The sequence below is a fragment of the Marinobacter sp. bablab_jr003 genome (assembly GCF_016464245.1).
Classification (GTDB): Bacteria; Pseudomonadota; Gammaproteobacteria; order Pseudomonadales; family Oleiphilaceae; genus Marinobacter; species Marinobacter vinifirmus.
In genome coordinates, this window is sequence record NZ_JADARC010000120.1 from 1 (window position 1) to 55,276 (window position 55,276).

The 55,276-nt window shown below is 59.5% G+C and carries 57 protein-coding genes and 3 tRNA genes (1 of these 60 cut by a window edge); 41 read left to right on the forward strand and 19 right to left on the reverse strand.

Going from position 1 to position 55,276, the window contains the following annotated elements; all coding sequences use genetic code 11:
* The first annotated feature begins 405 nt into the window (after positions 1 to 405).
* The 14 genes from aspS (at position 406) to nadA (ending at position 11,609) form a co-directional block, all read left to right on the forward strand.
* Positions 406 to 2,205, forward strand: a complete 1,800-nt coding sequence (gene aspS, locus H3Z84_RS14155) for an aspartate--tRNA ligase (RefSeq protein ID WP_094624163.1) — start codon at positions 406 to 408, stop codon at positions 2,203 to 2,205.
* 69 nt (positions 2,206 to 2,274) lie between these two features.
* The gene (gene ruvC, locus H3Z84_RS14160) at positions 2,275 to 2,802 is read left to right on the forward strand and encodes a crossover junction endodeoxyribonuclease RuvC (protein WP_022989110.1); all 528 of its coding nucleotides are present in this window, start codon (positions 2,275 to 2,277) and stop codon (positions 2,800 to 2,802) included.
* A 30-nt stretch (positions 2,803 to 2,832) separates the two neighbouring features.
* Positions 2,833 to 3,465, forward strand: coding sequence for a Holliday junction branch migration protein RuvA (gene ruvA / locus H3Z84_RS14165; RefSeq protein WP_199457920.1), 633 nt, complete (start codon positions 2,833 to 2,835; stop codon positions 3,463 to 3,465).
* 147 nt (positions 3,466 to 3,612) lie between these two features.
* Positions 3,613 to 4,644, forward strand: coding sequence for a Holliday junction branch migration DNA helicase RuvB (gene ruvB / locus H3Z84_RS14170; RefSeq protein ID WP_058340722.1), 1,032 nt, complete (start codon positions 3,613 to 3,615; stop codon positions 4,642 to 4,644).
* Positions 4,637 to 5,059, forward strand: a complete 423-nt coding sequence (gene ybgC / locus H3Z84_RS14175; RefSeq protein WP_094624160.1) for a tol-pal system-associated acyl-CoA thioesterase — start codon at positions 4,637 to 4,639, stop codon at positions 5,057 to 5,059. Before ruvB ends, ybgC begins: the two co-directional genes overlap by 8 nt.
* Before the next feature lie 36 nt (positions 5,060 to 5,095).
* Complete coding sequence (tolQ, locus tag H3Z84_RS14180) at positions 5,096 to 5,785, forward strand: protein TolQ (protein ID WP_022989106.1); 690 nt, start codon at positions 5,096 to 5,098, stop codon at positions 5,783 to 5,785.
* Positions 5,786 to 5,816: 31 nt separating this feature from the next.
* The gene (tolR, locus tag H3Z84_RS14185) at positions 5,817 to 6,263 is read left to right on the forward strand and encodes a protein TolR (protein ID WP_022989105.1); all 447 of its coding nucleotides are present in this window, start codon (positions 5,817 to 5,819) and stop codon (positions 6,261 to 6,263) included.
* 18 nt (positions 6,264 to 6,281) lie between these two features.
* The gene (gene tolA, locus H3Z84_RS14190) at positions 6,282 to 7,289 is read left to right on the forward strand and encodes a cell envelope integrity protein TolA (protein ID WP_199457921.1); all 1,008 of its coding nucleotides are present in this window, start codon (positions 6,282 to 6,284) and stop codon (positions 7,287 to 7,289) included.
* A 53-nt stretch (positions 7,290 to 7,342) separates the two neighbouring features.
* A complete protein-coding gene (gene tolB, locus H3Z84_RS14195; protein ID WP_228285882.1) occupies positions 7,343 to 8,626 on the forward strand; it encodes a Tol-Pal system beta propeller repeat protein TolB in 1,284 nt (427 codons plus the stop codon).
* Between the two features lie 59 nt (positions 8,627 to 8,685).
* Complete coding sequence (gene pal, locus H3Z84_RS14200; protein ID WP_199457923.1) at positions 8,686 to 9,255, forward strand: peptidoglycan-associated lipoprotein Pal; 570 nt, start codon at positions 8,686 to 8,688, stop codon at positions 9,253 to 9,255.
* A 25-nt stretch (positions 9,256 to 9,280) separates the two neighbouring features.
* Entirely contained in the window at positions 9,281 to 10,027 is a 747-nt protein-coding gene (gene ybgF / locus H3Z84_RS14205; protein ID WP_199457924.1) for a tol-pal system protein YbgF, read from the forward strand.
* Between the two features lie 112 nt (positions 10,028 to 10,139).
* Positions 10,140 to 10,215, forward strand: a tRNA-Lys gene (locus tag H3Z84_RS14210).
* Between the two features lie 62 nt (positions 10,216 to 10,277).
* Positions 10,278 to 10,353 (forward strand) — tRNA-Lys (locus H3Z84_RS14215).
* Between the two features lie 194 nt (positions 10,354 to 10,547).
* Positions 10,548 to 11,609, forward strand: a complete 1,062-nt coding sequence (nadA, locus tag H3Z84_RS14220; RefSeq protein ID WP_199457925.1) for a quinolinate synthase NadA — start codon at positions 10,548 to 10,550, stop codon at positions 11,607 to 11,609.
* Between the two features lie 18 nt (positions 11,610 to 11,627).
* On the opposite strand, the gene H3Z84_RS14225 is transcribed toward nadA, so the two are convergent.
* Entirely contained in the window at positions 11,628 to 13,097 is a 1,470-nt protein-coding gene (locus H3Z84_RS14225; protein WP_199457926.1) for a M48 family metalloprotease, read from the reverse strand.
* A gap of 156 nt (positions 13,098 to 13,253) precedes the next feature.
* On the opposite strand from H3Z84_RS14225, the gene H3Z84_RS14230 reads away from it, so the two are divergent.
* Both H3Z84_RS14230 and H3Z84_RS14235 read left to right on the forward strand, forming a co-directional pair.
* Entirely contained in the window at positions 13,254 to 13,481 is a 228-nt protein-coding gene (locus tag H3Z84_RS14230) for a sulfurtransferase TusA family protein (RefSeq protein ID WP_022989098.1), read from the forward strand.
* A 15-nt stretch (positions 13,482 to 13,496) separates the two neighbouring features.
* Positions 13,497 to 14,573, forward strand: a complete 1,077-nt coding sequence (locus H3Z84_RS14235) for an AI-2E family transporter (RefSeq protein WP_199457927.1) — start codon at positions 13,497 to 13,499, stop codon at positions 14,571 to 14,573.
* Position 14,574: 1 nt separating this feature from the next.
* On the opposite strand, the gene H3Z84_RS14240 is transcribed toward H3Z84_RS14235, so the two are convergent.
* Positions 14,575 to 15,042, reverse strand: a complete 468-nt coding sequence (locus tag H3Z84_RS14240; RefSeq protein ID WP_058340731.1) for a peroxiredoxin — start codon at positions 15,040 to 15,042, stop codon at positions 14,575 to 14,577.
* 74 nt (positions 15,043 to 15,116) lie between these two features.
* Here H3Z84_RS14240 and dapA point away from each other — a divergent pair, with 74 nt between their 5' ends.
* Genes dapA through H3Z84_RS14265 form a run of 5 tightly spaced genes read left to right on the forward strand, consistent with a single transcriptional unit; the run spans position 15,117 to position 19,702 of the window.
* Positions 15,117 to 15,995, forward strand: coding sequence for a 4-hydroxy-tetrahydrodipicolinate synthase (gene dapA / locus H3Z84_RS14245; protein ID WP_058340732.1), 879 nt, complete (start codon positions 15,117 to 15,119; stop codon positions 15,993 to 15,995).
* Positions 15,996 to 16,029: 34 nt separating this feature from the next.
* Positions 16,030 to 17,124 carry an outer membrane protein assembly factor BamC gene (bamC, locus tag H3Z84_RS14250; protein WP_058340733.1) on the forward strand — a complete coding sequence of 365 codons (1,095 nt, stop codon included), beginning with the start codon at positions 16,030 to 16,032 and terminating at the stop codon, positions 17,122 to 17,124.
* Positions 17,125 to 17,166: 42 nt separating this feature from the next.
* Positions 17,167 to 17,880 carry a phosphoribosylaminoimidazolesuccinocarboxamide synthase gene (purC, locus tag H3Z84_RS14255; RefSeq protein ID WP_058340734.1) on the forward strand — a complete coding sequence of 238 codons (714 nt, stop codon included), beginning with the start codon at positions 17,167 to 17,169 and terminating at the stop codon, positions 17,878 to 17,880.
* Between the two features lie 29 nt (positions 17,881 to 17,909).
* Complete coding sequence (locus H3Z84_RS14260) at positions 17,910 to 18,644, forward strand: TIGR04219 family outer membrane beta-barrel protein (RefSeq protein WP_058340735.1); 735 nt, start codon at positions 17,910 to 17,912, stop codon at positions 18,642 to 18,644.
* Positions 18,645 to 18,694: 50 nt separating this feature from the next.
* Entirely contained in the window at positions 18,695 to 19,702 is a 1,008-nt protein-coding gene (locus H3Z84_RS14265; RefSeq protein ID WP_058340736.1) for an NAD-dependent epimerase, read from the forward strand.
* A 48-nt stretch (positions 19,703 to 19,750) separates the two neighbouring features.
* Here the strand turns inward: H3Z84_RS14265 and H3Z84_RS14270 are convergent, their stop codons facing one another.
* Complete coding sequence (locus H3Z84_RS14270; protein WP_199457928.1) at positions 19,751 to 20,554, reverse strand: RluA family pseudouridine synthase; 804 nt, start codon at positions 20,552 to 20,554, stop codon at positions 19,751 to 19,753.
* 123 nt (positions 20,555 to 20,677) lie between these two features.
* On the opposite strand from H3Z84_RS14270, the gene H3Z84_RS14275 reads away from it, so the two are divergent.
* Positions 20,678 to 20,851 carry a DUF2897 family protein gene (locus H3Z84_RS14275; protein ID WP_022989089.1) on the forward strand — a complete coding sequence of 58 codons (174 nt, stop codon included), beginning with the start codon at positions 20,678 to 20,680 and terminating at the stop codon, positions 20,849 to 20,851.
* A gap of 207 nt (positions 20,852 to 21,058) precedes the next feature.
* A complete protein-coding gene (locus tag H3Z84_RS14280) occupies positions 21,059 to 22,126 on the forward strand; it encodes a BMP family ABC transporter substrate-binding protein (RefSeq protein WP_228285881.1) in 1,068 nt (355 codons plus the stop codon).
* 72 nt (positions 22,127 to 22,198) lie between these two features.
* Here the strand turns inward: H3Z84_RS14280 and H3Z84_RS14285 are convergent, their stop codons facing one another.
* The 10 genes from H3Z84_RS14285 to xdhA form a co-directional block, all read right to left on the reverse strand.
* Entirely contained in the window at positions 22,199 to 22,981 is a 783-nt protein-coding gene (locus H3Z84_RS14285) for an ABC transporter permease (RefSeq protein ID WP_199457929.1), read from the reverse strand.
* Positions 22,981 to 23,763, reverse strand: a complete 783-nt coding sequence (locus H3Z84_RS14290; RefSeq protein ID WP_022989086.1) for an ABC transporter ATP-binding protein — start codon at positions 23,761 to 23,763, stop codon at positions 22,981 to 22,983. Before H3Z84_RS14290 ends, H3Z84_RS14285 begins: the two co-directional genes overlap by 1 nt.
* Positions 23,764 to 23,818: 55 nt before the next feature.
* A complete protein-coding gene (locus tag H3Z84_RS14295; protein WP_199457930.1) occupies positions 23,819 to 24,859 on the reverse strand; it encodes an ABC transporter substrate-binding protein in 1,041 nt (346 codons plus the stop codon).
* 215 nt (positions 24,860 to 25,074) lie between these two features.
* Positions 25,075 to 26,277, reverse strand: coding sequence for a urate hydroxylase PuuD (locus H3Z84_RS14300; protein ID WP_199457931.1), 1,203 nt, complete (start codon positions 26,275 to 26,277; stop codon positions 25,075 to 25,077).
* A 4-nt stretch (positions 26,278 to 26,281) separates the two neighbouring features.
* Positions 26,282 to 27,661 (reverse strand): guanine deaminase, encoded by a 1,380-nt coding sequence (gene guaD / locus H3Z84_RS14305; RefSeq protein WP_199457932.1) that lies wholly within the window; start codon positions 27,659 to 27,661, stop codon positions 26,282 to 26,284.
* 5 nt (positions 27,662 to 27,666) lie between these two features.
* On the reverse strand, positions 27,667 to 28,002 hold the full coding sequence (uraH, locus tag H3Z84_RS14310) for a hydroxyisourate hydrolase (RefSeq protein WP_153739998.1): 336 nt from the start codon (positions 28,000 to 28,002) through the stop codon (positions 27,667 to 27,669).
* Positions 27,999 to 28,499 carry a 2-oxo-4-hydroxy-4-carboxy-5-ureidoimidazoline decarboxylase gene (gene uraD, locus H3Z84_RS14315; protein ID WP_153739997.1) on the reverse strand — a complete coding sequence of 167 codons (501 nt, stop codon included), beginning with the start codon at positions 28,497 to 28,499 and terminating at the stop codon, positions 27,999 to 28,001. The genes uraH and uraD overlap by 4 nt, the downstream gene beginning before the upstream one ends.
* Complete coding sequence (xdhC, locus tag H3Z84_RS14320; RefSeq protein ID WP_228286588.1) at positions 28,496 to 29,359, reverse strand: xanthine dehydrogenase accessory protein XdhC; 864 nt, start codon at positions 29,357 to 29,359, stop codon at positions 28,496 to 28,498. The genes uraD and xdhC overlap by 4 nt, the downstream gene beginning before the upstream one ends.
* Positions 29,356 to 31,710, reverse strand: coding sequence for a xanthine dehydrogenase molybdopterin binding subunit (gene xdhB, locus H3Z84_RS14325; protein WP_199457933.1), 2,355 nt, complete (start codon positions 31,708 to 31,710; stop codon positions 29,356 to 29,358). The genes xdhC and xdhB overlap by 4 nt, the downstream gene beginning before the upstream one ends.
* Positions 31,703 to 33,178, reverse strand: coding sequence for a xanthine dehydrogenase small subunit (gene xdhA, locus H3Z84_RS14330; RefSeq protein ID WP_153739995.1), 1,476 nt, complete (start codon positions 33,176 to 33,178; stop codon positions 31,703 to 31,705). The genes xdhB and xdhA overlap by 8 nt, the downstream gene beginning before the upstream one ends.
* Before the next feature lie 235 nt (positions 33,179 to 33,413).
* Between xdhA and H3Z84_RS14335 the strand changes: the two genes are divergently transcribed.
* From H3Z84_RS14335 to H3Z84_RS14375, 9 genes are all read left to right on the forward strand, one after another.
* Complete coding sequence (locus tag H3Z84_RS14335; RefSeq protein WP_199457934.1) at positions 33,414 to 34,952, forward strand: ABC transporter ATP-binding protein; 1,539 nt, start codon at positions 33,414 to 33,416, stop codon at positions 34,950 to 34,952.
* Positions 34,936 to 36,045 carry an ABC transporter permease gene (locus tag H3Z84_RS14340; protein WP_227548814.1) on the forward strand — a complete coding sequence of 370 codons (1,110 nt, stop codon included), beginning with the start codon at positions 34,936 to 34,938 and terminating at the stop codon, positions 36,043 to 36,045. The genes H3Z84_RS14335 and H3Z84_RS14340 overlap by 17 nt, the downstream gene beginning before the upstream one ends.
* Position 36,046: 1 nt before the next feature.
* Positions 36,047 to 36,967 (forward strand): ABC transporter permease, encoded by a 921-nt coding sequence (locus H3Z84_RS14345; RefSeq protein WP_199453898.1) that lies wholly within the window; start codon positions 36,047 to 36,049, stop codon positions 36,965 to 36,967.
* Between the two features lie 59 nt (positions 36,968 to 37,026).
* Positions 37,027 to 37,803: an outer membrane protein OmpK gene (locus H3Z84_RS14350; protein WP_153739991.1), complete on the forward strand. Its 777-nt coding sequence runs from the start codon at positions 37,027 to 37,029 to the stop codon at positions 37,801 to 37,803.
* A 69-nt stretch (positions 37,804 to 37,872) separates the two neighbouring features.
* On the forward strand, positions 37,873 to 38,544 hold the full coding sequence (locus H3Z84_RS14355) for a TetR/AcrR family transcriptional regulator (RefSeq protein ID WP_153739990.1): 672 nt from the start codon (positions 37,873 to 37,875) through the stop codon (positions 38,542 to 38,544).
* The gene (gene puuE, locus H3Z84_RS14360; RefSeq protein WP_199457935.1) at positions 38,541 to 39,497 is read left to right on the forward strand and encodes an allantoinase PuuE; all 957 of its coding nucleotides are present in this window, start codon (positions 38,541 to 38,543) and stop codon (positions 39,495 to 39,497) included. Before H3Z84_RS14355 ends, puuE begins: the two co-directional genes overlap by 4 nt.
* Positions 39,490 to 40,512: an allantoicase gene (alc, locus tag H3Z84_RS14365; protein WP_199457936.1), complete on the forward strand. Its 1,023-nt coding sequence runs from the start codon at positions 39,490 to 39,492 to the stop codon at positions 40,510 to 40,512. The genes puuE and alc overlap by 8 nt, the downstream gene beginning before the upstream one ends.
* A complete protein-coding gene (locus H3Z84_RS14370; protein ID WP_323127006.1) occupies positions 40,509 to 41,018 on the forward strand; it encodes an ureidoglycolate lyase in 510 nt (169 codons plus the stop codon). The genes alc and H3Z84_RS14370 overlap by 4 nt, the downstream gene beginning before the upstream one ends.
* Positions 41,015 to 41,959, forward strand: a complete 945-nt coding sequence (locus tag H3Z84_RS14375) for an isopenicillin N synthase family dioxygenase (RefSeq protein WP_199457937.1) — start codon at positions 41,015 to 41,017, stop codon at positions 41,957 to 41,959. The genes H3Z84_RS14370 and H3Z84_RS14375 overlap by 4 nt, the downstream gene beginning before the upstream one ends.
* A gap of 96 nt (positions 41,960 to 42,055) precedes the next feature.
* Here H3Z84_RS14375 and H3Z84_RS14380 read toward each other — a convergent pair.
* From H3Z84_RS14380 to H3Z84_RS14395, 4 genes are all read right to left on the reverse strand, one after another.
* Positions 42,056 to 42,132 (reverse strand) — tRNA-Val (locus H3Z84_RS14380).
* A gap of 43 nt (positions 42,133 to 42,175) precedes the next feature.
* The gene (locus H3Z84_RS14385) at positions 42,176 to 43,135 is read right to left on the reverse strand and encodes a DMT family transporter (RefSeq protein WP_199457938.1); all 960 of its coding nucleotides are present in this window, start codon (positions 43,133 to 43,135) and stop codon (positions 42,176 to 42,178) included.
* 101 nt (positions 43,136 to 43,236) lie between these two features.
* A complete protein-coding gene (locus H3Z84_RS14390) occupies positions 43,237 to 43,839 on the reverse strand; it encodes a YceI family protein (RefSeq protein WP_199457939.1) in 603 nt (200 codons plus the stop codon).
* The gene (locus H3Z84_RS14395) at positions 43,820 to 44,563 is read right to left on the reverse strand and encodes a CDP-alcohol phosphatidyltransferase family protein (protein ID WP_199457940.1); all 744 of its coding nucleotides are present in this window, start codon (positions 44,561 to 44,563) and stop codon (positions 43,820 to 43,822) included. The genes H3Z84_RS14390 and H3Z84_RS14395 overlap by 20 nt, the downstream gene beginning before the upstream one ends.
* Before the next feature lie 111 nt (positions 44,564 to 44,674).
* Here H3Z84_RS14395 and H3Z84_RS14400 point away from each other — a divergent pair, with 111 nt between their 5' ends.
* Genes H3Z84_RS14400 through H3Z84_RS14415 form a run of 4 tightly spaced genes read left to right on the forward strand, consistent with a single transcriptional unit; the run spans position 44,675 to position 48,904 of the window.
* Positions 44,675 to 45,655: a zinc-dependent alcohol dehydrogenase gene (locus H3Z84_RS14400; protein WP_206769015.1), complete on the forward strand. Its 981-nt coding sequence runs from the start codon at positions 44,675 to 44,677 to the stop codon at positions 45,653 to 45,655.
* Positions 45,656 to 45,667: 12 nt separating this feature from the next.
* Entirely contained in the window at positions 45,668 to 46,066 is a 399-nt protein-coding gene (locus H3Z84_RS14405; protein ID WP_022989063.1) for a 6-pyruvoyl trahydropterin synthase family protein, read from the forward strand.
* A complete protein-coding gene (locus tag H3Z84_RS14410) occupies positions 46,053 to 47,972 on the forward strand; it encodes a glycosyltransferase family 4 protein (protein ID WP_199457941.1) in 1,920 nt (639 codons plus the stop codon). The genes H3Z84_RS14405 and H3Z84_RS14410 overlap by 14 nt, the downstream gene beginning before the upstream one ends.
* Positions 47,957 to 48,904 carry a lysylphosphatidylglycerol synthase transmembrane domain-containing protein gene (locus H3Z84_RS14415; protein ID WP_199457942.1) on the forward strand — a complete coding sequence of 316 codons (948 nt, stop codon included), beginning with the start codon at positions 47,957 to 47,959 and terminating at the stop codon, positions 48,902 to 48,904. The genes H3Z84_RS14410 and H3Z84_RS14415 overlap by 16 nt, the downstream gene beginning before the upstream one ends.
* Here H3Z84_RS14415 and H3Z84_RS14420 read toward each other — a convergent pair whose 3' ends face one another.
* A complete protein-coding gene (locus tag H3Z84_RS14420; RefSeq protein ID WP_199457943.1) occupies positions 48,905 to 49,777 on the reverse strand; it encodes a RibD family protein in 873 nt (290 codons plus the stop codon). It lies immediately after the preceding gene.
* Between the two features lie 119 nt (positions 49,778 to 49,896).
* On the opposite strand from H3Z84_RS14420, the gene H3Z84_RS14425 reads away from it, so the two are divergent.
* Entirely contained in the window at positions 49,897 to 50,313 is a 417-nt protein-coding gene (locus H3Z84_RS14425) for a helix-turn-helix domain-containing protein (protein WP_199457944.1), read from the forward strand.
* A gap of 18 nt (positions 50,314 to 50,331) precedes the next feature.
* Here the strand turns inward: H3Z84_RS14425 and galU are convergent, their stop codons facing one another.
* Positions 50,332 to 51,168, reverse strand: coding sequence for a UTP--glucose-1-phosphate uridylyltransferase GalU (galU, locus tag H3Z84_RS14430; protein WP_094624129.1), 837 nt, complete (start codon positions 51,166 to 51,168; stop codon positions 50,332 to 50,334).
* 322 nt (positions 51,169 to 51,490) lie between these two features.
* On the opposite strand from galU, the gene H3Z84_RS14435 reads away from it, so the two are divergent.
* The 4 genes from H3Z84_RS14435 to mdoH form a co-directional block, all read left to right on the forward strand.
* A complete protein-coding gene (locus H3Z84_RS14435; protein ID WP_199457945.1) occupies positions 51,491 to 52,696 on the forward strand; it encodes a ShlB/FhaC/HecB family hemolysin secretion/activation protein in 1,206 nt (401 codons plus the stop codon).
* A gap of 91 nt (positions 52,697 to 52,787) precedes the next feature.
* Positions 52,788 to 54,326, forward strand: coding sequence for a glucan biosynthesis protein G (locus tag H3Z84_RS14440; RefSeq protein WP_199457946.1), 1,539 nt, complete (start codon positions 52,788 to 52,790; stop codon positions 54,324 to 54,326).
* Positions 54,327 to 54,341: 15 nt separating this feature from the next.
* Positions 54,342 to 54,599, forward strand: coding sequence for a hypothetical protein (locus H3Z84_RS14445; RefSeq protein WP_199457947.1), 258 nt, complete (start codon positions 54,342 to 54,344; stop codon positions 54,597 to 54,599).
* A protein-coding gene (gene mdoH / locus H3Z84_RS14450; protein WP_199457948.1) for a glucans biosynthesis glucosyltransferase MdoH crosses the window boundary here: on the forward strand, positions 54,592 to 55,276 show its 5' portion. The gene runs 1,421 nt beyond the window's last position; the window shows 685 of its 2,106 coding nt (coding positions 1–685); the start codon lies at positions 54,592 to 54,594; its stop codon lies beyond the right edge, outside the window. Before H3Z84_RS14445 ends, mdoH begins: the two co-directional genes overlap by 8 nt.

Below are 55,276 nucleotides of genomic sequence, written 5' to 3' on the forward strand. Positions count from 1 at the left end.
AACGCTGGAAGCGAATCAAGGGGTTTGACCAACTGAAGCTGGTCGTGGACAACGTGCAGTTTCAGGATGGAATACAGGTGGAAGATCAATCTGGCAGGAACGCTGCCTGATGGTCATACACCAGATTTGACAATAACTCCGGTGCCTGACGCCTGATTTTCAATCCCAATATGTTTATAATGAGCGGCTTTCATTTGTGCCGGCCCAACATCTTTGAGGTCGGGAACACAATGGCGTCAGGTGGGGGAAAGGCCTTCCGAAAATTTGCGGAGCCATGGATGGCGGAGCAGAAGCGCACAGGGATGTCTCGAGCGTTTTTCGGAAGGCCTTTCCCCCACCTGATGCGGGCGCCGATCGCCCAGAATTCAAAGTCAAACGTACACATTAAACGTAACGGGAACCGATATGCGCAGTCATTATTGCGGTGGGATCAACGAATCTCACATTGATCAGGAAGTTACACTCTGCGGATGGGTACACCGCCGCCGTGACCACGGTGGGGTAATTTTCCTGGATCTGCGGGATCGGGATGGCATGTCCCAGGTGGTTGTCGACCCGGACACCCCGGAAAGCTTTGCCCTGGCAGAGAAAGTTCGCAGCGAGTTTGTGGTTAAAGTAACCGGCCGCGTGCGTCGTCGCCCGGCAGGTACCGAAAACAACAACATGCCGACCGGCCAGGTGGAGCTGCTGGGCAAGGAAGTCACCATCCTGAACGCCGCCGCCACGCCTCCGTTCCCGCTGGATGAGCATGTAGACGTTGGTGAAGACGTTCGCCTGCGCTACCGCTTTATCGACCTGCGCCGTCCTGAAATGATCAACCGCCTGCGTTTCCGTTCGCGGGTAACCAGCTACATCCGTAACTTCCTGGACAGCCGCGGCTTCATGGATGTGGAAACCCCCATCCTGACCCGTGCCACACCGGAAGGTGCCCGCGACTACCTGGTGCCGAGCCGTACCCACGAAGGCTCCTTCTTCGCGCTGCCCCAGTCTCCGCAGCTGTTCAAGCAGATGCTGATGGTGTCCGGCGTTGATCGTTACTACCAGATTGCCAAGTGCTTCCGTGACGAAGACCTGCGGGCCGATCGTCAGCCGGAATTCACCCAGGTAGACATCGAGGCCTCTTTCATTGATGAAGAGGCCCTGATGAAGCTGAACGAAGACATGATCCGTGCACTGTTCAAAGACGTGCTGGATGTCGACCTGCCGGAATTCCCGCGCATGCCGTACTCCGAGGCCATGCAGCGCTACGGCAGCGACAAGCCGGACCTGCGTATCCCGCTCGAGCTGCAAGACGTGGGCGACCTGGTTGAAAGTGTCGACTTCAAGGTGTTTGCCGGCCCCGCCAAGGACCCGAAAGGCCGCGTGGCCGCCCTGCGTGTGCCCAAAGGTGCCGAGCTGACCCGTAAGCAGATTGACGACTACACCAAGTTTGTTGGTATCTATGGCGCTAAAGGCCTGGCCTACATCAAGGTCAACGAGCTGGCCAAGGGCGCAGAAGGCCTGCAGTCTCCGATTGTTAAGTTCCTGGGTGATGACGTTGCCCTGGCTATCATGGAGCGCGTGGGCGCAGAAGACGGCGACATCGTGTTCTTCGGTGCCGACAAGGCTACCGTGGTGAACGAAGCCCTGGGTGCCCTGCGCATCAAGGTTGGCCACGACCTGAACATGCTCACCTGCGAGTGGGCTCCGATGTGGGTTGTGGACTTTCCGATGTTCGAAGAACTGCCGGACGGCGGCCTGACGGCTATCCACCACCCGTTCACCGCACCGTCCTGCAGCCCGGAAGACCTGGCCGCAGACCCGGCGAATGCATTGTCCCGTGCCTATGACATGGTTCTGAACGGTACCGAGCTGGGTGGTGGTTCCATCCGTATCCACGACGAGAAAATGCAGGAAGCCGTATTCCGCATCCTCGGCATTGGCGAGGAAGAAGCCCGCGCCAAGTTCGGCTTCCTGCTGGATGCCCTGAAGTTCGGTTGCCCGCCGCACGGTGGTCTGGCCTTTGGCCTGGATCGCCTGGTGATGCTGATGACCGGTTCTTCGTCTATCCGCGATGTCATCGCCTTCCCGAAAACCCAGAGCGCCACCTGTCTGATGACCCAGGCGCCGGGCGAGGTTGATGAAAAGCAGCTGAAAGAACTGCACATCCGCCTGCGCCGCTCTGCCAAGGCCGTTGAAGGCAACAAGGCAGAAGACAAAGAGTAAGGGCACAATGCCGGAGGTGGTGCGCCACCTCCGGCCTGGCCAAACTCTCCCACTTCCGAGGGCAGACGGATGGCAATCATCCTGGGGGTAGACCCCGGTTCCCGAATTACCGGTTATGGCATCATCCGCGTGGAAGGTCGCACCATCGAGTACATCGACAGCGGCTGCATCCGGGTGGGGGAAAAGCCCATGGCCGAGCGTCTGCAAACCATCTTCCAAAGCCTTGCGCTTCTCATTGGCGAGTATCGCCCTGAAGAATTTGCCATCGAGCAGGTGTTTATGGCCCGCAACCCGGATTCCGCCCTGAAACTGGGGCAGGCCAGGGGAGCCGCCATTGTCAGTGCTGCCAACAGTGGTCTGGCGGTACACGAGTACTCGGCCCGGCAGGTCAAGCAGGCGGTGGTGGGTACCGGTGGTGCGGACAAGTCCCAGGTGCAGCATATGGTACAGGCGCTGCTGGGGTTGTCCCGCAAGCCCCAGGCCGATGCTGCCGATGCCCTGGCTATTGCCCTTTGCCATGCCCATATGAACCAGAGTGTCATGAAGCTGGCACGGTCTGGTGGCAAGGTGCGTAGCGGGCGTGTGCGACAACAATAACCGGCTGGCAACAGCTACAGGAGTCCTGCTTTGATTGGTCGTATTCGAGGAATATTGCTGGAGAAGGCGCCGGGGCACGTTCTGGTGGAATGCTCCGGCCTGGGTTACGAAATCGACATTCCCTACACCACGTTTTTTCATCTTCCGGATGCGGGCCAGGAAGTCACCCTGCACACCCATTTTGCGGTGCGGGAAGATGCCCAGAGCCTGTTCGGCTTTGCCTCACGGCTCGACCGTGATTTGTTCCGCCTGCTGATCAAGGTTAACGGTGTAGGCCCCAAGCTGGCGGTAGGCATACTCTCTGGCCTGGATGCGCAGCAGTTTATCCGCTGCGTGGAAGTGAAAGACGTCAACGCCCTGGTGAAACTGCCCGGTGTCGGCAAAAAGACTGCAGAGCGACTGCTGATCGAGGTGGCGGACCGTATCGGCCAGCTGGAAGGGCAGTTTGTGCCGACGATGCCGGACACCCCGGCTGCATCAGGTGGCCCAGGCAACCACTCGCCAACAGGCCCGGACCCGCGGGACGAAGCAGAAGCGGCCCTGATTGCCCTGGGCTACAAACCCCAGGAAGCGGCAAAGGCCATCAGCAAGGTAGCCGAGCCGGAGATGACCAGCGAAATGCTGATCCGGCTTGCCCTGAAGAACATGATACCGGCCGGGTGATGTCCCGGCTTTTTTGTGTCGCTCCATGACACTATTGTGTAGAGAGCGTAACGTGACTCGAACCAAGCCCTTTGTACAATTGGTGCAACCTGGAATTCAGGGGCAACCAATGGGCACGTTGTTTATTCCCAGCAAGCGGATAATGCCATGATTGAATCGGACCGACTGATATCGGCGACAGCCGGAGACTACGAAGAAGTGCAGGACCGGGCCATCCGGCCTACGCTGCTATCCGAGTATGTTGGCCAGCCCAGTGTCCGTGAACAGATGGAGATCTTCATTTCTGCCGCCCGTGCCCGGCAGGAAGCCCTGGACCACGTGTTGATCTTCGGCCCGCCGGGGCTGGGTAAAACCACGCTGGCCAACATCATTGCCAACGAGATGGGGGTGTCTATCAAGACCACCTCCGGACCGGTGCTCGAGAAAGCCGGCGACCTGGCCGCCATGCTCACCAACCTGGAAGAAGGCGATGTCCTGTTTATCGACGAGATTCATCGCCTGAGCGCTGCGGTTGAAGAAGTGCTGTATCCGGCCATGGAAGACTACCAGCTGGATATTATGATCGGAGAAGGGCCGGCCGCCCGCTCCATCAAGCTGGACTTGCCACCGTTCACGCTGGTGGGTGCCACCACCCGTGCCGGCCTGCTGACTTCGCCGTTGCGGGATCGCTTTGGCATTGTGCAGCGGCTTGAGTTCTATAACACCCAGGACCTTACCCACATCATCATCCGTTCGGCCCGCCTGTCGTCAGTGAAAATTGATGAGTCCGGTGCCTTCGAGATTGCCCGCCGCTCCCGGGGCACACCACGGATTGCCAACCGGCTGCTGCGCCGGGTGCGGGACTTCGCGGAAGTGCGTTCAGACGGTCATATCACCGCCGATATCGCCGACCAGGCCCTGAATATGCTGAAAGTAGACAGCCAGGGCTTTGATCACATGGACCGCCGCCTGTTACTGGCGATGATCGAAAAGTTTGATGGTGGGCCGGTGGGCGTAGAGAGCCTGGCGGCAGCAATCAGCGAGGAGCGGGGCACCATCGAGGATGTGCTGGAACCGTTCCTGATCCAGCAAGGCTACATGGTGCGCACCCCCCGGGGGCGTATGGTGACCTCCAACGCCTACCAGCATTTCGGTGTGGTGCCGCCGAAATCCGGTAGGGAGGAAGATCGTTTTGACTGAGAACAGCCCGAATATCTTCGAACTACCTATCAGGGTGTATATAGAAGATACGGATGCCGGTGGTATTGTTTTCCACGCCAAGTACCTGCACTACATGGAGCGGGCACGAACCGAATGGGTTCGCAGCCGGGGTGTGGGCCTTCGGGCTGGCCTTGAGGACAACATCAGCTACGTAGTGCAGCGCATGAACATCCATTACCGGACGCCGGCAAAGCTGGATGACCAGCTGCTGGTTACTGCCGAGCCGGTGGCATCGTCCCGGGTATGGATGAGCTTTCGCCAGCAGGTACTGAAGGCGGAGAGCCGGGAGTTATTGTGTGAGGCAGAAGTGCGGGTGGCGTGCATTGCACTGGATACCGGGAAGCCCCGCCGCTTGCCGGAAAACATGTTGGAGATTCTTAAGAACTCCGCGTAACGAATTGAAAAATATAAACTTGGTCGGGAGTAGATAGTGGAAGCGGAACTTTCAGTCTGGCATCTGATTGCGAACGCCGGGGTACTGGTGCAACTGGTTATGTTGCTGCTGGTGGCAGCCTCGGTTATGTCCTGGGCTTTAATCTTTCAGCGCCTGCAGGTGTTTCGCAAGGCCAAGCGTGCGCAGCTGGCCTTTGAAGAAAGGTTCTGGTCTGGCATGGACCTGGGCCAGCTGTACAAGGAAGTAAGCTCAGACCCCACGCCGTACTCCGGCATGGAGGCGGTGTTCCGGTCCGGTTTCAAGGAATTTTCCCGCCTGCGCCAGCAAAGCCGGGACGCAGATGCGGTCATGGAAGGTGCCCAGCGCGCCATGCGGGTGGCCTTCTCCCGGGAGCAGGAGCGGCTCGAAACCCATTTGCCGTTCCTGGCTACGGTGGGTTCCACCAGTCCCTACGTGGGCCTGTTCGGTACCGTTTGGGGCATCATGAACTCCTTCCGGGGCCTGGCGCAGGTTCAGCAGGCAACCCTGGCTACGGTTGCGCCGGGCATTTCCGAAGCTCTGATCGCCACCGCCATGGGTCTTTTTGCCGCGATTCCGGCGGTTATTGCCTACAACCGGTTCGCAGCTATGTCTGATGCCTTGCTGAAGAACTACGAGACCTTCGCGGAGGAATTCTCCAGCATCCTGCATCGCCGGGTTCACAACAACGACCAGGCCGCAGGCTGATGGCTGACACCGGGCAAAGGGGAGAAGCGGTATGAAAGGCATGGGAATGATGCCCCAGCAGCGGCGCAGGCCGATGTCGGAAATCAACGTGGTGCCCTACATTGACGTAATGCTGGTGCTGCTGGTGATCTTTATGGTGACGGCGCCGATGCTCACCCAGGGGGTGAAGGTGGATTTGCCGGAGACCACGTCTGACCCGATCCAGCAGGACAAAGACGTGGAATCCATTACCGTGTCGGTGGATGCCAATGGCGCCTATTACCTGGAAGTGGGTGATCGTGGCGGCGATCCGATGTCGCTGGACGAAGTGACCGACCAGGTGGCGAAGATTCTTTCCCAGCGGGCCAACAGTGAAATCATGGTACGCGGGGACGAGTTTGTGGATTACGGTGTTGTGGTGCGCCTGATGGCGGCACTGCAGGCGGCCGGCGCCAGTGGCGTTGGACTTATCACAGACATGCCCGACACTAACCCGTAACAAGGTGGCGAACGAGTTGTGACAGGTCACGAACGGGAAACGATCAGTACCGATACGCCACCGTGGAAGTCGCCGGTTGTGTTATCGGTGGTGCTGCATGTGTTGCTTCTGGTGATTGCCCTGGCAGGCTGGTCGTGGACCAATCCTGTACAGGAACCGGAGCCCCGCAGTATCTCGGCAAGGCTGGTAAGCCCCGAGCCCAAACCCAGCCCGGTGGTCGACGAGCAGGATCAGCGAGACAAGGAAGAAGAGCGTCGCCTGCAGGAAGAGAAAGAGCGGCAGCAAGCGGAAGCCGAGCGCAAGCGGCAACAGGAAGAAGCCAGGCGCAAAGAGGCCGAAGAGCAGGCTCGCAAGCGAGAGCAGGAGCGCAAACAGCAGGAGGCGAAAGCCCGGGAGCTGGCCGAGCAACAGGCTCGCGAGAAAGAAGCCGCCCGCCAGAAAGCGGAAGCCGAGGCAAAGCAGCGTGCTCGCCAGAAAGCCGAGCAGGAACAGCGTGCCCGCGAAGAGGCTAAGCGTAAGGCGGAAGAAGAGCAGCGCCGCCGTGAGGAGGCCGAACGCCAGCGCCAGGAACAGCAAGCCCGGGAAGAGGCAGAGCGCAAACGCAAAGAAGCCGAGCGCCGCCTGAAAGAACAGCAGCTGGAAGCACTGGCTGAGCAGGCGCGGCAGGAACGTGAGGCAGAAGCACGGCGCCAGCAGGAGGCAGCAGCGGCACGAGCCCGGGAAGCCCGGATGCTCAGTGACAGCGAAAAGTACCAGGCCCTGATTCGGGACCGTCTGAGCCAGGCCTGGTATCCGCCGTCTTCCGCCACAGAGAACATGGTGGCCAGGCTGCAGATCACCCTGTTGCCGACCGGGGAACTCGCCAATGTGCGGCTGGTCAGCAGTAGTGGTAATACAGCATTCGATAACTCGGCGCTGGGTGCGGCCCGCTCGCTTAACCGCTACCCGGTACCGGACGACAGGGATACTTTCGAGCGGTACTTCCGCCAGTTTACGATTGAATTCAATCCGCAACGCCTGCGGTGAGGCCAGGGACTGATATGACACAAAAAACGAGTTGCCATAAAACAACCGTGAAAATGCTCCTGACCGGCTGGCTGGCAGCGATGATGCTGTCGGCAGGTAACGCCAGCGCCGAGCTGCTGATCCGGATAACCGAAGGGGCGAACTCGGCCATTCCGGTGTCGGTTGTGCCGTTTGCCGAAAGCGGCGCCATGCCGCCGGGCGACAAGGTGAGCAGTATCGTACAGGGCGACCTCACCATGAGCGGTGAGTTCCGCACGCTTGAACCCTCGAAAATGCTGAGCCTGCCATCGAAGGGTTCGGATGTGTACTTCCGGGACTGGCGCATGCTCGGCCAGCGCTATGTGCTGGTAGGCGAACTGACCCGCAGTGGCGACAGGGTTCAGGCCCGCTATGAACTGTTTGATGTAAACCAGGAGAAGCGGATCCTGGGTGAGACCGCAGCTGCCGGTGTTGGCAGCGTCCGCACCCTGGCGCATCACATCAGCGACCGCATTTACGAAGCCATTACCGGAGAGCCGGGCGTGTTCTCCACCAAGCTCGCCTATGTGACGGTGAGCGGTGAGGACGACCAGATGCGTTACCGGCTCCAGGTCAGTGACGTGGACGGCAAGCGGGCAAAAATCCGGCTGGAAAGCCGTGAGCCGATTCTGTCCCCGGCCTGGTCGCCGGACGGCAAGAAGCTGGCCTATGTGTCGTTCGAAACTGGCAAGCCAGCCATCTACGTGCACGAGCTGTCTTCCGGACAGCGGGACAAGGTAGCGGATTTCTCCGGCCTGAACTCGGCCCCGGCCTGGTCGGAAGACGGCAAGTCCCTGTTGATGACCCTGTCCCGTGACGGCAATGCGGAAATCTACCAGATGGACCTGGCCAGCCGGAAAACCACCAAGCTGACCAACCACTGGGCCATCGACACCGAGCCGGCCTGGGACTATGCCAACAAGGGCATTTACTTTACCTCGGACCGTTCCGGTGGCCCGCAGATCTACTTCATGGAGCGCCCGGGTGCCGAGCCGCGCCGGATCACCTTCGGCAGTCGTTACAACGCACGGCCTCGGCCGGATAACAAGGGTGAGTACGTGTATTACGTGCACCAGCGGGACCGGGCATTCCACATTGCCCGCACCAACCTGAAAACCGGTGATGAAAGCATTATCACCCGCACCGAATCGGATGAATCACCCAGTGTGTCGCCCAATGGCCGACTGCTGATCTATGCCACCGGCCAGAACGGAGCCAGCGTGTTGACCGTTGTTTCTGCCGACGGCGGTGCGGCCTACAGCCTGCCTGCGGCCGATGGCGATGTAAGAGAACCGGCCTGGGGGCCGATCACCCGCTGAGGCTGTTAGCGCGGGCAGAAAAACTGATTTAAGCAAACTCAAAAAGAGGGAAAGGAAGTATGAAACTGTCATTCTCAACAAAAGTGTTCGCTATGGTACTTTCTGCCGGACTGGTAGCAGGCTGTAGCTCCACCGGCGAAAACATGGAAGACGAAGCCTACGGTTCTGACGTCCAGGCTGTCGGCGGTGATGACGGCTCTACGGTATATGGTGGCGACGATGGCGATGGCGTTTCCTCCGGTGTTCTGAGCGACGAAGAGCGCCAGGCTGCCCGTGAGCAGGCCGAGCAGCAGGCCCTGCGTGATATCACAACCTTCTACTTCGATTTCGATACTTCCGAAATCAAGCAGGAAGCCCGTGACGTGCTGGTTGCCCACGCCCGCTACCTGGCCGACAATCCGCGCCAGCAGGTTCGCCTGGAAGGCCACGCCGATGACCGCGGTACCAAGGAGTACAACCTGGCCCTTGGTGAGCGCCGTGCCAATGCTATCCAGCGTTTCCTGATTGTGAACGGGGCTTCCCGTGGCCAGATGGAAACCGTAAGCTACGGAGAAGAGAAGCCGGCTGTACGTGGCACTTCCGACAGCGCCCGGGCGCAGAACCGTCGCGTAGAGTTGATTTTCCAGTAAACCTTCTGATTAACCGGACGGGCCCATGAGAAAACAGCTCATGGCGACCGTGCTGATCCCGCTGGGCCTTGGCCTGGCGGGAGTCGTTCACGCACAGTCGTCGAATGTCTCCTCCCAGAGCAGTGCCGAACTGTTCTATATGATCCAGCAGTTGCAGGGCGATGTTCGCCGCCTGCAGGGCCGGGTTGAAGAGCAGCAGCATGAAATTAACCGGTTGCAACAGCAGGGCCGGGATCGGTACGTCGACCTGGACCAGCGTATCCTGGATCTCTCCAAGGCGATCGAAGCGCGTCCGGAGCCTGCTGCCGCAAGTTCCGGCGGGGCCTCGGACGCTTCAGGGGGCAGTGGCTCGCAGCCGGTACAGCCGGTGAAGGTTTACCGGTCTCCGGAAGCGGACGAGAAACAGGCCTACGACGAGATCATCAGCCTGATCCGTAACGACAAAGATTACGACGCCGCCATTTCCCGGCTGTATGACTTTGTCGACAAGTATCCCGAAGGCGACCTTACCGTGAATGCCTATTACTGGCTCGGTGAGGTTTATCTGGCAAAGCCGCAGCCCGAGCAGGCCAAGCAGGCGTTCACGATTGTGGCAACCCGCTACAGTGATCACCGCAAAGCGCCAGATGCGGTCTACAAGCTGGGTGTCGCGCTGGATCGGCTGGGCGAGAAAGACGAAGCCGTGCGCCGGATGCAGAGCGTGGTCGATCGTTATCCGCAATCGTCTGCCGCAGACCTGGCTAAAAAATACCTGGACAGTGCAGGAAGTTGATCGCACATTGAACGATCCGGTTGTCCGGTGATCAGTCAGGAAAAAAATATAAAGATTCCCGAAAAAAGGGGTTGATCACCAAAAAAAATTCAGTAATATGTGCGCCTCGTTTGGGTCGTTAGCTCAGTTGGTAGAGCAGTTGGCTTTTAACCAATTGGTCGAAGGTTCGAATCCTTCACGACCCACCAAACACAGAATGCCCGAAACCAACGCGGGTGTTCGCCGGATGAAAGGCCGGCAAAACAGTTACGGGTCGTTAGCTCAGTTGGTAGAGCAGTTGGCTTTTAACCAATTGGTCGAAGGTTCGAATCCTTCACGACCCACCAACAAACCGGAGTGCCTCAGGGCGATTCGGTTGAAAAAAAGAGCCTTCGGGCTCTTTTTTTTTGCCTGTCGGGCCACCATCTTTCAATCAGCCCCGGCAGCCACTCAGGGCTTTATCACGGGTATATTGCAGGCCGATGAAATGCGGTGGGGAAGTGATATACTCTGGCGGTAAACGTATTTCAGAGATCCAGCGATGACACGAGCGCAAGACCGTATCCTTGTTCAGGAACACCTGGCCCACCAGGCCGAGCCCAAGCCTTTGAGCGACAGTGAAAAGGCCGACCTCGAGGCGCGCATCAAAGATGCCCTCAAGGCGAAGGATGCCGTGCTGGTTGCGCATTACTACACAGACCCGGACATCCAGCGACTGGCTGAGGAAACCGGCGGCTGTGTGGCAGACTCGCTGGAAATGGCCCGCTTTGGCAATCAGCATCCCGCGTCTACGGTTGTGGTGGCAGGCGTCCGCTTCATGGGCGAGACCGCCAAGATCCTTAACCCGGAAAAGCGTGTGCTTATGCCCACCCTGGAGGCGACCTGCTCGCTGGATGTGGGCTGCCCGGCGGACGAGTTCTCCGAGTTCTGCGACCAGCATCCGGACCGGACCGTGGTGGTCTACGCCAATACTTCGGCGGCCGTGAAGGCGAGGGCAGACTGGGTGGTTACCTCCAGCTGTGCCCAGGCTATTGTTGAGCACCTGGATGCCCGGGGCGAGAAAATCCTGTGGGCGCCAGACAAACACCTTGGCCACTACGTGCAGAAGACTACGGGCGCCGATGTGCTGCTGTGGGACGGCTCCTGCATTGTGCACGAGGAATTCAAGTTCCGCGGCCTGGAAGACCTCAAGGCCCTGTACCCGGATGCCGCCGTGCTGGTGCACCCGGAATCACCGGATGCCGTGGTGCAGATGGCGGATGTGGTGGGTTCAACGTCCCAGCTGATTCACGCGGTGCAGACCCTGCCGAATGAAGAGTTCATTGTCGCCACCGACAACGGTATCTTCTACAAGATGCAGCAGCTGGCGCCGAACAAGACTTTGATTGAAGCTCCGACTGCCGGAAACGGTGCTACCTGCCGCAGCTGTGCCCATTGCCCCTGGATGGCCATGAACGGGCTCGAGAACCTGCTGCATGTCCTGGAAACCGGTGACCAGGAAGTGCTGGTAGACGATGCATTGCGTGAGGATGCCTTGCGCCCCCTGCGCCGTATGCTGGATTTTACTGCCAATATGAACCTGAAGGCCGCAGGCAACGCCTGATTTCAGCCTTGCCCGTCCTTACTGGCGGGCCTCCTGAAGGCGGCTGGCAATTTCGCCCAGACGCTGGTTGATCACCTGCCGTTCGGTAGACCCGGCCGGCAGCAGTTCCTGGGCCTGGCGCAACTGGCGCTGGGCCGCACGCCAGTCTCCCATCAATACCTCATACTCTGCCCGTGCCCGATGCACGCCCACAATATTGCGGGCCATACCTTCCGCTTCTGCCAGTCGCAGCCAGACCTGTTCCTGGTGCGGATATTGTCGGCTCATATCCCTGAGTACAGACGCTGCTGCAGAGCCGTTACCGTCACCGATTTCGGCGCTGGCCAGCATCATGCTGATCGGGTAGTTGCCCGGATTGCGTGACAGCGCACCCTGCAACAGGTTCCTGGCCTCGGCAAAGCGCTGCTGGCTGATTTGTGTTTCGGCCAGGGAGACCTGAAACGTGATGCGCCCCGGATTGTCTTCCAGCAGCTCCCTCAGGATGTTTTCTGCCTTCTGGTACTGCCTGGCTTCGTGATAGGCCACGGCCAGGCCATAGCGGATAGCATCGTTGCGCTGGGCGTCGTCCCGGTTCAGGTAGGCCTCGAAGGTTTCGATCGCAATCTCCGGGGATTGGGCGTAGTGCACCTGCAGCCGGCTGCGCACAAGGTGGTATTCCTGGCCATCCCGCACTCGTTCGTCAGGGTATTGCTCGGCCCGGTTGCGGGTGTCGGCTACCCGGCTCTGGGTGAGCGGGTGCGTGGAAAGGTATTCCGGCAGCCGGTTACCTTGCAGACGGTTCTGGCGCATCATGATCTCGAACATTTCCGGCATGCCCCGCGGATCCATGCCGGCGCTGGCCAGGATGTCCAGGCCCACACGGTCAGCTTCCTGTTCGTGGGATCGGCTGTAGGCCAGCATGTTCTGCATGGAGATGGCCTGGGTGCCGGCAATGGCGGCGATGCCGATGTCTGACTGGGTCACTGCCGATAACACAATGCCGGCAATCATGCCGGCGAGGGTCAGCGGTGCGCTGGTTTCCTGCTGCTGCATGCGCCGGGCAAAGTGACGCTGGCTCAGGTGCGCCAGTTCGTGGGCGAGTACCGAAGCAAACTGCTGCTCGGTGGCGGCGTTCAAAAACAGGCCGCCATTCACGCCAACGATACCGCCGGGCACGGCAAAGGCGTTCAGGGCAGGGCTGTCGATCAGTACCAGGCTGAGATTGCGATCATCCAGCGGAGCCGAGGGCACCAGCCGGTAAATCATTGAACTGAGATAGTCGTAAACCAGCGGGTCCTGGATCTGCGGGGCCGAGCGCCGGATGGAGGTCATCACCTGCTGGCCGATGTCGGCCTCCTGCTGGCCGGAAATCAGGCCACCGCTGCCGCCAATGCTGGGCAGTGTGGAGTTGTCGGCGGTCAGCGCAGCCGGTGTGGCCAGCAGGCTGGCGGCCAGGGTCAGGGCCAGGCTTGAACGCGATCTGCTTCGGCGATTTTTGGAGTGCGTCATGGATTCCGATACTGCCCCGGTTTCAGATGGCCGTTAGACCAGTGGTGCCCTTCGAAGTTCTGGTTTGGATTACCAACTCTTGAGGTGCAATAGGGTAACACCACCGGCATAATGCGTGCCTGAATACTGACTGAATGTTAATGGTAACTTTTTCTTATGGCTGACCGAAGTCTGGACGCAAGCGGCCTGCGCTGCCCGATGCCGTTACTGAAGACCAAGCTTGAGCTCAACAGCATGTCGCCGGGTGAGCAGCTGGAAGTGCTGGCTACCGATGCCGGCTCTAACCGGGACATTCCCGCCTATGTTGCCATGTCGCCCCACCGGCTTGTCAGCCAATCGGAGAGTAATGGCGTCTATCGTTTCATGATAGAGTGCGGCGGTTAATTTCCGGAGATTTTCATGGTCAGAATTTTACGGGGCCTGGCCCACAAGTATTTCTCGGACGAAGAAGCGGTCATCCTTTTTTTGCTGCTGGTGACAGGAACAATTTTCGTCATCTGGTTCGGTGCCATGCTGGCGCCGGCCATTGCATCACTGATCGTCGCTTTTATCCTGCAAGGGCTGGTGTCCAAGCTGAATCGCATGGGGGTTCCCCAGACGGTTGCGGTTATTTCGGTGTTCCTGATGTTTATGGGTGTGCTGATCGGGTTTATCTTCGGCCTGCTGCCGCTTATCTGGACGCAGGTGAGCACCCTGGCCGGCGAAGCGCCCCGGATTATCCGCGAGCTGCAGTCGTATCTTTCACTGTTGCCGCAGGAATATCCCCATCTGGTCTCCGAAGAGGCGGTGAACCTGATCTACGCGGAAATCTCTGCGGAAGTAGGGCACGCAACCCAGTGGCTGGTGTCTTTCTCGCTTTCCAGTATTCCGGACCTGGTGGCCCTGCTGATTTATATGGTGCTGGTGCCGATCCTGGTGTTTTTCTTCCTGAAAGACCGGGAGCTCATCGTCAATTCCATTGGCCGCCTGCTGCCGCCGCAACGCCCGATGATGGTTCGTATCTGGCACGAAGTTAACCTGCAATGTGCCAACTATGTGCGCGGTAAAGCCGTGGAAATCCTGATCGTTGGCGGGACCACCTACGTGGCGTTCAAGTTGCTGGGCATGCCCTATGCTGCGCTGCTCTCTTTGCTGGTGGGGCTGAGCGTGGTGATTCCCTATATCGGTGCCGCCGTGGTGACCGTGCCGGTCGCCGTGATCGGCTTGTTCGCCTTTGGCTGGAGCAGCCAGTTTATCTGGATCATGGTGGTTTACGGCATTATCCAGGCGTTGGATGGCAACGTGCTTGTTCCGGTACTGTTTTCAGAGGTTAACAACCTGCACCCGGTGGCCATTATCGTGGCGGTACTGTTCTTCGGAGGTATCTGGGGCTTGTGGGGTGTGTTCTTTGCGATTCCGCTGGCAACCATGCTGAAAGCCGTGTTTGCCGCGTGGCCGGTGCAGGAAGACATACCCGCACCGGCACAGGAAACCTGATTCAGAGCGCCTTGACGGCCTCGAGCACTTCGTCAACGTGGCCGGGTACTTTTACGCCCCGCCACTCCTGGCGCAGCACACCTTTCTTGTCGAACAGGAAGGTGCTGCGTTCGATGCCAAGATGCTCCTTGCCATAGAGCTTTTTCAGTTTGATGACGTCAAACAGCTTGCACAGGGTTTCATCTTTGTCTGAGATCAGGTGAAAGGGGAAATCGTATTTCGCCCGAAAGTTCTCGTGAGCCTTCAGGCCATCCCGGGAAACACCAAAGATTTCGGTGTCCAGCTCCGCGAACTGTGACATGCGATCGCGGAAGTCCTGGCCCTCGGTGGTGCAGCCGGGTGTATTGTCTTTCGGGTAGAAATAGATAACGATGTTTTTGCCCCTGAGGTCGGCCGGCCGGATGACCTGTTCACCGGTGGCCTCGGCTTCAAAATCAGGGATGGGTTGGTTCAATGCTACAGATGACATGAGTTCTCCTTGAATTCCCTTGTGTCGTTACGAGCCCAACATTACCATATCGGTTTTATTCGGACGGAGCTTTTATGATTACGGGTAGCCTTGTCGCACTGGTCACGCCCATGCATCCAGACGGTGAGATTCACTGGGAGGATCTGGACAAACTGGTCGACTTTCATATCGAAAACGGCACTCACGGCATTGTGGCTGTCGGCACCACCGGCGAATCCGCAACCCTGGACCCGAAAGAGCATTGTCGGGTTATCGGGCATATCATAAAACGGGTGGCCGGCCGGATTCCTGTGATTGCCGGTACCGGTGGTAATAGTACGCGCGAAGCGATCGAACTGACCACTGAAGCCCATAAACTGGGTGCCGATGCCTGTCTGCTTGTGGTGCCTTACTACAACAAGCCGACCCAAGAAGGCCTGTACCAGCACTTCAAGACCATCGCCGAAGCTGTACCGGGCATGAACCAGATTCTGTACAACGTGCCGGGGCGTACCGCCTGTGACATGTTGAACGAGACCGTTGAGCGCCTGGCTGATATTCCCAATATTGTCGGTATTAAAGACGCCACCGGTAACATTCCCCGCGGCAGCGAACTGATCGAGGCCGTTAAAGGCCGCCTGGCGGTTTACTCCGGTGACGACGCCACAGCCGCAGACCTGATGCTGGCCGGCGCCAAGGGTAACGTTTCGGTAACCGCGAACGTGGCTCCGAAAGCCATGTCCCAGCTGTGTGAAGCGGCGGTTGCCGGTGATCAGGGCGAAACCGCTCGCCTTAACGAGCTGCTGATGCCGCTGAACCGCAAGCTGTTCCTGGAAGCCAATCCGATTCCGGTGAAATGGGCCTTGCAGCGCATGGGCATGATTGGTGAAGGCATCCGATTGCCGCTGACACCGCTCAGCGAGAAGTTCCACGGCGAGGTGGAAGACGCCCTCAGAGCCGCTGGTGTTCTCTGAAGCCGTAAGAACCACCCGCTAACCGGAGTTGCCGATGCAGTTTCTTGCACGAGCCCGCAGTAAAACCCCGCAGATGTCCCGGCCAGTGGCCGGGATTCTGCTTGTAACCAGCCTGGCTGGTTGCAGCTTGCTGGAAGACCGTTCCCAGCGCTACGTGGATGCGCCCGAAGGGCAGCCCATTGAAATCCCGGAGAGCGCAGACCAGTCCCGTTTTTCTGAAATCATGCCGGTACGGAGCATCAATACCGATGATTCCCGCCGGATGTATCCGTCGTCGATTCCCAAACCCCCGGACATGACCTCCGAGATTCTCGATCAGAACTATGTGATCGAAGAGCTGGATGGTCGGGCCTGGCTGCTGGTGAACGAAGTGCCGGGCCGGCTGTGGCCGGTGGTCAGCGCCTGGATGAACCAGTCAGGCCTGGGCATGGCCCACGACAGCCCCCAGCTGGGCGTTATGCAGAGTGAGCTGGCCAACTTCAGCAAGCGCAGCCGTGAGCTTCTCGGCCTGGATAACACCCCGGCCGCCGACGAGCCGCGGGTGCTGGTACAGACCCGCCTGGCTCCGGGTATCCGCCGCAAGACCACCGAGATTCGTGTCCGCACGGTTGAACTGGCAGAGAACCCTGAGGGCCTGGTCAGCTGGGATGACGGTGCTGCCGGTTCTGAATCGGCCCTGGAGCGCCAGAAAGCCCTGCTGGGTGAACTGGGCGAGTTCCTGAAAGCCCGTGAAGACAACAAGTCCTTCTCCCGGGCAGCGTCTGGCATGGTAGCCGAGCCTTTGGTGCGACTGTTGTCGGAAGGCGACGTTGCCACTGCGGTGAGGGTAGAGCTGGATTACGGCCGGACCTGGGCTGAGGTAAACCGTTCCCTGACCGAGATCGACGCTGAGGTAATGGATCTTAACCGCAGTGCCGGTTGGTTCCAGGTGGATTTCCGCACCGAAGACGAGCGCTCGCCCGGCTGGTTCTCCTGGTTCAGCAGTAAAGACGAACCCACTCACACCCATACTGTGCGGGTTGAGCAGCAAGACGACGCCGTGTTTGTAACGGCCGAGCAGCAGGACAACTACACGGGTGAGTACAGCGCATCTGACTTGCTCACCCGTTTGTTTGAACAACTGTATTGATCAACGGGGCGGCTGACAGGTCGCCCGCGTTTGGAGACCCCAATGGAAAAGCGTGAAGAACTCTACGCCGGCAAGGCAAAATCCGTATATCGCACTGACGACCCCGAGCGTTTTGTTCTGGTATTCCGGGATGACACCTCGGCCTTTGACGGCGAGAAGAAAGAACAGCTGAACCGCAAAGGCATGGTGAACAACAAGTTCAACGCCTTCATCATGGAGAAGCTGGAAGCAGCCGGTGTACCGACTCACTTCGAGGGCCTGCTGTCGGACACCGAATCGCTGGTCAAGAAGCTGGACATGATTCCGGTGGAGTGTGTGGTTCGCAATATTTCCGCCGGCAGCCTGTGCCGTCGCCTGGGTGTAGAAGAAGGCCAGGAGCTGAATCCGCCTACGTTCGAACTGTTCCTGAAGAACGATGCCCTGCACGATCCGATGGTAAACGAATCCCTGGCGGTCAGCTTCGGCTGGGCCGGCGAGCAGGAACTGGCCAGGATGAAAGAGCTCACCTACAAGGTGAACGACGTACTGAAGGCCCTGTTTGATGACGCCGGCATGCTGCTGGTGGACTACAAGCTGGAATTCGGCCGCAGCGGTGGCGAGATTGTACTGGGTGACGAGTTCAGCCCCGACGGCTGCCGTATCTGGGACAAGGAAACCCGCAAGAAGATGGACAAGGACCGTTTCCGTCAAGGGCTTGGTGATGTCATCGAAACCTATGAGGAAGTTGGTCGCCGTCTTGGCATCAACTTTGACTGAATAAAGCACAACAAGCAGAAAGGTGATGTATGCGTAAGTTGATGATTGCTGTAGGTGGTTCGCTGGTACTGGCGGCCCCGTTGGCCAATGCCGACATTCTGGGCGTGGGCGCAAACGTAAGCTACTGGGATTCCGATTTCTCCGGTGAGGTGGTGAACAAAGGCTCTGCCGTTGATATCGAGAATGATCTCAATATGGACAGCGACAGCAACGCCAACTTCACGGCTTACTTCGAGCATCCGGTGCCGCTGCTGCCGAACGTGCGGGTGAACTACACCAGCATTTCCGAGAGTGGGAGCGGTAAGATTGGTCCCGAAGGCTTTGATGACATCATCAACGCCGACGTTAACTCCGATCTGGATCTCGACCAACTGGACGCCACCTTCTACTACGAAGTGCTGGATAACTGGGTAAACCTGGATCTCGGCCTGACCGCTCGCAAGTTTGATGGTGAGCTGATCGTTCGGGACCAGACCAATACCGCCAACGTCAGTAAAACCACCGTCGATGCCGTGGTACCCATGGGCTACCTGGCCGCCCGCTTCGACCTGCCGTTCACCGGTGTATCTGTGGGCGCTGACGGTAACTTTGTAAGCTACAGCGGCGACTCCCTGCACGATGTGAACGTGTACGGCCAGTTCGAGATTGCCATGCTGCAGCTGCGTGCAGGCTACCGCGAAATGGCGATTGATTACGAAGATGACGACGACAAGCTGGACGTGGAGCTCTCCGGCCCCTTCGCCAGCGTCGGCTTCACCTTCTGAGCGAGCATTAAAAGGCGCCTCCGGGCGCCATTTTTCATGGAGAACAGATCTTGAAAATCCTCGTTACGGGAACCGCCGGTTTTATCGGCTCACACCTGGCCCATCGACTGCTGGATCGCGGTGATGAAGTCATCGGCGTGGACAACGTAAACGACTATTACGATGTGAACCTGAAAGAGGCTCGCCTGGCCCGGCTAACCGGCAAGGTGGGGTTCACCGAAGTGCGCCAGGACGTAGCAGACCGGGCCGCTATGGAAGCCCTGTTCCGGGAACACAAGCCCGAGCGGGTGGTGCACCTGGCCGCCCAGGCCGGCGTACGCTATTCCCTGGAGAACCCCCACGCCTACGTAGAGGCCAACCTGGTTGGCTTTATGAACATCCTGGAAGGCTGCCGCCATAACGACGTGAAGCACCTGGTGTACGCCTCCAGCAGTTCGGTATACGGCGCTAACGAGACCATGCCGTTCTCCGTGCATGACAACGTAGACCACCCCCTGAGCCTGTACGCGGCCTCCAAGAAGGCCAATGAGCTGATGGCTCACACCTACAGCCACCTGTACAACCTGCCCACCACCGGCCTGCGGTTCTTTACCGTATACGGTCCCTGGGGCCGGCCGGATATGGCGCTGTTTATCTTCACCAAGAAGATCCTGGCGGGCGAGCCGATTGATGTGTTCAACCACGGCCATCACAAGCGGGATTTCACCTACATCGACGATATCGTAGAGGGTGTCATCCGTACGCTGGACAACGTCGCCCAGCCCAACGAAGACTGGAGCGGTGCCCAGCCGGACCCGGGTACCAGCAAGGCGCCGTACCGCATCTACAACATCGGCAGCAATAACCCGGTGGAGCTGTCCCGGTTTATCGAGATCATCGAAGAGCGGGTCGGCAAAAAGGCCGAGAAGAACCTGTTGCCCATGCAGCCCGGTGACGTGCCGGCGACCTACGCCAATGTGGATGACCTGATCAATGATGTGGACTACAAGCCGTCTACCACCGTGGAAGAGGGCATAGCCAACTTCGTGGACTGGTACCGGGATTTCTACAAGGTCTGATCGCCACTGCACAGAAAGAAGGCCAGCATCGTTGCTGGCCTTCTTTGTTTATGAGACCTGGTTGGTTAGCGCAAAAGATACCGGTCTGCCGGTGACCGGGCAGTGGAAGGCCAGTTCAACTGCGGTCAGTTGCAGCCCGGCAGAATCTGCTGTTCCGTAAAGCCTGTCTCCGACAATCGGGTGATCAATACCGGACAGGTGTCGCCGTATCTGGTGTTTCCGGCCAGTTTCGATGCGGACTTCCAACTCGGTGGTATCGGAATCTGCATCATAGCTGAGGGTAGTCACGCGACTGACCGAGGCTTTGCCGTCCAGGGGCGTGTCGATCCGCAGGTCGTCTGCAACCAGGTTGCCGGTTACCCGGGCCCGGTAGATCTTGGTCATGGTTCGTCCGGAGAAAAGTTGGGACAGCGCTGCCGCGGCTTTACCATCGTGGGCGATCAACATGATGCCCGCGGCATCCCCGTCCAGCCGGTGCACCAGAAAACAGGGTTTGTTCAGTTCGGTTTCAGCCAGACGCAGCAGGCTGCAGTGGTCGCCCCACTGCGAACCCTGGGACAGCAACCCGTGCGGTTTGAACCAGACAGTGTAACGACCTTTGTTCTCCAGCAATTCGGGTTCTTCCGGTTGGCGCGCCAGAACCTGGTCATCATAGAACAACTGGATGCGAGTGCCCGGCTTCAGCTCCCGCTTGGCCTTCCGCAACCGCACCTGCTTGCCTTTCTGGGTCCACCAGCAGGCGCCCTTGGCCATGGCATCCTTGATGCGCTGCTTGGGCAGGCCAGAGGCTTCCGCCAGCGCATCTACCGCAAGCCGGGAGCTTTCAACAGTCAGGTCGATGGTCTGGCGCATGGTGGCTGGAGTACTCCGGTTTCAGGTAAGCAGGCCCGGCATTATAGCGGAAACGGCTACGGGAGCGCGCCTTTACCGGCTGTGCTACTGTTCGTAAAGGCCGATATTCAAGGAGACCGTATTATGCCGCTCATTGGCTGGCTATTTCTTTTCGCTGCATTCGCATTGGTTGTCGGCAGCCTGCTGTTTTTGCGTGATAGCGCCAATATGAAGATTCCCAAGGAAAAGCTGGAGAAGATTCGGGAGCGTAAGGCGGAGCAGGAGAAGGCAGACGAGGAGGAAAGGGATCGCTGGTGATTATTGCCCCGGGGCTTGCCTGTCGGTGTGGCGTTGCGCACCGGTGTAGTGCAGGCCTTTTAAATTCTGGCAAAGCGACAATGGAAAATGCATTAAAAACAATGCATTGAAAAACCTGAACAATTGGCCAGCTTTTTGCTCCATCTGAAGTTGTTACCCGCTTAGGGCGGTGCAACACAACTTCAGAATGGTTCAGGAGAACGATGCATGAGCATGAAACGCAGTCTGGCAGCGGCCATTGCCCTGACTTTATCTTCTTCCGTAATGGCAGAAGACCCGATGAAAATCGGATTTGTCTACGTTGGCCCCATCGGGGATCACGGCTGGAGTTACCAGCACGATCTGGGCCGCAAAGCCGTTGAGGCGCACTTCGGTGACCAGGTTCAAACCACCTATGTGGAAAACGTGGCCGAAGGTGCCGACGCCGAGCGCACCATCCGCATGCTGGCCCAGGCCGGCAACGACGTTATCTTCACCACGTCGTTCGGTTTTATGAACCCCACCATCCGGGTTGCCGAACAGTTCCCTGATATCACCTTCATGCATGCCACCGGCTATAAGCAGGCGGATAACGTGGGTACCTATCTGTCCAAGACCTACGAGGGGCGTTATGTAACGGGAGTGGCGGCCGGGTTGGTGACCGAGTCGAATGTGCTGGGTTACATTGCCTCGTTCCCGATTCCGGAAGTCATTCGCGATATCAACGCGGTGTATCTGGGGGCTAAGTCGGTGAACCCCGATATCGAGATCAAGGTGGTGTGGGCCAACACCTGGTTTGATCCGGCCAAAGAGGCCGATGCTGCCAACGCCATGATGGATCAGGGGGCCGATGTGGTTATTCAGCACACCGACAGCCCTGCGCCTCTGATGTCCGCCTTGCGCCGGGGTAACTGGGGTGTCGGGCAGGCTTCTGATATGCGGGAGTTTGGCAAGGAGGCCCACCTGTTATCCGTCGCCAACAACTGGGGGCCTTATTACGTTGAGCAGGTTCAGAAGGTCATGGATGACAGCTGGGTGCCAGAGGATCACTGGGGTGGCATTGACGAGGATATGATCCAGATTATCGGCCTGAGCGATCGCCTGAGCGAGGAGCAGTCGGAGGCCGTGAACCAGGTGATTGATGCCATTGGCGCCGGAGAGCTGCATCCGTTTACCGGTCCTTTGAAAGATCAGGCCGGCGAGCTGAAAGTGGCAGACGGGGTGACCATGACCGAGCAGGAACTGGCGGGTATGAACTGGTTCGTGGAAGGCGTCGGGGCAGCACTGCCGCAGTAACGATTCTGATCAGACACTGACAAAAGAGCCCCGATCAATGGGGCTCTTTATTGGCTGACTGGCGGGTGTGTTTCAGAACGCAGGGTCGGAACCGCGCGTGGCCCAACCGGTCATCCGGCGCTCGACCAGTGCGAAGAGTTCGTACATCACCACGCCCATGACGCCGATCACCACCAGGCCTGCAAACACCAGCCCCATATCCATCGTCGAGCTTGCCGACAGCATCAGGTACCCGATGCCAACGTTGGACGCTACCGTTTCAGAGATGACCGAACCGACAAAGGCCAGGGTGATAGCAACCTTTAGTGATGCGAAGAAGTATGGCATGGAGCGGGGCAAGGCGACTTTCTTCAGGATATCGATGCGGCTGGCGCCCAGCGAACGCATAACGTCCTGCAGCTCTGGCTCCAGCGTCGCGAGGCCGGTGGCCATATTCACCACCACCGGGAAGAACGAGATCAGAAATGCGGTGAGAATGGCGGGCACCGTACCGATGCCAAACCAGACCACCAGCACTGGCACGAAGGCCACTTTCGGGATGCTGTTAAAACCCACCATCAACGGATAGACGGCCTTGTAGATTACCGGCGAGGAACCCACCAGCATGCCCAGAATCAGCCCGAACACCACGGCAAGGGCGAACCCGACAACGGTGGTGAACAGTGTCTGGGTGGCATGCTCAATGATTTGTGGCCGGTATTCCAGCCAGGAGCGCCAGATATCGGTGGGGGCCGGAAACAGGTAGTCGGGAATCTGGAATGCGAAGCACACCAGCTCCCAGAACAGCCCCAGAAACAGGAGCAGCAGCCACGGCGAGGCTTTCATCAACAGGCGTTTGCGCTGAGCCAGGGTCATCAGGATCCCTCCCGGATTCGGCCAATGTGGTCACGTAATTCGAACACCAGGTCGGCAAAGGGGTCTGTGTAGGTGACGGACAACTCTCTGGGCCGGGGCAGGTTTACCGGCTTGCGAACCAGTATCCGGCCCGGGCCCTTGCTCATGACGTATACGGTATCGGCCAGAAAAACCGCTTCGCGAAGGTCGTGGGTTACCAGAACCACGGTAAAGGGCTCTTCCTGCCATAAATCCCGGACCATGCACCAGAGTTCCTCACGGGTGAAGGCATCCAGTGCGCCAAACGGTTCGTCCAGCATCAGCAGGGAGGGGCGGTGGATCAGTGCGCGGCAGATTGACGCCCGCTGCTGCATGCCGCCGGACAGCTCCCAGGGATATTTGTGTTCGCAGCCGGCAAGGCCAACCCGCTTGAGCAGGGCGCGCCCCAGTTCTTCGAACTGTGTTTTTTCCCGGCGGAACTTGTGGCGGTACTCCGCCACTATCTCAAGTGGCAGCAGCACGTTTTCAAGGGTCGTGCGCCACGGCAGCAGGTTGGAGGCCTGGAACGCCATGCCAACACCCTTCTGCGGGCCCGCCACTTGCTTGCCCCCCAGATAGACATAGCCATCGCTCGGTGGCGCAAGCCCGGTGACCAGCTTCATCAGGGTGGACTTGCCACAGCCCGAAGGGCCCACCACCGCCACAAACTCATTTTCTTTCACGCTCAGGGAGATGTTTTCGATCGCCAGCGGGCCATCCTCTCCGTAACGCATGCTTACATTCTCAAACTCGACAAGGTCCATCTGGTACTCCGGTAGGCCAGGGAGCCCGGGTGCGCGGTACCCGGGCACAGGTGCGTCAATCGATCGAGCGCTCTGCCTGTGATGGCAGGTAGCTGCTGTCGAACAACCGCGTGAGTTGGTCTGACGGTTCCAGGTTATAGGAGGCCACCATGTCCGCCACGGCCCGCTCCATGCGCGCTTCGGTGATGGCGCCCAGACCTTCCGCGCGGGTTTCTTCGGTGATCACGTGGTTGTCCATGGCCAGTTTAAGGCGGCGCAGCTCCAGGTCCTGTTTGATCAGGCCATCCCGTTTTTTTACATAGGTAATCGCGGTTTCAGGATCTTCGATGGTTTCTTTCAGGGCTTTGTTGAAGGCTCTCAGAAACCCTTTGACCGCCTCCGGGTTCTGTTCGAGCAAGGCATCCTGGGCAATGATGGTGTTGCCGTAGAACTCCACTCCGTAATCCGGGTATTTCAGCGCCACGATGTTGTCCGGCGCAACGCCGCGGGCTTCTAGGTTCAGCAGGCTGGTGAAGTAGAAACCGGTAATGGCGTCTACCTCACCCCGGGCCAGCAGGGTTTCCCGGATGGCAGGATCGGCTGATTGCCACTCAACGGAGTCCACGGCCAGGTTGTTATGCCGGGCAAACGACGGCCAGGCTTTGCGGCCGCCATCGAACACGGGGGCGCCCAGAGTCTTGCCTGCCAGGTCTTCGGGTTTTTCAATGCCGGACTCTTTCAGGGCAAACACCGCTGCAGGCATGGTGTTGTAGACCATATAAACGGCGGTTACACCGGTTTCCGGGTTTTTGGAGGTGGTTTCTGTCAGCGCGCTGAAGTCGGCAAAGCCCATGTCGTAGGCGTTGGTGGCTACGCGGGTAACCGCACCTGCCGAGCCATTGCCGGCATCAATGGTGACGTTGAGCCCCTCACTCTTGAAATAGCCCTTATCGAGAGCCATCAGGAAAGGTGCAGAGGGCCCTTCAAAACGCCAGTCCAGGGTAAACCGAATGTTGGTGTCAGCCTGGGCTAAGGTGCTCGCGGCCAAGGCGCCTGCCAGAGTGACGGCTTTTGACAGCCCCCTGAACAGGCCGGGCTTTTGCTGTTTTGCTTTCATGGAGGTGTTCCTCGCTGTGTTTGGAATAGAGGTTTTGCGTACTCACAGGAAAAGTGCAATTGCCGTACCAGAGTCCCGGAACACCGGCCCGAGTGGCGTAAAACCTGACCACATGGTCTATTTTGTTGGCTTCCGGGCTCCACCGGGTGTTAAGAGAGTGCCCTGAAATGGCGCTCCGGCCTGGCCCTGTGGACCAAACCGGTGCCGCCAGGGCGTTATTGGCCAGCGTTATCCAGCCAGCCCCCCAGTGCGGTGCGTTCCTGCTCGGTCATGCCGCTGGCATTGCCCAGGGGCATGTAATGGGTGCGGACGGCTGCTTGCTGCACCCGGGCGGAATGGGCCAGCAGGTCAGTCAGCTGTTCCAGTACGATGCCGGCAGGCGGTGCCTGAAAGCCCGGATGCGCCGGCTCCCGGGCATGGCAGGCGGTACAGTGCTGGCGGAGCAGACCGGAAACCTCGGTATCGGTAGCCACAACGCGTTCAACAGCGGCGTCAGAATTGCGGTTGTCAGGGGCGAGGGCCCATACCAGAGCCAGGGTCAGCAAGGCAGAAAGCACCAGTATTCCGGGCTTATGGATGCCCCGGTGTTTCAGGTTGAAATAGTGACGGGCAAAGGCGGTGATAAAACCGATGGCCGCCAGAATGGCCCAGCCTTCGGGGTGGCCATACAACATGGGGTAGTGGTTGCTGATCATGATGAACAGCACCGGCAGGGTCAGGTAATTGTTGTGAGTGGAACGCAGCTTGGCGAGGCCTGCCAGCCGGGCAACCTCCGGCCCCGGTGTTTTGCCCTCGCGAACCGCGCTCACCAGGGCGCGCTGTGAGGGCATGATGCCCAGAAACACGTTGGCTACCATCAGGGTGCCGATCATCGCTCCGATATGAATGAACGCGCCCCGGCCACTGAAGATCTGGAACAGGCCCCAGGCAGCAAACACCAGGAGTGCGTAGAGCAGGGCGCCGAACAGCTTGCCATTGCCGGCCAGCGGGCTGCGGATCATCAGCTCATAAATGCCAAGCATTGCGGCGATACTGGCCAGCCCGAGGGCGGCGCCGGTGCCGGCGCCGAGACCGGCTTTGGCCGGGTCCAGCAGGTAGCCGGGGCTGCCTAGATAGTAAACCAACAGCAGCAGGGCCATGCCGCTGAGCCAGGTGCTGTAGGCTTCCCATTTGAACCAGTGCAGTTCCCTGGGCATCTGCTCCGGGCCCAGGTGGTATTTGGCCACTTCGTAAAAGCCACCGCCGTGTATGGCCCAAAGGTCACCCTTGATGCCCCTGGCTTGCTTCCATTCCGGCGGCTCGCGCAGGTGGTTGTCCAGCCAGATAAAATAGAAAGATGCGCCAATCCAGGCGACGCCGGCAATCACATGAAACCAGCGAATAATCAGCCCAAGCCATTCGGTGAGATACGCCTCCATAGGGTCAGGCTCCTGTTGCCGTCAAAGAAAGGGGGGCAGGTTGTTCGTCTGCGTCAGGGCGCTGCCAGAGAAGCTGGCCGGCGACGGCAGTTGCGGCAATGGCCCGGTCATCGCCCAGAATCATCAGGTCAAAGAGCAATTCCTGCAGACTTTGGCCGGCACGGTGTTTCATCGCCGTGATGGGTGCGCCAAGCGGGTCCAGAACCACAAAATCGGCCTGGTTACCGGGGCGGAAATTACCGGTCTGGTCTCCCTGCTGCAGAACCCTGGCATTGCCCAATGTGGCCAGATAGAAGGCCAGCCAGGGTGTCAGTGTCTGGCCCCTGAGCCGGCACACCTTGTAGGCCTCTGCCATGGTGGCCAGCATGGACAGGCTGGTGCCGCCGCCGACGTCTGACGCCAGCCCGACCTGGACACCGGCAGCGCGGGCGGCGCCCAGATCGAACAGGCCGCTGCCGAGAAAGGTGTTAGAGGTGGGGCAGAAAGCGATAGACGCGCCGGTTTGCGCCAGCCGGTGGCGGTCCTGGTCGCCAATGTGGATGCCGTGGGCAAGCACCGTATTCCGGCCCAGCAAACCATAGTGGTCGTACACATCCAGGTAGCTGTGGCGCTCCGGGAACAGTTGCCGGGTGAGCTCGATTTCACCGGTATTCTCAGCCCAGTGGGTCTGGATCAGGGCGTCCGGGAATGCCTGTGCCAGTTCACCAGCCAGCTGCAGTTGTGCCGGGCTTGAGGTAATGGCAAATCTGGGGGTGATGGCGTAGCGAAGGCGACCGCGGTTGTGCCAGCGTTTGGCCAGTTCGCAGCTGTCCCGATAACTTTCCCGGGCTGTGTCGGTCAGGTTCGCCGGCGCGTTCCGGTCCATCATGACCTTGCCGGCAGTCAGGGCCATGCCCCGGCTTTGTGCGCCCTCAAACACCGCATTAACCGAGGCCGGGTGCGAGGTGCAGAATACCAGGGCAGAGGTGGTGCCATGGCACAACAGCAAATCCAGAAACTGGCTGGCTTCGGCCCGGGCCCAGTCGGCCTGGCAGAACCGGGCCTCATGGGGGAAGGTATAGGTCTCCAGCCAGTCCAGAAGCTGGGTGCCATAACTGGCCATCACCGCCAGTTGCGGCATATGCACATGGGTGTCGATAAAGCCCGGCATAATCAGGCCCTCGGGCCAGTGCCGGATATCGGTTCCGCCGGGCAGGCGTGATATGAGTTCGGGGGCCGGCCCCGTGGCCAGTACCCGGCCCTGGTGAACGACCAGCAGGCCGTCCGGGTAGTATTCGTAACTGTCAGGTTCGGGCTCGGGGGCGTTGCCCGGGTCGTTGAGAAAATGGAGGATGTTGCCCCGGTAAGCCTGGCATCCCGCCGGAAACGCAAGTAATGGGTCCACGTCTATCAGCTCCCCCGGTAAGTGGAATAGCCCCACTGGTTCAACAGCAGGGGCACGTGGTAGTGGCTATCGGTGTCGGCAACGGTGAAGTCGATGGTCACTTCCGGGTAGAAGCAGTCCAGCTTGCGCTTTTGGTACCAGTCGCCGGTGGCAAAGCGCAGCCGGTAATGGCCGGAATCAACCGGGCCGGACAGCCAGGAGGTTATCCGGCCATCCTGGTCGGTAGCGCCTTCGGCCATGAGTGCGGGGCCGCCTTCAGTGATCCGTTCCAGCACAACCCGAACCCCGGCGGCCGGTTTGCCGCTGCCGATATCGAGGACGTGGGTGGTGATCGGGCTCATAACAGTTTCTCCAGTCGTAATTCGGTTATTTTTGCCTGCTCCTGTGCCGCGTTCTGCAGCTCCTCGGCCCGGGTGTTGCAAAGGCGCTGTTCCAGCAGTTCCAGCATCTCCGGGGCGCTTTTGCCGGTGGCACAGACAATGAAAATGAACCCGAACTTGTCCAGGTAAGCCTGGTTGCCGGTGCTCAGTCTTTGCAGGGTGTCTTCATCCGCCTGCCGGGTGCCGGCTTGTTCGTCGCCGGCCAGAGTGCGGGTGCTGGCGTATTTTTTTCGAAGGCTGTCAAGGTTGCCGATTCTGGGATGGGCCTCGAACGCCTGCAGCCAGTCGGCTTCCGTCAACTGCGGCCAGAGTTGCCGGCACGCGGCGTAGAGGCTGTCGCGATCCATGAAAGGGCGGGCGTTAAGCATGCCTTGCACCCAGGTCTCTGCTGCGCAGCAGTTCCGCAGCAGTGGTTCCGCCTCGGCTGCTGGCAGTTGATTGAAATCGCCAAGGTTCATGAAGGGAGGTCTCCGGTTTCTTTTTCGGGCAGCAGGCCTTTGAGTTGTTGCCAGGAAATGCCCCGTTTGGACGCAGGGTTATCGGGCTGTGCTGTCAGGGTGAGCAGTTCAGCCATGATGGAAACTGCTACTTCCATAGGGCGTTTGCCCGGCACGTCGGACCGCCCCACAGGACAGCGGATGCGGGCAATGTCGGTATCCGAAAAGCCGCGATGGGCCAGGCGCTGACGAAAACGTTCGGCCTTGGTGGCAGAGCCGATCAGGCCGATACCGGCGGGGGTACCGGCCGTGAGCAGAGCCCGGCAAAGCTCGAAATCCAGGTGGTGATTGTGGGTGACAATCAACACCTGTTGCTGGTTGCACAGTTCAGGCGCATCGCCGGCGGGGTCATCGGTGTGGTGAATCCGGACATTGGCCGGTGGTCCGGCTGGAAACTGTTCTGGTCGCGGGTCAACCCAGGTAACGCGCCAGGGCAGTTCCGCCAGGATGGTCACCAGGGCCCTGGCCACGTGGCCGGCGCCAAAGACCACCAGTTGTTGCTGGCTGCCCGGATGGGTTTCCAGAAGCACCGACACACTGCCGCCGCAGCACTGGCCAAGGCTTGCGCCCAGGGGAAAATGCGCCAGTTCGCTCTGGTAAAGCCCCTTGGCCAGACGCTCCCGGGCCTGCTGGCAGATGCGGTGCTCCAGATGGCCGCCGCCAATGGTGTCGTAACAGTGTTCTCCGGTGATCACCATTTTGGTGGCGGGCTCCCGCGGTACCGAGCCGGTCACACCCAGCACGGTCACCAGGGCATAGGGCTCACCACGCTGCTCACAGAGGGCGACCGCCTGGTGCCAGTTAAGGGGCGTTGCCATCATTGTCCGTTCTCCTGTTGGTTTACCCAGCGCCGGGTTTCGGTAACGGCATTCAGTACACGTTCCGGTGTCGCCGGCGTGTCCAGTGGCGGGCTGAAGCGGTAGTCGCTGAGGCTGGATACCGCGTCGCGAAGCGCGCTCCACACTGAAATGCCAAGCATGAACGGGGGTTCGCCCACGGCTTTGGAGTGGAATACCGTGGCTTCGTGGTTGGGGCTGTCTTTCATCAGCGCTACCCGCAGGTCTGGCGGGCAATCGGAAACGGCGGGAATTTTGTAGGTGGCTGGGCCGGTGGTCAGTAACCGGCCTTCGGCGCTGTACACCAGCTCTTCCGTGGTGAGCCAGCCCATGCCCTGAATGAAGCCGCCTTCAATCTGACCCATGTCGATGGCCGGGTTCAGGGAGCGCCCGGCATCGTGCAGAATGTCGGTACGCAGCACCCGGTATTCACCAGTCAAGGTGTCGACTACGACCTCGGAGCAGGCGGCACTGTTGGTGTAGTACAGAAACGGCCGGCCCTGACCGGCGTCGTGGTCATAGTGGATCTTCGGTGTGGCATAGAAGCCGCTGGAGGACAGGGATATCCGGTGCATGTAGGCGGTCTGGATAAAGTCTTCCCAACTCAGGCAGTGGTCTCCGATATGAACCTGGTTAGCATGGAACCGCACGTGTTCTTCCGGCACATTCCAGTGGGATGAAGCAAAGGCGGTCAGGCCACCCAGTATCTTTTCGCAGGCATCAAGCGCAGCCATGCCATTGAGGTCGGAACCGGAAGAGGCCGCCGTGGGGGAGGTGTTCGGTACCTTATCGGTGCGGGTAGCGGAAACCTTGACCCGCGCCACGTCCACCTGAAAGGCGGTTGCGACCACCTGCGCTACCTTGATGTACAGGCCCTGGCCCATCTCGGTACCACCGTGATTTACCTGAATGCTGCCATCGGTGTAGATGTGCACCAGTGCACCGGCCTGGTTCAGGTGTTTTGCGGTAAAGGAGATGCCGAACTGCACCGGGGTCAGCGCCAGCCCGCGTTTCAGCACCGGGTTGCGGGCATTCAGGGCAATGATTTCCTGGCGCCGCTGGCGGTAAGCGGAGCTGCGTTCCAGTTGTGCGATCAGTTCCGGCAGCACCTGTTGTTCGATGGTCTGGCCATAGTGGCTGACATCGCGGCCGGGGCCGAATAGGTTGAGTTTGCGGATATCCAGGGGGTCTTTGCCCAGATGGCGGGCAATGTCGTCCATGGCCTGTTCGATGATCATCATGCCCTGGGGCCCACCAAAGCCCCGGAACGCGGTGTTTGATACCGTGTGGGTCTTGCACCGGTGGCCAACCACCCGGGCCTGGTCCAGGTAGTAGGCGTTGCAGGCATGGAACATGGCCCGGTCGACAATGGCATCTGAAAGGTCCGGAGAATAACCGCAGCGCCCGGCCACCATAAGGTCCGCGCCTTTGATCAGCCCCGAGTCGTCAAAACCGATGTGGTAGGTGTTGAAGAAATCATGGCGTTTGCCGGTTTGCACCATGTCGTCTGAGCGCGACAAGCGGTATTTGACCGGGCAGCCGGTCACCCGGGCCAGCAGTGCCGCCACGCAGGCCAGCGGTGTTGCCTGGGTTTCCTTGCCACCAAAGCCGCCCCCCATGCGGCGTACTTCAGCCTGCACGCAATGGATGGGCAAGCCCAGCACTTCGGCCACCAGCTTCTGCACCTCACTGGGGTGCTGGCTGGAGGTATGGACGAACATGCCGCCATCTTCGGTGGGCTCCACCAGGCAGGCCTGGCCCTCCAGATAAAAGTGCTCCTGACCGCCGATGTGTTGCTGGCCTTTAAGCTGGTGGCGGGCGCCGGCGATGGCCTGGTCCGGGTCACCCCGTTGCTGGCGCCGGCCCGGCCGCACAAACAGCTGGTGTTCCAGGGCATCCTGAACGGTGATGACGGCTTCCAGTGGCTGATAGTTCACGATGGCTTTGCGGGCCGCTTTGCGGGCCGCCTCGTGACTGGTCGCGGCAACGGCGAACAGCGGCTGGCCGATGTGTTCAACCGTGTCCTGGGCCAGCACCGGATCACCGGGGAACACCGGGCCGATATCCAGGTGGCCGGGTACATCGGCAGCGGTAATGACCGCGACAACGCCGGGGCTGGCAAGAACCCGGGACAGGTCCATCTCCAGAATCCGGGCATGGGCCTGTTCGCTATGGCCCACGGCCGCGTGCAGCAGGCCTTCGGGGGCAGGCAGGTCATCGATATACCGGGCCTGGCCACTGGTATGCAGCCAGGCACTGTCGTGTTCGACGCCGGTGCCCACTACGCCCAGAGCGCTGTGGGCCGGGGTGGGGGTATTGAGCGGAAGTTTACGCATAGTCGGTCACCATGAGCGGGGTATCCCGGTGATGCAGGTCGGAGTTTTCGAGTAGTGCCCTGTAAAGCAGATTGCCCGCGACCTGTAACCGGTAAGCGGAAGAAGCCCGCACGTCGGTCAACGGGGAGAAGTCGTCGCTCAGCGCTTTTATAGCCTGCTCAACAGAACGTTGATTCCAGGGTTTGCCCAGCAGCGCGGCTTCTGTAAGGCGTGCGCGGGCAGGGGTTGCGGCCATACCGCCGTAGGCGAGTCGGCAATCCTGAACCACACCGTTCCGAAGGGTCAGCCGGAAAGCTCCGAGCACCGCGGAGATATCGTCATCGAGCCGTTTTGAAACCTTATAGATGAACAGGCGCTGGTTGGGCTCGGGAACGGGGATGTGGATGGAATGGACAAACTCGCCGGGCTGCAGGTCGGTTTGCCGGTAGCCCTTGAAGAACTGTTCTGCCGGGAGTTCCCTGGCCCCCTCCGGGCCTTCCAGTACCAGGGTGGCATCGAGCGCTATCAATGCCGGCGGCATATCGCCAATGGGGGAGGCGTTGGCGATGTTGCCGCCGAGGGTACCCCGGTTGCGCACCTGCAATGAGCCTAGCCGTTCCAGCAGGTGGTCGAAGGCCGGCCAGAGCCCGGACAGCTGGCTGTGGAACTGCCGGTAGGGGGTGGCGGCCCCGATCACCAGGTGGTTTTCTTCCAGCTGGCAGCCATTCAGTTCCCGCACCCGCTCCAGGCTAATCAGCTTGGGCAGGGTTTTCAGCTGTTGGGTGATCTCCAGCACAAGGTCCGTACCTCCGGCAATCAGCCGGGCATCCGGGTGAGCGCGCAACAGGCGTTTGAGCTGAGGCAGGGCTGCCGGGGCGTAGTATTGATTGCCGTTCCGGGCTTCCAGACTGGTCATCGAGGTGTCGTCAACCGTTGCGAGCCCATCCGCTTTATCGGCCCTGGCCAGATACCGGGCAGGGTGGTTATCGGAGCCAGGTTGCCAGCTTTGCACCAGCGCCTGCCGGCCGGCTTCCATGATCGGCCGGTAGCCGGTACAGCGACACAGGTTTCCGGCCAGGGCCTCCATCAGTTTGTGGTCGTCGGCGTCGCCCGGTGCAGATTCGCTGTGCAGGGCAATCAATGACATGACAATGCCCGGGGTGCAAAAACCGCACTGTGCCCCGTGGCAGTCCATCAGGCTCTGCTGAACCGGGTGTGCCGGCTGTTCCCGAAAGGCTTCAATGGTCAGCAGGTGCTTGCCCTGCAGGCTGCCAATCAGGGTGATGCAACTGTTAATGGCTTCATAGCGAATTTGACCGTTCTTGTCTGGCGCCCCGGTAATCACGGTGCAGGCGCCGCAATCTCCGGAGCCGCAGCCTTCTTTGGTACCGGTAAGCCGCTTTTTGGTGCGTAGCCACTCCAGAATGCTCTGGTTTGGGTCGGCCTGGTCAATTTTTTCGGCACGGCCGTTGAGAACAAATTCGATCACCTTGGTCTCCGCTTCTGCTGTCTGGAAAGGGGATTCCGGGGCCTTGCACCTATAAGGCAGGCGCCCGGATCAGGTTCTTTTCCAGAGCTTCTGCAAAAAGCTGACCAACTGGTTAGCTCTGTTCAAATCAAGCACCAATTCATTTTTGGCAAGGTTATTGCTCAGCTACCAAATGTTGATTGGTTGGTCAGATTCTTTATGGCCGGACCTGACCCAGACTACGAGGAGACCGGGAATGGCAGTTTCTGCTCAGAGGTTAAAGCTGCAGGGGATCGTGAAAGATTACCCGGGATGCCGGGCTAACGACGGCGTAGACCTTACTGTGGGCGCCGGCGAGATCCACGCCCTGCTGGGGGAGAATGGCGCGGGCAAAAGCACGCTGATGAAAATCATCTATGGCGTGGTTCAGCCGGATGCCGGTCGTATTGTCTGGAATGGCCACCCGGTGACAGTGGAGAACCCTGCCCGGGCCCGGCAGTTGGGCATAGGCATGGTCTTTCAGCACTTCTCTTTGTTTGAAACCCTGACCGTGGCGGAAAACATTGCGCTGGGCCTGCCGGCAGATGAGGTTCGCGACCGGGGCGCACTGGAGCAGCGTATCCGGGAGGTGTCCGAACACTATGGGATGGCACTGGACCCCCGGCGCTTTGTCAGCACCTTGTCTATGGGGGAGCGGCAACGGGTGGAGATTGTCCGCTGCCTGGTTCAGGAAAGTACCCTGCTGATCCTGGACGAACCTACTTCGGTACTGACACCCCAGGAAGTGGCCACACTGTTCAAAACGTTGCGCAAACTGGCCAGGGACGGCTGCAGCATTCTGTTTATAAGCCACAAGCTGGAGGAAGTCAGAAGCCTGTGCGATCAGGCCACGGTGTTGCGCCAGGGCCGGGTGAGCGGACATTGCCAGCCGAAAGACTTATCTGCCTCAGACATCGCCCGCCTGATGGTGGGCGATGATACCCCGATTTCAACCCAGGTCAGCGCTGCCCAACCCGGTGACACCCTGCTGCAGGTGCAGGAGCTGAGCTGGCAAACGGATGACCCTTTCGGCACCAGCCTGAAGAACATCGGTTTTTCCTTGCGCGCAGGCGAGATCGTCGGCATTGCCGGGGTGGCCGGAAACGGACAGGAGGAACTGCTCAAGGTCTTGTCCGGGGAGATCACCCTGAAGGGCGAGGCCATTCGTTTCACCGGCGAGGCGATTGACCGCCTGCCTCCCGGGGCAAGGCGGGCCCGGGGGCTGGCTGTGGTGCCCGAGGAGCGGCTGGGCCGGGGCGCCGTGCCGGTGATGTCGCTGGCCGACAATGCGTTGCTGACCGCTGCTGGGCAGGGGTTGGTGCAGCGTGGTGTGATTTGGCGGCAAAAGGTTCGGGAGTTTGCCAGAGACGTCATTTCACGCTTTGGCGTGCGCTGCTCTGGTGAGCAAAGCAGCGCTTCGAGCTTATCCGGCGGCAACCTGCAGAAATACATTCTCGGCCGCGAAGCCTGTCAGTCACCAAGGCTTCTGGTGGCCTCCCACCCAACCTGGGGTGTGGATGTGGGCTCGGCGGTGGCTATTCATCAGGCGCTGGTAAAACTGCGCGATGAGGGCGCCGCCATCCTGCTGATATCCGAAGACCTGGATGAGCTCTATCAGCTCTGTCACCGGATGGGCGCCATCTGTAATGGCCGGCTGTCACCATTGGCCCCGGCTTCTGAGTTGAGCATAAATCAACTCGGGCAGTGGATGGCGGGAAACTTCAAGGCGGAGGAGTTTGCTGATGCTGCAGCTTGAGCGCCGCCCTGAAGCCTCTACCACCCTGCGCTGGTTATCGCCTCTGCTGGCCCTGGCCCTGACGGTCGCAACCGGCTTCCTGTTATTCCTCGGCATGGGTAAAGACCCGATCCAGGCCCTGACCTTCTTCTTTATCACGCCGATCAGTGACCTCACCGGACTTGCCGAGCTGGGCCTGAAAACCGCGCCTTTGTTGCTGTGTGCCGCCGGGCTGACGGTCTGCTTCCGGGCCAGAATCTGGAATATCGGTGCCGAGGGCCATTTCCTGATTGGCGCGGTGGCGGCCAGTGCTGTTGCGGTTTCGGTGGGGGAGGCCGGTGGATTCCTGGTTTTGCCGGCGGTTCTGCTGGCGGGCATTGCCGGTGGTATGGCATGGGCGGCGATTGCGGCGTTTCTCAAGACTCACCTGAACTGCAACGAAATCCTCACCACCATCATGCTCAATTACATCGCCCTGAACCTGCTACTCTATGCGGTGCACGGGCCCCTGAAAGATCCCTACGGGTTTGGCTTTCCCCAGTCGGTGATGTTTGCCGATGCGGCTTTGTTGCCAGCGCTGATTAACGGCACGCGGCTGCACATCGGCCTGGCCTTCGGGTTGCTGGCGGCTGTCGCAGTATGGGTGCTGTTTGCCCGCAGCTTCATCGGCTACCAGTTGAACGTGGTGGGTGAGGATCATCGGGCGGCGGCGTTTGCCGGGTTCAGTGCCAGACGGCTGACCTGGTTTGCGCTGCTGGTTGGTGGCGCAACTGCGGGGCTGGCTGGCGCCGCGGAAGTGACCGGGCCGATCGGACAGCTGGTGCCCCAGGTGTCGCCGGGCTATGGCTACACCGCGATCATTGTGGTGTTTCTGGGCCGGATGCATGCCCTGGGCATTATTGCCGCCAGTGCCTTGCTGGCTCTGACCTTTATTGGCGGCGAGATGTTGCAGATTGCCATGAACATGCCCAAGGCGGTGACCGCCATGTTCCAGGGAATGCTGCTGTTCTACCTGCTCACCTGCGATGCCTTTATTCACTACCGGATTCGTTTTCGCCGGCCTTTACCGGCAGGCCTGTCCCAACCCGCCGCCCCGGCCGGCCAGGAGCTCTGATATGGACCTGTTGACCAACATTCTTGCCGCCACGATGGTGGCCGGCACCCCGCTGCTGCTGGTGGCCCTGGGCGAACTGATCTGTGAGCGCTCCGGCGTTCTCAACCTGGGGCAGGAGGGCATGATGCTGATGGGCGCGGTGGCCGGGTTCATCGCGACCTTGTCTACCGGCAGCCTGGCCGCCGGGGTTGTTGTCGCCATGCTGACCGGGCTGGCGATGTCGATGTTGTTCGCCGTTATGGCAGTGACCCTCTCCGCCAACCAGTACGCCGCCGGGCTGGCGTTAACCATCTTCGGCACGGGCCTGAGCGCCTTCGTGGGTGCCGGCTTTGTCGGCCAGTCCATCGAGGGTTTTGAAAAAATTGCGATCCCCCTGTTGAGTGATCTTCCAGTGCTGGGTCGGGCGCTTTTCACCCAGGATTTGCTGGTGTATTTTTCCTGGCTGGTGTTTGCAGGTGTTGCTCTGTTCCTGCGCTTCAGCCGCGGCGGCCTGGTTCTGAGGGCCGTTGGGGAGTCGCCAGGTGCGGCCAACGCCAATGGCTTGCGGGTACTCACCGTGCGTTACCTTGCGGTGGCCTTTGGCGGGGCCATGGCCGGCCTTGCCGGTGCCTATCTGTCGCTGGCCTACACCCCAATGTGGACCGAGAACATGACCTCAGGCCGGGGCTGGATAGCGCTGGCGCTGGTGGTGTTTGCCAGCTGGCGCCCCGGGCGCTTGCTGTTGGGTGCTTACCTGTTCGGGGCGGCCTCCATTCTTCACCTGGTGCTCCAGGGGCTGGGCTGGCGCAGCCCCACCGAGTTGCTGGCGATGCTGCCCTACGTGGTCACCATCCTGATGCTGATTCTTTTGTCGTTCGACCCGGTACGCACCCGGTTGAACACCCCGCTGTCTCTTGGCCAGCCCTACCGGCCGGGACATTAACTAAAACGATGTACTGCTAACAACCGATGACCCAAAAAAGTAACCAGAGAGGCTATGCCATGAAAGCACTTCGTAAAACCCTGATCGCAAGCTGCGTTGCTGCAGCCTGTTTTGCGCCTGCTGCCCATGCCGAGAAGTTCTTCGGTGGCTCCAGTATCTCCATCCTGCACAGTGCCGATTACCAGGGCGTTCAGTTCGACGCCGGTGGTAACGGGGGAGTGGAATACGAGGCGACCTACTTTACGTTCGAGAACGTGACCGCCCACAACTGGGGTGGCACCTTCTTCTTTATCGACCGGGAGCAGCCTCAGGGAGACCTTGAAGGTACCGACAACGTATACGGTGAATTCGCGCCCAATATCAGCGGCAGCTGGCTGACAGGCCAGGATTTGTCGTTCGGGCCGGTGAAAGACATCACCCTGGCCGGGCAGTACGAATTTGGCGGCGGTACCGAGGCAAACAACTACATGTACGGTTTCGGCCTGGCGTGGGACGTGCCTGCGTTCCGTTACTTCACTACATCTTTCTACTACGTTGATAACAGCGAGATCAGTGATGACTGGCAGATGACGGTCACCTGGGGCCTGCCGTTTGATGTGGGTGCGGCGAAATTCCTGGTGGATGGTTACATCGACTGGTCCACCTCGGCCAGTGATCACGAGTCCGAGTTCCAGTTCACGCCCCAGATCAAGCTGGACGTGGGTAACTTCATGGGCAACCCGGGCGTGCTCTACGCCGGTATTGAGTACCAGTACTGGAACAACAAGTTTGGCCTGAACGAGACGCTGGTAGACACCCAGAGTTCAGTCAGCGCACTGGTGAAATTCCACTTTTGATCCATTTCAGGAGTCCATCGGAATGGAAAGTGTGGACTCCTGAATCACCGGACAACAAGTGAGTGAACCATGACCAGATCACTGTCAGTGCAGCAGAACACATCTGAAGCGGGCCGGAGCTACCGGCCTGGCCGGATCCGGGAGCGGAACCGGGAAGCCATTCTGCAGGCGGCCGAGCAGGAGTTTGCCCTGCACGGCTACAAGGGCACCACCATCCAGAATATTGCTGAACGGGCCGGCTTGCCGAAGTCCAACGTGCTTTATTACTTCAGCAACAAAAAACGCATGTACAGCGCCATGTTCGACGACATTCTGCTGCGCTGGAACAAAGTATTCTCGGAAATAAAACCGGACGACGATCCGGCTACTGCACTGGAAACCTTTATTCGCACCAAGGTGAACATGTCGCAGCAATACCCGCTAGCGTCACGATTGTTTGCCATGGAAATCATTCAGGGCGCGCCCTTCTTGCTCGACCACCTGCGCACCAACATGCGCGAGTGGGTGCGGGGCAGGGCGTCGGTAATCCAGCACTGGATTGATGAGGGCAGGATGGCGCCGGTGGATCCGGTACAGCTGATTTTCCTGATCTGGTCGTCGACCCAGCATTATGCCGATTTTCAGGTGCAAATCCTGATGGTGGAAAACAAGGCAGAGTACGAGCCAAGGGACTTCGGGCATGCCGCGGATTTTCTTGTTGACGTTATTCTCAGAGGCTGTGGCCTGGAGCGACCTGGATGAATGAAGGTAAAACCTACCCAAGGGATATGCGCGGTTACGGTGAACATCCGCCCCACGCGCAGTGGCCCGGTAACGCCCGTATCGCGGTGCAGTTTGTGTTGAATTACGAGGAAGGCGGTGAGAACTGCGTGCTGCACGGCGACGAGCACTCGGAAACCTTTCTGTCCGACATCATCGGCGCCGCACCCTATCGTGACCGGCACCTGAGCATGGAATCGCTTTATGAGTACGGCTCCCGGGCCGGGGTCTGGCGGGTATTGCGGGAGTTTCGTCGCCGCGGGCTGCCGCTGACCGTATTCGGTGTGACCATGGCCATGGCCCGCAACCCGGAGGTGGTCAGAGCGTTTATTGAAGACGGCCACGAAATCGCCTGCCATGGCATGCGCTGGATTCACTATCAGGAGATGAGCGAGTCCGAAGAGCGGTGCTATATGCAGCTGGCCATAGAGCAGCACCAGGCACTCACCGGTGAGCGCCCGCAAGGCTGGTATACCGGCCGCGACAGCCCCAATACCCGGCGGCTGGTGGTCGAGGAGGGCGGCTTTCTGTACGACAGCGATTATTACGGTGATGACCTGCCGTTCTGGACACAGGTGATCGACTCCGCTGGCACACAGCAGCCCCACCTGGTGGTTCCCTACACCCTTGAAGCCAATGATATGCGCTTTGCCTCGCCCCAGGGCTTCAATACCGGCGAGCAGTTCTTCCAGTATTTAAAAGACAGTTTCGATGTGCTGTACGCCGAAGGCCTGGAAGCCCCGAAGATGCTGTCGGTGGGGCTGCATTGCCGGTTAATCGGACGGCCGGGAAAATTCCGCGCCCTGCAGCGATTTCTGGATTACCTGGAACAGCACGACCGGGTGTGGGTGTGCCGCCGGGTCGACATTGCCCGGCACTGGCGCACGCACCATCCCTTTGAGTCTCAACCTACCTCGAGTATCTGCCATGACTGATGTAGTGATTGCCCCGGTACCGGAAGGCCCGGAGTTTGCCCGGCTGGGACTGAACCTGGCGGACAGTTCTCTGGGAGCCGAAGTACTGGAAGTCACCGACGAGTTTTTTGCACCCCGGGCGCGAATGCTGGCACCTGGGCCGGCCGCTTTCTACCCTGACCGCTACGATGACCACGGCAAGTGGATGGACGGCTGGGAAACCCGCCGGCGCCGGACCACCGGCCACGACTGGTGCATTGTGCGGCTGGCCATGCCGGGGGTACTGACCGGCGTGGACTTTGACACCAGTTTCTTTACCGGCAACTTCCCACCGGCGGCATCATTGGAAGCCTGTTACAGCCCGGCAGCTGTGCCTGATGGCAACAGCGAGTGGGTTCCCCTGGTGCCGGCTACCGAGCTTGCCGGCAATGATCATCGGTTCTGCGCCATCACTTCTGACCGGCCCTGGACCCATGTGCGTTTGCATATCTACCCGGACGGCGGGCTTGCGCGCCTGCGGGTTTATGGCAGGCCGTGGATGGACTGGCGCCGGGCAGCCCCCAACCAATCCATCAACTTGCTGGCGCTGGAATGCGGTGCCGACCAGGTGGCCTGGAGCGACGCCCACTATGGTGAACCCAGAAAGCTGCTGCGCCCCGGGCGAGGCATCAATATGGGCGACGGCTGGGAAACACGGCGTAGGAGAGAGCCAGGCAACGACTGGTGCATTCTGGCCCTCGGCCACAAAGGTATTCCGGAAAGCATCGAGGTAGATACTGCTCACTTCAAGGGCAACTTCCCGGCCGCCTGCTCGGTACAGGCCGCCTGTGTGGAAGCCGGGGCGGGCACGGCGGCGTCGCTGATCACCCAGAGCATGTTCTGGCCGACCTTGCTGGAGCCCCAACCCCTTGAGGCCGACGCCATACTTAAGTTCACGGATCTCAAGGAGCTTGGAGCCATTACCCACATTCGCTTCAACATGATTCCTGACGGCGGGGTGAGTCGGGTGCGGTTATTCGGGGAGCCGGTTCTGTGAGCGTGTTACGACTGATAGCGGTTGAGCGGCTTACCCGCGAAGCTTTCGACCCCTTCGGTGATGTCATTGACACTCACGGCCCGGCACCTTTGTTGATTAATCAGGGGCGCACCGAGCGTTTCCACCAGCTGGCAGGTGCTGAGTGCCTGGGCGAGGGCGCCCGGGCTATCCTCTCCATTTTCCGGGGCCAGCCGCTTTTACCGTTGGAGATCCACATGATGGAACGACACCCCCTCGGGAGCCAGGCATTTGTGCCAATGAACGGTGGAGATTTCCTGGCGGTGGTGGCGCCCCCCGGCGACTTTAATGAAACGGAGGTTCGGGCTTTTTGGGCCAGGGGCGGGCAAGGCGTGAACTACCGGCCGGGCACCTGGCACGCGCCGCTACTGCCGCTGGCGGCTGACTCCGATTACCTGGTGGTGGATCGCGCCGGCCCGGGCGTTAACTGCGACGAAGTGCTGCTGAACACCCCCATACAACCGGTTTTGCCTGAGGAAGGTTCATGAATGAGTTACCTGTGATTTCACTACAAGGTTTGCGGAGCCCGGACCTGACCGAGCGCCAGGCAACGGCGGCAGAACTGGGGCGGGCCTGCAGGGATATCGGCTTTTTTTACGTCAGTGACCACGGCATCCCGGCGGAGGTCTGTGAGGGCGTATTTGATCTGGCCAGGCAGTTATTCCAGTTGCCAGCCGAGCAGAAGCAGCAGATGTCGATCAAGCGGTCGCCACACAATCGCGGCTATGTGGCGCTGGCGGATGAAAGATTGAACCCGCAAGCCGGCGCAGACCGGAAAGAGGCCTTTAATATAGGCACTGATTTCCCTGAAGATCACCCGGATGTACTGGCAGGAAAGCCGTTCCGGGGTGTTAATTTCTGGCCACCGATTGACGGCTGGAAGGCCGGGGCGCTGGATTACTTTGCGGAATGCTTGGCGCTTGGCCGGTTGATCCATCGCGGCTTCAGCCTGGATCTCGGGCTGGCTGAAGACTTTTTCGAACCCCACCTGAAGCAGCCAATTGCAACCCTGAGAATGCTGCGTTATCCGCCGGGTTCGGATGTGCATGCCCGGGAAGATGCGGGGGCAGGCACTCATACCGATTATGGCAACATCACCATTCTGGCGACGGACGGTGTAGCGGGGCTTCAGGTGCGCAGCCGACAAGGGCACTGGCTGGAAGCTCCCCATGTTCCAGGCGCGTTTGTCTGTAACATTGGTGATTGCCTGATGCGCTGGACCAACGATACCTATCTTTCGACACCACACAGGGTGAAGGCGCCAGAGCGGGAACGCTATTCAGTGGCCTTCTTTCTGGAAGTGGACCCGGATGCGGTGGTGGACCCCCGGGATGTAAAGCCGAACGAAGCGCCCAAATATGAGCCGATCACCTGTTCGGACTATCTTGCGGGAAGGTTGAATGCCACCTATGAACACAGGAAGGGGTGATGTTTACTTTTTGGTGACCAAGCCGGGGAGTTGCTGCAGAAACAAAAAAAGCCAGTGCTTACGGGAATCGTAAGTGACTGACTTTTCAGGCAAGATTGGTAGGACCACGCGGATTCGAACCGCGGACCTCTACCATGTCAAGGTAGCGCTCTAACCAACTGAGCTATGGTCCTGTCTCGCAACGGAGACGAAATATACGGATTTCGCGGGGGTTGGTCAACCTCTTTGAGGCTGATTTTTGGCTTTCAGCAGGCCTTTAATGGCGCGGCTCAGGGCACCCCAGCGGTTCACCAGCAGTGCTGCGAAGATCAGGCCGCAACCGGCCATTTGCAGGGCGGTCATGCTTTCGCCAAACCAGGCGGTGGCGAACAGTGCTACCCACACCGGTTCCAGTACCAGTATCACCACTCCGTGGCTGTGTATCGAAAGGCTCTGGGCATAGGTTTGCAGCAGAAAGCGCCCCGCAGTGGCGACGACTGCGCTGGCCAGTACCCATACATAAAGCATGGGGGGCGGGTTGGTCAGGGTGGGTGCCCAGGGCTCGCTGATGGCGGATTCAGCCAGGGTAACCAATCCCACGGTCAGCAACGCCATGGCCGTTAGCGGTAATGCCGGTACTTTCTGTTTCTGGATGGTTTCGCCGTGCTTGTTAACCACGGTGCGCTGGTTGGCGGCCCGGGTATTCAGGGTGAAATACAGCGCGAAGATGAACGCTGCGGCCACGAAATAGAGTTGCCCGGGGTCTGGCCGGAAGCCGTTTTCCAGGGAAAGCAATGCCAGGCCGGAGACGGCGATGGGGATGGCCAGCCAGGTGCTGATGGGTTGTGGTTCGCCGAATACCAGTCGCGCCAGTACCGGCACAATCACCACACCCAGGCTGGTCAGAAAGGCACCTTCGCCCATGCTCTCGGCGTGGAACAGGCCCATAATCCAGCAAGTCATCGCGATGCCGAACACGGCGCCCACGCCAACGGCGCGGCCAAGCTGGTCTGCGCTCAGTCGCACGAGTGACGGCAGGGCGATCAGGGCCAGCACACTGCCTGCAATCAGAAACCGGGCTGCCATGAACATTAACGGTGGCATCATCAGCACCGCTTCTTTGGAGAACATCCAGCCGAATGCTGCGAACAGGGTAACGACAACAAGCAGCAGATCGGATTTGTGGGCGTCAGACATGATCGAACCAGGCCAGCTGTATGGGAAAGGTTGATCAATCTATCGTTAGGGTACTAAAAAATAAAGCAGCGAAAACCGAGGGGTAGCAATTCGCACAATGATCAGAACCAGCCGCCCTCTTTAATAGCTTCAAAACCGAACCGCAGCGTTACTTCATCGCCCACCATGCCGTTGTCGACGCCGTAGGTCATACCCCAGTCGCTGCGCTTGATGACGGTTTCGGCGCTGATGCCCAGCGTGTACTCCTCATGGCCGAAGGGGTACTCCGCCGCTTTGTTCAGGGTGATGTCTATATCCACGGGGTGGGTCTGGCCCAGAAGGGTGAGGTCGCCGGTTACGGTGCCGGTGTTGTCCCCGGTTTTTTCAAAGCCGGTGACCACAAAGGTGATGTCGGGATGAGCTCCGGCGTTCAGGAAGTCCTTGTTACGCACGTGGTCATCACGTTTTTCGTGGTTGGTGAACACGCTGGCAGCTTTGAACATCATTTTGCCTGAGCTGAGCTCTCCGGTTTCCTCGTCGTATTCAAACTCTCCTTCAACGTCCCGGAACATGCCCATAACCGGGGCATAGCCCACGTGCATGATCTCGAAACTCATGGAGAAATGCTCTTCATCCACGACAAATTTAGCGGGCTCCGCTTGCAGGGCCAGCGGCAGGAGCAGAAGGGCAGAGGCGGTGATTGCTTTAAGGTTTGGCAGAGTCATGGTTGTGTCTCCGTTGATAGAGCCAGCGCACGTCCACAAAAAACGACCAGGCAAGCAGTACAAGCGCAAGCCCGAGGGTGAGGCTGGCAAAAGCCGGTGGAATGATGGGAATAACTGCGACCATCAGGGTAACCACCTGCCAGACACAAACCGTTTTGCGGCGAAAACTGTCTGGCAGGTTGGCGTTGAGCCAGGCAAAGCCAAGGCTGGCGGCGATAAAGGTATAACGCATGAGGCCGAGGGCCAACACCCAGGTGCCGGCTTTATCGAGTGCCAGTACGGCAAGGCACAGCCCGAGGATAAACAAGGCGTCGAGCTCCATATCAAAACGGGCACCGAATTCGCTGTGGCTGCCAGTGGCGCGGGCGACTTTGCCATCCACGCCATCCAGAATCAGGGCTCCCAGGCTGAGCAGTGCATAGGTCCAGAGTGCCGGGGCCGGCTGCCCGCCGAGATAGGGTGCCCAGGCGATCAGTGCCAGTACAATAACCGAACGGGCGAGGGTAGCCCGATTGGCCCACCCAAAAGGCTTTCGCCCCGGCCAGTAACGAAGAATCAGTGCGCCCTGGACTGCATACAGCACAGCACTGAGAGCAAGAAAGCCGGCGGGCAGGCTGAATGCCAGTCGCAGGGTTAACGCCAAAACGAAAAGCGTAAAGCCCCCAGCAACGAGGTCTCTCGCTGTGGTGGATGTGGGCGTGGTTGTGGTGCTGATGGAATCCATACACCGTTGCGTCCGTATAGCCTGTAAGTGGCGTGAGCAAGGCCCCGTTTTGTAACTATAGTTTGGGGATACTGTTTTTGCGTACGCAGCCAATCAGAAAATGGACTCTTCATGCAACTAAATAAGAACGAAGCCTTCTGGATAACCGGGTTTCAGGCATCGGAACTCCGGCCGGCTCCGGAGCCGGAGCGCTCTCAACCAGGCTCCGGGCAGGTGGTGGTTCAGGCCCTTTATTCGGCGATCAGCCGGGGGACTGAATCTCTGGTGTACAACCAGCGGGTGCCGGTCACCGAGCACCAGCGTATGCGGGCGCCGTTTCAGGAAGGGGATTTTCCCGGGCCGGTGAAGTATGGCTACGCCAGTGTTGGCGAGGTGCTGAACGGGCCAGCCGATTTGCAAGGCCAAAAGGTGTTCTGCCTTTACCCGCACCAGCGGCGTTATTCTGTGCCGGCCGAGGCCGTTATTCCGCTGCCTGCCGCAGTGCCGCCGGCCAGGGCGATACTGGCCGCCAATATGGAAACAGCAGTCAACGGCGTTTGGGATGCCCAGCCGGCGGTCGGGGATCGCATTGCGGTGGTTGGCCTGGGTGTGGTGGGGCTGCTGGTGGCATGGTTGGTTAGCCGGATTCCCGGTGTGGAACTGCTGGCCATCGACCCGAACGGGCAACGGCAGGCAGTGGCCGAACGGCTGGGCTTTGCTTTCTCCACTGAACCGGATATTGCCGATTGTGACCTTGTGATCCACGCGTCCGGCGAACCCGCGGGGTTGGCGACGGCATTGGCCCTGGCCGGGGCTGAGGCACGGGTAATTGAACTCAGCTGGTATGGAGACCAGCCCGTTCAGGTACCCTTGGGGCAGGCCTTCCATCCCGGGCGCCTGATGCTGAAATCCAGCCAGGTTGGCCAGCTGCCGCCGGAACGGCGCCCACGCTGGGATCATCGCCGGCGGCTGGCGCTGGCCCTCGAGTTATTGGCTGCCCCGGATCTGGATGTTCTGATCAGCGGCGAGTCGCGTTTTGAAGCACTTCCAAAGGTGGCGGCCGATATACTCAAGCCCGGTGCCGATGCACTTTGTCATCGCATTGTTTACTAGAAGGAAAATCCGATGTTCAGTTTGACCGTTCGCGATCACATGATGATCGCCCACAGCTTTAACGGAGATATTTTCGGCCCGGCCCAGGGGCTGCACGGTGCCACCTATGTGGTAGACGTCACCTTCGAGCGCCATGTGCTCGACAGCAATGATCTGATTGTCGACATCGGCCAGGCTTCGGAACTGCTCAAAGAAGTGCTTTCTGAATTTAACATGAAGAACCTGGACGACTTGCCCGAACTTGCCGGACGCAACACCACCACCGAGTTCATGGCCAAGGTGGTGTTTGATCGCATGGCCGCAGCCATCCATGCCGGCCGGTTGGGCGAAGACGGTAAGGGTGTGGTCAGCCTGAAAGTAACCCTGGGCGAATCCCATATTGCCTGGGCCAGCTACCATGCCGGTATCTGAACTCTGGTTTGTGGTGCCCGGAGACCCTCAACAGAACACCGGGGGCTACCGGTATGTACGCAAACTTGCTGAGGCCCTGGCAGACGCAGGATTGAAGGTTCACCTTGATGGGCTGGAGGGCGAGTTCCCCCGGCCGGATGGCACAGCCATCAATGCCATGGACCGCTATTTGAAAGCGTTGCCAGAGGGCGCATCCGTTGTTCTGGACGGCTTGGCGATGGGTGGAATGCCCGAGGTGCTGGAGCGCCACCGGAAGCGTTTGAAGCTGATGGCGCTGGTACATCACCCATTGGCAGACGAAAGCGGGCTGTCAGCCGCCGAACAAGCCTGGCTTAAGGATGCCGAAACCCGGGCTCTCGCTTGTGTTTGCAAGGTGTTCACCACCAGCTATTACACGGCCCGCAGGCTGGCTCATTATGGGGTGCCGGTCGCCTCGGTTACTGCAGCTTTGCCTGCCGTTGATGACGAATTCTTTGCTCTGTCGACATGCTCAGAGCCAGCCCGAGATCCATCAGATCCTGTGCAGATCCTGTGTGTGGGGCATTTGTCCCTTCGCAAGGCCCAACACCAGTTGGTGCTGGCGCTGGCTGAGCAGGCAACGGATGCCTGGTTTTGTACCCTGCTTGGCAGCGATCAGAGAGATTCGATGTATTCGGCGGAGGTGAAGGCGCAGGTACATGCATCAGGGTTGGCCGGTTGTATTCGACTGACCGGTGAGGTCTCGGAAACCGGGCTGTGGAATGCCTATCAGCAGGCAGACCTGTTTGTGCTGCCCTCGGAGTATGAAGGTTATGGCATGGTGGTGGATGAGGCCCTGGCCTGCGGCCTGCCAGTGCTCAGCTCCGATGGTGGCGCACTGAGGGAAACCGGTGCCCGTTCGGGTGTGCAGCTGTATCCGGCGGGTGACATTGCTGCACTTGGGCAGGCTCTGGCGAGGTTGCTTGAGAACCCCGACGAACTGGCGCGCCTGAGAGCCGGAGCCCGTGAAAGCCGGGCAAGGATACGGCGCTGGCGAGACACCGCCGGGGACTTCCTGGCTGGCCTTGAGAGCGAACAAAATGCAGATCCTGCTCGCTTTGATGATCACTGGCTGCGGGCCAGGGAGCCGGCGGATCACAGGGCAAGAAACCCGAAACTCACAGACCAGCTGGCGGCCTGGCTACAGGTTCGCCAGTATCGTTATCAGCGCACCCGGGACACCGTCAGGCCCCTTCAACTGGTGGATGTTGGTACTGGCCGGGGGTCGAACCCTGTGTACCTTGCGCCCCGCCTGCCCGGGCCGCAGAACTGGACCCTTATCGAGCCCGACGGCAGCCTGGCCGGCACCGCGGCGGAGCGGGTTCAGGGTACCGGCGTATCGGTAAGCTTAAGGACAGAAAGCCTGTCGGCAGGCAATATGCAGGATGAGCTGCCGGCAGATGCTGACCTGGTCTGTGCTTCGGCATTGATTGACCTGGTCAGTGACGAATGGTTGCAGGCTTTGGTAAGTGCCGTGGTTGCCCGCAATGCGGCTGTTCATGTTGTGCTCAGCTACAGTGGGCGCTTTGAGCTTTCACCTGAACACCCGTCAGACGACAGGCTCCGGGCGCTGGTCAACCAGCATCAACATGGCGAGAAGGGCACCGGTGCCGCACTGGGGCCAGATGCCACCCGCCGGCTGCGGGCCTTGCTGGTGGCCACTGGCTACCAGGTGTCTGTAGCGCCCAGCCCCTGGCAGCTGGATTCGGGCGAGCAGGAGCTGGCGCTTTTGTTAATGACGGGCTGGGCCCGGGCAGCGAGCGAACAACAGCCTTCGGCAGGGGCAGAAATCAACCGCTGGCTCCATGCCCGCAAACAGCAACTGGCTGCCGGCGAGCTGCGAATTTCCGTTCAACACGAGGACTTGCTGGCATGGCCACCCGCCTGATCCTTCGATGGCTGGTTACGGTGGCCTTGCTCGGGCTGGTGTTGTCGCTATTGGATACCGGAGGGTTGCGAGCGTCCCTGGCGAGACTTTCGGTGCCGTTTATCACCCTGATGCTGGCGGTATCGGTGGCACAGGTGGCGTTGTCGGCCTGGCGTTGGTGGTTCACCGCCCGCCGGCTCGGGGTTTCCCTGAGCTATCCGGTGGCAATCCGTGAATACTATCTCGCCGGCTTCCTGAACCAGGTTTTGCCGGGCGGCGTTATGGGGGATGTGAACCGTGCCTGGCGGCACGCCCGCGCCCCGGTGGGTGAGCCGCTATCTGCCAACGCCACCAGGGCCATTATCCATGCTGTGATGCTGGAGCGCTTGTCTGGCCAGTTGGTGCTGTTGCCGGTGGCAGTGCTGGCGATGGCGGCGCTGTGGCTGAGTGGCCGGTTTGAACTTCAGGCTGCTTACGCTGGAACGTCACTCAGCGCTGGAGCAGGCATGGTGGCTCTGGTGTTGGCGGGTGTGGGTGCCTCCTTCATGCTTCGCCGGAAAAATGGAAGCAGGCTACGGAGTTATTTGCGAAACCTGGGTGCTGATCTCCGGAAGGTTTTCTATGGTTGGCGCAATGCCTGCTTGCAGTGCCTGACCTCCCTGCTGGTGCTGGGTACTTACCTGGCGGTCTTCCTGCTTCTGGCAGCGGATATGGATGTCTTGGGGCAGGGCGTGTCCCCCTGGATGCTGGCCGGGCTCTGTGTGTTGCTTTTGCTGGCGATGGCGGTGCCTATCACTATTTCCGGTTGGGGCGTTCGCGAGGGCGCCGCTGCTTTGCTCTGGCCGCTGGCCGGCCTGCCTGCGGAGCAGGGTGTGGCCCTGAGTGTGGGTTATGGCGCTATGGTGTTTCTGGCCAGCCTGCCCGGGGCCCTGGTGCTGGTTTCCGGGCGTTGATCAGCTGCGGTCCGGGTAGAAAGACAAGTCAAACAACATATCGCTCCCCAGGTTTACCAGCTGAGCTTCCGGTCGCAGGGCCTCATCAAGCTGGTCAATCTCTGGCAGGGAAAATGCCGGGCGGCCACTGCCGATAATCATCGGGGCCACCATCACATGCAACCGGTCCAGCAGGCCGGCCCGGAGAAACGACGACACAGTCACGCCGCCGCCTTCGATAAAAATCTTGCGCAAGCCAAGGTCCTGTAACACCTCGAGAATATGCTTGGGGTCGACCGGTTGCGTGTCGCTGCTGCTGCCCAAGCAGGGCACCCGGGTGACGGCACCGGGCTCTATGCGCTGCTGGCCCGGCTGATAGTGCCCGGCAACCAGGTGCAGGGTGGGGGCCGCTTTGTCGGTAAACAGGTGATGGCTTGCCGGTACCCGTTCGTGGCGGTCGATCACCACCCGTACCGGGTTCCGGCCGGGTGCGCGGCGAACGGTCAGCCGGGGGTTGTCTGTGCTTGCAGTACCTGCGCCCACCACGACCGCATCACACAGGGCTCGAATTCGGTGTAGGTGGGTAATGCCGTCGTCGCCATTGATAAACCGGGAACAGCCGGTCACGGTGGCGATGCGGCCATCCAGGCTCTGGCCTAACTGGCCAATTACCCGGATGCTGTTGGCGTCTTTCAGCGGCCGGCACAGGGGCATGAATAAAGAAAACAGACTGTGCACCTGTTCGCTGGCGGGTTGTACCAGCTCCCAGCTTTTGCCGTTGATTTTCAGGGCGGGTTGATCAGAGCCCGGCGCCGGCAAGGTGATGTTGCTGCGGTTGGCGGCGTCGAGTATCAGCTGCCATGCGATGTCGGTGTCCAGTGCGTTCCTGGCCATGGGCTACCTGCGTGTATGTTTGTTGTGATTTCAGTATAGGAACATTGTGCACAAAGCTGTAGGTACGCTACATTTTCAAATTGATTCACTTTTTCTCAAATTTTCAGGGGCATTGAGACATGCGCTACCTGCAATCGTTCAACAGGCGCCTGCGGCATGTAAGGGAGCAGGGGCAGCTGTCTTTGGCCGATATTGCTGAAATCTGCGGTGTAGACGAGGCGCGGGTGCGCAGCTGGGAGGCGGAAGATGGCCGCCAGCGGGGCTTTCCCGGGGTTACCGAATTGCTGGATCTGTGTCTCAGGACCGAGACGCCCCTTGAACAGCTGCTCGATATGGAAGAGGCCGGAGACGGTGACCAGCTGGAGCTGCCAGGCCTGGCCTTCAGTAACAGTGATGATCTTTCGGTAGCGCTGCAGGAGCTGGAGCAGGAAATCGGCCGGGTTCAGCTGACAGACGGCGAGGCGGAACTGCTGCGCCGGTTCCGCAAGACAACAGACGATAACCGGCGCATGGTTCTGCAGTTGCTGGGGCGCTAGGCGCCCCGGATTCCGCTTTTAGTTCTCTTTCTTGTAGATGTTCTCGTAAACGTAGTTGGTGGCCTCTACAAAGCCATCAATGCTGCCGCAGTCAAAACGCTGGCCCTTGAACTGGTACGCCAGCACACAGCCATTCTTCGCCTGCTCCAGCAGGGCATCGGTAATCTGAACCTCACCATTCTTGCCCGGCGGTGTGCGCTCGATAATGTCGAAAATGTCCGGGGTAAGAATGTAGCGGCCGATAATAGCCAGGTTGCTGGGCGCGTCTTCCGGTGCCGGTTTCTCCACCATGTCGGTAATGCGGTAGAGACCATCCTTCATGGATTCGCCCGCAATCACACCGTATTTATGGGTTTCGTCTTCCGGTACTTCTTCAATGGCCACAATGGAGCAGCGGAACTGGTTATACAGCTTGACCATCTGGGTCAGAACGCCGTCACCATCTTCCGGGCCCACGCAGAAGTCATCTGCCAGCACGACCGCAAACGGGTTGTCGCCCACCAGGTTGCGGCCAGTCAGGATGGCGTGGCCCAGCCCCTTCATTTCATTCTGACGGGTAAAGGCAAAAGAGTTGTTGTTGATCAGATCCCGGATGGAGGTAAGCAGGCCTTCCTTGCCGGTACCGGCAATCTGGTGCTCCAGCTCGTAACTGATATCAAAATGATCCTCGATGGCGCGTTTGCCGCGGCCAGTGACAAAGCCGAACTCATGAATGCCAGCATCGGCGGCTTCCTCCACCCCGTACTGCACCAGAGGCTTGTTAACGATCGGCAGAATTTCCTTGGGCATGGCCTTGGTGGCCGGAAGGAAACGGGTGCCGTATCCGGCAACCGGGAAGAGGCACTTTTTGATCATGATGTTCGTCCTTAATCTGGAATCTGGTGATTTGCTTTAGTAACCCACAAAGCGTGCCAAGTGTAACCAAGTTGTATGGCGAGTTGGAGGGTTTCGTTTCCGAGTGTTGATTTCCGGTAATTCTGTGGACTGTTTCCGATGTAAGAAGAGCGCTTGATATCTCTAGAAAATCGTTTCAATAGCGCATTTAACGACATGATTTAGCGAAACATTAAATTTGTAAAGTTATGATGATCAGGGTGGTTCAATAACCCGGATTCTTTTAAAGTGGCACCGCATTAACGGATTTACATGATTTTGACATTTGCCCGGATTTCGCAAGGTGCCGCAACTGATCTCCAAACCGTCTGGCCGCTGGAAGCTCTTGTCCGCACTGTTTTTGTGCGTGGCGGGCGCGTACTGTCCGCCGGCGGCAGCCTCTGAGTCGACGCTCGCCGGCAATGCCAGCCAAACCACCCGGGAAGCCCTTCTGCCCCAGAATGCCTTGCAGGCGACCCGGGAGCACTGGCTGCGCTCCAGAATGCAGTTCTCCGGGCGGACCAACCGTGATGCCGAACACCGGGATGGTGCCCTGAACCTGGGGTTGAAGGGCCTGTTCTGGGCGAATCATCGGGCAGATGTTCGATACAGCGACGCCAAAACCTACCGGGTAGGTAATGAGCGCCGGGTGCTGGGGTTCAGTTATGGTCTGCCGCTGGCGGGCAATCATCTGGATGTGGAGCTCAGGAACACGGCCTATGAGGAGGTGTCCCGGGCAGATGGCGCTCGCTTTCAGAAGGAAGGCCGCACCCGAAACCTGATCGTGACAGGGCGCCGTGCGCTGTTCTCCTCCTATGGATATCAGTTTCTTGGCCGTGCCAACTACGCCTCTGTGGACCAATACTGGACGCGTCGCAGCGACGAGGTGCACCGCTCCAGCTATCAGATTTCCAGCCTGGGGCTGGAGGCCAATGGACACCACAGTCTGTACGGGGGCTTTAGTCTGAACACCGGTTTGCGGGCAGTCACAGGCATTGAAGCCGAAGTGGCTAACTCGTCGGGCTCAGAAGGCAACCAGCGCGAGGAACAATTCGGGCGCATGGTGTTCACGGCATCGCTGGATCGCGAGCTGCTTGCCTGGCACTGGGACGTGGACGGGCAGTACCAGCTGGCGTCTGAGGATATACCCGGTTCGCAGCATCTTCGGGTAGCCGGAGCCGGTCTTACGGCAGGTTTCAACGGTCAGTCACTGAGTGTGGCAGAGGGTGGCTGGTTGCGCCTGGGCAGCAGCAGCCCGGAGTTTGGCCTTCCGTTCTTTCCCCGGGTTTCGTCCAGTGTTCGCCTTTCCGTACTCCGGGGCTGGGTTCCAGATGAATCATTCCAGCAACATCAGGCCGGCCATGTCACCTCGGGCGAGGTTTCCTGGGGGGTAACCGCTCAGCAATTCAGCGCCGATGTCAGCCTTGGCCGGGTGCTGACAACCACCACGGAAGCCATTGCGATCCCCGACCGTCCAGACGTTCGCTTTACCATGAGCATGCAGATCTAGCCTTTCGATTCGCTTACCAACTTGTCACTTGTCGCAGCCCTCGGGTGCGGTGCTACATTGAAAGGACAAACCGCGAACCGAGGATGGAACAATGCACGCAGGGAAAGTATGGCTGGTGGTTCTGGGATTGTTCTCGTTGTTTCCCCTTCATGCTCAGGCATTCCAGTTTCAGGACGTTGTTGATAAAGCAAAGTCGAAAGCAGGCTCGGCATACGAGGCGCCTGCCCGCATTCCCGACTTCATGGCGGATCTGAGCTACGACGATTATCAGTCCATCCGGTTTGACCCGAGCAAAAGCCTTTGGCGAGAAGCATCGTCCCGGTTCCAGGTGATGCTGATTCCGGCAGGAAAGTTCTATACCCGGCCGGTCAGTATCAATGTTGTGGACAGTGAAGGCGTCCATTCCCAGGCGTTTGATAAAGGCCTTTTCAATGTGGAAGACCCGGAGTTGCGGAAACGTGTTCCGGCGGATCTCGGATATGCTGGACTCAAGCTGACGTTTCCCTTTGACGGGAAGGATGTTGCCAACCAGTTTCTTGTCTTTGCTGGCGCGAGCTATTTCCGGGGGGTGAGCAAAGATACGGCATTTGGTCTCTCGGCACGGGGTATTGCCGTGGATACGGGCTTGCCGTCCGGGGAGGAGTTCCCCGACTTCACGGAATTCTGGTTGGAGCGCCCGGCCAAAAACAGCGACCACATCCGTGTCTATGCGCTGCTCGATGGGCCCAGTCTCACCGGTGGTTATCAGTTCACGGTCTACCCGGGCGAACCGACAAGGGTAGACGTGAAAGCCCGGCTGTTCTTTCGGGATGCCATTGAATTGCTGGGCCTTGCGCCGCTGACGTCCATGTTCTACTACGGTGAACACACGCCCAGACCGCTGGGGGAGTGGCGGCCCCAGGTTCACGACTCCGATGGCCTGCTTATTCACGACGATGCCACCGGAGAATGGCTGTGGCGACCTTTGATGAACCCGGAGCGGTTGGCTACGAGTTTTCATCAGGTCAAACGTGTTGGTGGCTTTGGCCTGGTCCAGCGTGACCGGGAATTTCGCCATTACGAAGACCTTGAAGCCCGCTATGAGCGGCGCCCCAGTGCCTGGGTAAGTACTGAGGAAGACTGGGGAAAAGGCAATGTGGTACTGGTTGAAATCCCCACCAATGATGAAACCAATGACAACATCGTTGCCTTCTGGAGCCCGGACGGCCAGGTGGCGGCTGGCACCACGCGGGAACTGGAATACTCCATCCGTTTTGGTGGTCCCGACGTGGCACCACATCCTGGAGCTAGGGTAGTAAACACCTTTGTTGGCGCTGGCGATCGTATTGGCGGCGGTGATCAGGCCGGCGCCTATCGAATTCTGGTCGATTTTGCCGGTGGATCGTTGGCCGAGCTTGGGCCCGATGCTCCGGTGGTCAGCAAGGTGACTGGCGGTGAGGGCGTAGAGGTTCTGGAACACTTCGTCGAACGGGTGGAGCCAGAGAACCTCTGGCGCTTGTCCATACTGGCCCGGCCAGCCCCGGATCGCACTCTGCAGCTACGTGGCTTTCTGATGGCAGATGATGAGGTGGCCACGGAAACCTGGAGCTATGCCTTGCCGCCGGGTACCGGTTTACGGGCAGAACCCTGATCAAGGGAGGTGTGTATGGACGCATTGACCTCTTACCAACTGCTTGGCCGGCTTCTGGCGTACCTTGAAATGAGTGGTGCCGGGGCGGATAGCGGTGCCTTTGATAACGCATTGGCGTTACTGTTCAATGAGCACGCGGGTGACGATCAACGGGTTGCGTTTGAAATGCTCATATCGCGAATCCCTGATTACTATCCGGTGCCAACCGTAGACATTCCGCCTGTGGCACCGCCGGTACAGCGGGGCAGCATCGGGTACTTCTCCGATGACTGATTCGCCAGCTCCTTCCCCTCCCTGGCGTTTGCGGGCGTCGATCCGGCGGCTGATACTGACGCTGCTGGTGGCAGGCCAGACGGTACTGGCGTCCTGGTTTCTGCTTCAGGTGTTGCCGTATCACGGCGGCAATCTCGTCGAATGGCTGATTGTGGGTGTTTTTGCCCTGCTTTATCTGTGGATTGCATTCGGGTTCTGGATTGCGGTGTACGGGTTTTTGCTCCGGCTTACGGGTGGTGATCGGAAGTCTCTGCTTAAACGCCATCCGCCGGCGGAGCTGGAGGCAACGGAGCTGTCGAAAACAGCGATTGTCATGCCGCTCTACCACGAACCTGTGGCCTGGACCCTGAAGGGACTTAAAGCCATCTATCTCGACCTGGAGCGATCCGGCCGCCTGGATGATTTTGATTTCTTTATTCTCTCCGATAGCCAGAACCCGAACGTCTGGCTGGAAGAACAGCAAATCTGGCGGCGGTTGGTAGAGGAGCTTGGCGCCCACGGCCGACTGTTTTACCGCAGGCGCCGGGTTAATCTGAATTTCAAGAGCGGTAATGTCGCTGATTTTCTGCGGCGTTGGGGCAGCCAGTATCAGTATATGGTGGTGCTTGATGCCGACAGTCTGCTTGCCGGGGAAACCATCCGAACCATGGTCCAGGTGATGAACCGGGAGCCCCAGG

Excerpts from the sequence above, each read along its gene's own strand:
- H3Z84_RS14260 (WP_058340735.1), top strand. The coding sequence starts at position 17,910 with ATGCGTAAGTTGATGATTGCTGTAGGTGGTTCGCTGGTACTGGCGGCC.
- galU (WP_094624129.1), bottom strand. The coding sequence starts at position 51,168 with ATGATCAAAAAGTGCCTCTTCCCGGTTGCCGGATACGGCACCCGTTTC.
- H3Z84_RS14270 (WP_199457928.1), bottom strand. The coding sequence starts at position 20,554 with ATGCGCCAGACCATCGACCTGACTGTTGAAAGCTCCCGGCTTGCGGTA.
- H3Z84_RS14420 (WP_199457943.1), bottom strand. The coding sequence starts at position 49,777 with ATGGCCAGGAACGCACTGGACACCGACATCGCATGGCAGCTGATACTC.
- H3Z84_RS14345 (WP_199453898.1), top strand. The coding sequence starts at position 36,047 with ATGGACCTGTTGACCAACATTCTTGCCGCCACGATGGTGGCCGGCACC.
- ruvB (WP_058340722.1), top strand. The coding sequence starts at position 3,613 with ATGATTGAATCGGACCGACTGATATCGGCGACAGCCGGAGACTACGAA.
- H3Z84_RS14410 (WP_199457941.1), top strand. The coding sequence starts at position 46,053 with ATGCCGGTATCTGAACTCTGGTTTGTGGTGCCCGGAGACCCTCAACAG.
- H3Z84_RS14225 (WP_199457926.1), bottom strand. The coding sequence starts at position 13,097 with ATGACGCACTCCAAAAATCGCCGAAGCAGATCGCGTTCAAGCCTGGCC.
- tolB (WP_228285882.1), top strand. The coding sequence starts at position 7,343 with ATGCTCCTGACCGGCTGGCTGGCAGCGATGATGCTGTCGGCAGGTAAC.
- dapA (WP_058340732.1), top strand. The coding sequence starts at position 15,117 with ATGATTACGGGTAGCCTTGTCGCACTGGTCACGCCCATGCATCCAGAC.
- H3Z84_RS14235 (WP_199457927.1), top strand. The coding sequence starts at position 13,497 with ATGGTCAGAATTTTACGGGGCCTGGCCCACAAGTATTTCTCGGACGAA.
- H3Z84_RS14425 (WP_199457944.1), top strand. The coding sequence starts at position 49,897 with ATGCGCTACCTGCAATCGTTCAACAGGCGCCTGCGGCATGTAAGGGAG.
- H3Z84_RS14440 (WP_199457946.1), top strand. The coding sequence starts at position 52,788 with ATGCACGCAGGGAAAGTATGGCTGGTGGTTCTGGGATTGTTCTCGTTG.
- H3Z84_RS14285 (WP_199457929.1), bottom strand. The coding sequence starts at position 22,981 with ATGACCCTGGCTCAGCGCAAACGCCTGTTGATGAAAGCCTCGCCGTGG.
- H3Z84_RS14240 (WP_058340731.1), bottom strand. The coding sequence starts at position 15,042 with ATGTCATCTGTAGCATTGAACCAACCCATCCCTGATTTTGAAGCCGAG.
- purC (WP_058340734.1), top strand. The coding sequence starts at position 17,167 with ATGGAAAAGCGTGAAGAACTCTACGCCGGCAAGGCAAAATCCGTATAT.
- H3Z84_RS14385 (WP_199457938.1), bottom strand. The coding sequence starts at position 43,135 with ATGTCTGACGCCCACAAATCCGATCTGCTGCTTGTTGTCGTTACCCTG.
- H3Z84_RS14405 (WP_022989063.1), top strand. The coding sequence starts at position 45,668 with ATGTTCAGTTTGACCGTTCGCGATCACATGATGATCGCCCACAGCTTT.
- xdhC (WP_228286588.1), bottom strand. The coding sequence starts at position 29,359 with ATGATGGCAACGCCCCTTAACTGGCACCAGGCGGTCGCCCTCTGTGAG.
- H3Z84_RS14415 (WP_199457942.1), top strand. The coding sequence starts at position 47,957 with ATGGCCACCCGCCTGATCCTTCGATGGCTGGTTACGGTGGCCTTGCTC.
- bamC (WP_058340733.1), top strand. The coding sequence starts at position 16,030 with ATGCAGTTTCTTGCACGAGCCCGCAGTAAAACCCCGCAGATGTCCCGG.
- nadA (WP_199457925.1), top strand. The coding sequence starts at position 10,548 with ATGACACGAGCGCAAGACCGTATCCTTGTTCAGGAACACCTGGCCCAC.
- H3Z84_RS14290 (WP_022989086.1), bottom strand. The coding sequence starts at position 23,763 with ATGGACCTTGTCGAGTTTGAGAATGTAAGCATGCGTTACGGAGAGGAT.
- H3Z84_RS14395 (WP_199457940.1), bottom strand. The coding sequence starts at position 44,563 with ATGGATTCCATCAGCACCACAACCACGCCCACATCCACCACAGCGAGA.
- H3Z84_RS14355 (WP_153739990.1), top strand. The coding sequence starts at position 37,873 with ATGACCAGATCACTGTCAGTGCAGCAGAACACATCTGAAGCGGGCCGG.
- ybgF (WP_199457924.1), top strand. The coding sequence starts at position 9,281 with ATGAGAAAACAGCTCATGGCGACCGTGCTGATCCCGCTGGGCCTTGGC.
- aspS (WP_094624163.1), top strand. The coding sequence starts at position 406 with ATGCGCAGTCATTATTGCGGTGGGATCAACGAATCTCACATTGATCAG.
- tolR (WP_022989105.1), top strand. The coding sequence starts at position 5,817 with ATGAAAGGCATGGGAATGATGCCCCAGCAGCGGCGCAGGCCGATGTCG.
- H3Z84_RS14350 (WP_153739991.1), top strand. The coding sequence starts at position 37,027 with ATGAAAGCACTTCGTAAAACCCTGATCGCAAGCTGCGTTGCTGCAGCC.
- alc (WP_199457936.1), top strand. The coding sequence starts at position 39,490 with ATGACTGATGTAGTGATTGCCCCGGTACCGGAAGGCCCGGAGTTTGCC.
- H3Z84_RS14300 (WP_199457931.1), bottom strand. The coding sequence starts at position 26,277 with ATGGAGGCGTATCTCACCGAATGGCTTGGGCTGATTATTCGCTGGTTT.
- H3Z84_RS14295 (WP_199457930.1), bottom strand. The coding sequence starts at position 24,859 with ATGAAAGCAAAACAGCAAAAGCCCGGCCTGTTCAGGGGGCTGTCAAAA.
- uraD (WP_153739997.1), bottom strand. The coding sequence starts at position 28,499 with ATGAACCTTGGCGATTTCAATCAACTGCCAGCAGCCGAGGCGGAACCA.
- xdhB (WP_199457933.1), bottom strand. The coding sequence starts at position 31,710 with ATGCGTAAACTTCCGCTCAATACCCCCACCCCGGCCCACAGCGCTCTG.
- H3Z84_RS14280 (WP_228285881.1), top strand. The coding sequence starts at position 21,059 with ATGAGCATGAAACGCAGTCTGGCAGCGGCCATTGCCCTGACTTTATCT.
- H3Z84_RS14445 (WP_199457947.1), top strand. The coding sequence starts at position 54,342 with ATGGACGCATTGACCTCTTACCAACTGCTTGGCCGGCTTCTGGCGTAC.
- H3Z84_RS14230 (WP_022989098.1), top strand. The coding sequence starts at position 13,254 with ATGGCTGACCGAAGTCTGGACGCAAGCGGCCTGCGCTGCCCGATGCCG.
- H3Z84_RS14375 (WP_199457937.1), top strand. The coding sequence starts at position 41,015 with ATGAATGAGTTACCTGTGATTTCACTACAAGGTTTGCGGAGCCCGGAC.
- puuE (WP_199457935.1), top strand. The coding sequence starts at position 38,541 with ATGAATGAAGGTAAAACCTACCCAAGGGATATGCGCGGTTACGGTGAA.
- H3Z84_RS14390 (WP_199457939.1), bottom strand. The coding sequence starts at position 43,839 with ATGACTCTGCCAAACCTTAAAGCAATCACCGCCTCTGCCCTTCTGCTC.
- H3Z84_RS14275 (WP_022989089.1), top strand. The coding sequence starts at position 20,678 with ATGCCGCTCATTGGCTGGCTATTTCTTTTCGCTGCATTCGCATTGGTT.
- ruvC (WP_022989110.1), top strand. The coding sequence starts at position 2,275 with ATGGCAATCATCCTGGGGGTAGACCCCGGTTCCCGAATTACCGGTTAT.
- uraH (WP_153739998.1), bottom strand. The coding sequence starts at position 28,002 with ATGAGCCCGATCACCACCCACGTCCTCGATATCGGCAGCGGCAAACCG.
- H3Z84_RS14335 (WP_199457934.1), top strand. The coding sequence starts at position 33,414 with ATGGCAGTTTCTGCTCAGAGGTTAAAGCTGCAGGGGATCGTGAAAGAT.
- H3Z84_RS14400 (WP_206769015.1), top strand. The coding sequence starts at position 44,675 with ATGCAACTAAATAAGAACGAAGCCTTCTGGATAACCGGGTTTCAGGCA.
- pal (WP_199457923.1), top strand. The coding sequence starts at position 8,686 with ATGAAACTGTCATTCTCAACAAAAGTGTTCGCTATGGTACTTTCTGCC.